General features: G+C 57.3%; 35 protein-coding genes, 1 tRNA gene, 9 pseudogenes and 1 riboswitch. Of the genes and pseudogenes, 24 read left to right on the top strand and 21 right to left on the bottom strand.

The genetic code is table 11. The features are described from left to right. Nucleotides 1-279: 279 nt before the first annotated feature. The 8 genes and pseudogenes from JCM25146_RS09015 to pxpB form a co-directional block, all read right to left on the bottom strand. Entirely contained in the window at nt 280-1725 is a 1446-nt protein-coding gene (locus JCM25146_RS09015) for an aspartate ammonia-lyase (RefSeq protein WP_025827438.1), read from the bottom strand. 94 nt (nt 1726-1819) lie between these two features. After that, nucleotides 1820-4069, bottom strand: coding sequence for a TonB-dependent receptor plug domain-containing protein (locus JCM25146_RS18405; RefSeq protein ID WP_242401027.1), 2250 nt, complete (start codon nt 4067-4069; stop codon nt 1820-1822). 20 nt (nt 4070-4089) lie between these two features. Beyond that, nucleotides 4090-4278 carry a hypothetical protein gene (locus JCM25146_RS23755; RefSeq protein WP_242401028.1) on the bottom strand — a complete coding sequence of 63 codons (189 nt, stop codon included), beginning with the start codon at nt 4276-4278 and terminating at the stop codon, nt 4090-4092. A gap of 235 nt (nt 4279-4513) precedes the next feature. Beyond that, nucleotides 4514-5689 (bottom strand): MFS transporter, encoded by a 1176-nt coding sequence (locus JCM25146_RS09025; RefSeq protein ID WP_081774812.1) that lies wholly within the window; start codon nt 5687-5689, stop codon nt 4514-4516. Nucleotides 5690-5885: 196 nt separating this feature from the next. Next, entirely contained in the window at nt 5886-6770 is an 885-nt protein-coding gene (locus JCM25146_RS09030) for a DMT family transporter (protein ID WP_025827442.1), read from the bottom strand. Between the two features lie 133 nt (nt 6771-6903). Continuing rightward, nucleotides 6904-7659: a LamB/YcsF family protein gene (locus tag JCM25146_RS09035; protein ID WP_025827444.1), complete on the bottom strand. Its 756-nt coding sequence runs from the start codon at nt 7657-7659 to the stop codon at nt 6904-6906. Continuing rightward, the gene (locus tag JCM25146_RS09040) at nt 7656-8663 is read right to left on the bottom strand and encodes a 5-oxoprolinase subunit C family protein (protein WP_025827446.1); all 1008 of its coding nucleotides are present in this window, start codon (nt 8661-8663) and stop codon (nt 7656-7658) included. Before JCM25146_RS09040 ends, JCM25146_RS09035 begins: the two co-directional genes overlap by 4 nt. Beyond that, nucleotides 8660-9291, bottom strand: a pseudogene (gene pxpB / locus JCM25146_RS18410) (5-oxoprolinase subunit PxpB). Before pxpB ends, JCM25146_RS09040 begins: the two are co-directional and overlap by 4 nt. A 415-nt stretch (nt 9292-9706) precedes the next feature. Between pxpB and JCM25146_RS09050 the strand changes: the two are divergent. Genes JCM25146_RS09050 through JCM25146_RS09065 form a run of 4 tightly spaced genes read left to right on the top strand, consistent with a single transcriptional unit; the run spans nt 9707 to nt 12745 of the window. After that, nucleotides 9707-10495 carry an SDR family oxidoreductase gene (locus tag JCM25146_RS09050; RefSeq protein WP_025827448.1) on the top strand — a complete coding sequence of 263 codons (789 nt, stop codon included), beginning with the start codon at nt 9707-9709 and terminating at the stop codon, nt 10493-10495. Next, complete coding sequence (locus JCM25146_RS09055; protein ID WP_025827451.1) at nt 10468-10926, top strand: acetyl-CoA carboxylase biotin carboxyl carrier protein; 459 nt, start codon at nt 10468-10470, stop codon at nt 10924-10926. The genes JCM25146_RS09050 and JCM25146_RS09055 overlap by 28 nt, the downstream gene beginning before the upstream one ends. Then, the gene (gene accC, locus JCM25146_RS09060; protein ID WP_025827452.1) at nt 10923-12290 is read left to right on the top strand and encodes an acetyl-CoA carboxylase biotin carboxylase subunit; all 1368 of its coding nucleotides are present in this window, start codon (nt 10923-10925) and stop codon (nt 12288-12290) included. Before JCM25146_RS09055 ends, accC begins: the two co-directional genes overlap by 4 nt. Next, nucleotides 12290-12745: an acetyl-CoA carboxylase biotin carboxyl carrier protein gene (locus tag JCM25146_RS09065; RefSeq protein WP_025827454.1), complete on the top strand. Its 456-nt coding sequence runs from the start codon at nt 12290-12292 to the stop codon at nt 12743-12745. Before accC ends, JCM25146_RS09065 begins: the two co-directional genes overlap by 1 nt. Nucleotides 12746-12798: 53 nt before the next feature. On the opposite strand, the gene JCM25146_RS09070 is transcribed toward JCM25146_RS09065, so the two are convergent. After that, nucleotides 12799-14001 (bottom strand): pyridoxal phosphate-dependent aminotransferase, encoded by a 1203-nt coding sequence (locus JCM25146_RS09070; RefSeq protein WP_025827457.1) that lies wholly within the window; start codon nt 13999-14001, stop codon nt 12799-12801. Between the two features lie 347 nt (nt 14002-14348). Between JCM25146_RS09070 and JCM25146_RS09075 the strand changes: the two genes are divergently transcribed. The 4 genes and pseudogenes from JCM25146_RS09075 to JCM25146_RS18420 all read left to right on the top strand — a co-directional run bounded on the left by JCM25146_RS09075 (nt 14349) and on the right by JCM25146_RS18420 (nt 19606). Beyond that, nucleotides 14349-15302, top strand: a complete 954-nt coding sequence (locus JCM25146_RS09075) for a LysR substrate-binding domain-containing protein (protein WP_025827459.1) — start codon at nt 14349-14351, stop codon at nt 15300-15302. A gap of 150 nt (nt 15303-15452) precedes the next feature. Continuing rightward, nucleotides 15453-15842 (top strand): hypothetical protein, encoded by a 390-nt coding sequence (locus tag JCM25146_RS09080; protein WP_025827461.1) that lies wholly within the window; start codon nt 15453-15455, stop codon nt 15840-15842. Between the two features lie 231 nt (nt 15843-16073). Next, nucleotides 16074-18243, top strand: a pseudogene (locus JCM25146_RS18415) (TonB-dependent receptor family protein); the annotation flags it as partial. A gap of 10 nt (nt 18244-18253) precedes the next feature. Further along, the gene (locus JCM25146_RS18420) at nt 18254-19606 is read left to right on the top strand and encodes a PepSY-associated TM helix domain-containing protein (RefSeq protein ID WP_051544175.1); all 1353 of its coding nucleotides are present in this window, start codon (nt 18254-18256) and stop codon (nt 19604-19606) included. A gap of 2 nt (nt 19607-19608) precedes the next feature. Here JCM25146_RS18420 and JCM25146_RS09095 read toward each other — a convergent pair whose 3' ends face one another. Together JCM25146_RS09095 and JCM25146_RS09100 are read right to left on the bottom strand one after the other, a co-directional pair. Then, nucleotides 19609-20247: an SCO family protein gene (locus JCM25146_RS09095; protein ID WP_025827464.1), complete on the bottom strand. Its 639-nt coding sequence runs from the start codon at nt 20245-20247 to the stop codon at nt 19609-19611. A gap of 283 nt (nt 20248-20530) precedes the next feature. Continuing rightward, nucleotides 20531-20620 (bottom strand) — tRNA-Ser (locus tag JCM25146_RS09100). 150 nt (nt 20621-20770) lie between these two features. On the opposite strand from JCM25146_RS09100, the gene efp reads away from it, so the two are divergent. From efp to JCM25146_RS09115, 3 genes and pseudogenes are all read left to right on the top strand, one after another. Then, nucleotides 20771-21337 (top strand): elongation factor P, encoded by a 567-nt coding sequence (gene efp, locus JCM25146_RS09105; RefSeq protein WP_025827465.1) that lies wholly within the window; start codon nt 20771-20773, stop codon nt 21335-21337. Between the two features lie 47 nt (nt 21338-21384). Then, nucleotides 21385-22213: pseudogene (locus JCM25146_RS18425) on the top strand (inositol monophosphatase family protein). A gap of 125 nt (nt 22214-22338) precedes the next feature. Further along, nucleotides 22339-25290 (top strand): ATP-dependent DNA helicase, encoded by a 2952-nt coding sequence (locus JCM25146_RS09115; protein WP_025827467.1) that lies wholly within the window; start codon nt 22339-22341, stop codon nt 25288-25290. A gap of 24 nt (nt 25291-25314) precedes the next feature. Here the strand turns inward: JCM25146_RS09115 and JCM25146_RS09120 are convergent, their stop codons facing one another. Next, a complete protein-coding gene (locus JCM25146_RS09120; protein ID WP_025827469.1) occupies nt 25315-25518 on the bottom strand; it encodes a cold-shock protein in 204 nt (67 codons plus the stop codon). 140 nt (nt 25519-25658) lie between these two features. Then, nucleotides 25659-26325, bottom strand: a pseudogene (locus JCM25146_RS24900) (dienelactone hydrolase family protein). A 214-nt stretch (nt 26326-26539) separates the two neighbouring features. Between JCM25146_RS24900 and groES the strand changes: the two are divergent. From groES to JCM25146_RS09150, 5 genes and pseudogenes are all read left to right on the top strand, one after another. After that, entirely contained in the window at nt 26540-26833 is a 294-nt protein-coding gene (gene groES / locus JCM25146_RS09130) for a co-chaperone GroES (protein WP_025827471.1), read from the top strand. A 52-nt stretch (nt 26834-26885) separates the two neighbouring features. Beyond that, a pseudogene (gene groL / locus JCM25146_RS18435) lies at nt 26886-28525 on the top strand (chaperonin GroEL). Between the two features lie 367 nt (nt 28526-28892). Next, complete coding sequence (locus JCM25146_RS09140; RefSeq protein ID WP_051544169.1) at nt 28893-30236, top strand: ammonium transporter; 1344 nt, start codon at nt 28893-28895, stop codon at nt 30234-30236. A 105-nt stretch (nt 30237-30341) separates the two neighbouring features. Continuing rightward, nucleotides 30342-30764 (top strand): alternative ribosome rescue aminoacyl-tRNA hydrolase ArfB, encoded by a 423-nt coding sequence (gene arfB, locus JCM25146_RS09145; protein WP_025827475.1) that lies wholly within the window; start codon nt 30342-30344, stop codon nt 30762-30764. Between the two features lie 203 nt (nt 30765-30967). After that, entirely contained in the window at nt 30968-31483 is a 516-nt protein-coding gene (locus JCM25146_RS09150; protein ID WP_025827476.1) for a hypothetical protein, read from the top strand. Nucleotides 31484-31533: 50 nt separating this feature from the next. On the opposite strand, the pseudogene JCM25146_RS18440 reads toward JCM25146_RS09150, so the two are convergent. The 3 genes and pseudogenes from JCM25146_RS18440 to JCM25146_RS09165 all read right to left on the bottom strand — a co-directional run bounded on the left by JCM25146_RS18440 (nt 31534) and on the right by JCM25146_RS09165 (nt 34439). Further along, nucleotides 31534-32432: pseudogene (locus JCM25146_RS18440) on the bottom strand (retroviral-like aspartic protease family protein). A 47-nt stretch (nt 32433-32479) separates the two neighbouring features. Continuing rightward, nucleotides 32480-33444: pseudogene (pip, locus tag JCM25146_RS18445) on the bottom strand (prolyl aminopeptidase). 5 nt (nt 33445-33449) lie between these two features. Next, nucleotides 33450-34439, bottom strand: coding sequence for a tyrosine recombinase XerC (locus tag JCM25146_RS09165; protein WP_025827477.1), 990 nt, complete (start codon nt 34437-34439; stop codon nt 33450-33452). 193 nt (nt 34440-34632) lie between these two features. Between JCM25146_RS09165 and JCM25146_RS18450 the strand changes: the two are divergent. Further along, nucleotides 34633-36805: pseudogene (locus JCM25146_RS18450) on the top strand (primosomal protein N'). 25 nt (nt 36806-36830) lie between these two features. On the opposite strand, the gene yajC reads toward JCM25146_RS18450, so the two are convergent. After that, a complete protein-coding gene (yajC, locus tag JCM25146_RS18455) occupies nt 36831-37175 on the bottom strand; it encodes a preprotein translocase subunit YajC (RefSeq protein WP_035372311.1) in 345 nt (114 codons plus the stop codon). A 130-nt stretch (nt 37176-37305) separates the two neighbouring features. Here yajC and JCM25146_RS09180 point away from each other — a divergent pair, with 130 nt between their 5' ends. From JCM25146_RS09180 to metZ, 4 genes are all read left to right on the top strand, one after another. Further along, on the top strand, nt 37306-38175 hold the full coding sequence (locus JCM25146_RS09180) for an ATP-binding protein (RefSeq protein ID WP_025827478.1): 870 nt from the start codon (nt 37306-37308) through the stop codon (nt 38173-38175). Nucleotides 38176-38289: 114 nt separating this feature from the next. Beyond that, a complete protein-coding gene (locus JCM25146_RS09185) occupies nt 38290-39396 on the top strand; it encodes an aromatic ring-hydroxylating oxygenase subunit alpha (protein WP_025827480.1) in 1107 nt (368 codons plus the stop codon). Then, complete coding sequence (gene mutT, locus JCM25146_RS24535) at nt 39389-40372, top strand: 8-oxo-dGTP diphosphatase MutT (RefSeq protein WP_025827482.1); 984 nt, start codon at nt 39389-39391, stop codon at nt 40370-40372. The genes JCM25146_RS09185 and mutT overlap by 8 nt, the downstream gene beginning before the upstream one ends. A gap of 109 nt (nt 40373-40481) precedes the next feature. Further along, nucleotides 40482-40561, top strand: a riboswitch (SAM riboswitch). 115 nt (nt 40562-40676) lie between these two features. Continuing rightward, nucleotides 40677-41885 (top strand): O-succinylhomoserine sulfhydrylase, encoded by a 1209-nt coding sequence (gene metZ / locus JCM25146_RS09195; RefSeq protein WP_025827484.1) that lies wholly within the window; start codon nt 40677-40679, stop codon nt 41883-41885. On the opposite strand, the gene JCM25146_RS09200 is transcribed toward metZ, so the two are convergent. Continuing rightward, nucleotides 41872-42084, bottom strand: coding sequence for a hypothetical protein (locus tag JCM25146_RS09200; RefSeq protein ID WP_025827486.1), 213 nt, complete (start codon nt 42082-42084; stop codon nt 41872-41874). The two genes, metZ and JCM25146_RS09200, sit on opposite strands and share 14 nt — an antisense overlap. 130 nt (nt 42085-42214) lie before the next feature. On the opposite strand from JCM25146_RS09200, the gene apaG reads away from it, so the two are divergent. After that, complete coding sequence (apaG, locus tag JCM25146_RS18460) at nt 42215-42574, top strand: Co2+/Mg2+ efflux protein ApaG (protein ID WP_242401031.1); 360 nt, start codon at nt 42215-42217, stop codon at nt 42572-42574. An 18-nt stretch (nt 42575-42592) separates the two neighbouring features. Next, nucleotides 42593-43200 (top strand): annotated as a pseudogene (folE, locus tag JCM25146_RS18465) (GTP cyclohydrolase I FolE). An 84-nt stretch (nt 43201-43284) separates the two neighbouring features. Here folE and JCM25146_RS09215 read toward each other — a convergent pair. After that, the gene (locus JCM25146_RS09215; protein ID WP_025827488.1) at nt 43285-43863 is read right to left on the bottom strand and encodes a DJ-1/PfpI family protein; all 579 of its coding nucleotides are present in this window, start codon (nt 43861-43863) and stop codon (nt 43285-43287) included. Beyond that, a complete protein-coding gene (moaB, locus tag JCM25146_RS09220) occupies nt 43856-44410 on the bottom strand; it encodes a molybdenum cofactor biosynthesis protein B (RefSeq protein ID WP_025827489.1) in 555 nt (184 codons plus the stop codon). Before moaB ends, JCM25146_RS09215 begins: the two co-directional genes overlap by 8 nt. Nucleotides 44411-44623: 213 nt before the next feature. Between moaB and JCM25146_RS09225 the strand changes: the two genes are divergently transcribed. Beyond that, on the top strand, nt 44624-46084 hold the full coding sequence (locus JCM25146_RS09225; protein ID WP_025827491.1) for a carbohydrate porin: 1461 nt from the start codon (nt 44624-44626) through the stop codon (nt 46082-46084). Here JCM25146_RS09225 and JCM25146_RS09230 read toward each other — a convergent pair whose 3' ends face one another. Further along, nucleotides 46085-48766 (bottom strand): AAA family ATPase, encoded by a 2682-nt coding sequence (locus tag JCM25146_RS09230; protein ID WP_025827493.1) that lies wholly within the window; start codon nt 48764-48766, stop codon nt 46085-46087. It lies immediately after the preceding gene. Nucleotides 48767-48812: the final 46 nt, after the last annotated feature.

Here is a 48812-nt window from a genome sequence, read left to right on the forward strand (position 1 = left end):
GGAAATCAGACCCCATATGCCCAGCACGTGCAGTAAAAGAACAACAATAAAAGCGCCAGCTACAACAGCCGTACCGACCTCCAGATCATACCGCTGAGCTTTCTTCCCTTGCTGTTCAGGCTCATTTGTCATGTCAGTTCTTCTTTATCATAACCAGCCACAAGCATCTTCTGCCTCTTCGATATCTTAAACAAATGCCCAGCAATCTTGTGCAAAGGCATGGAAAATTCTGTAAAAAAGAAAATTCACGCACAGAGCATAGCGGGCACGCAGCTCTATTCACGCTTGAATCCGACATGGTGCGGCCAGAAAAGCCGCATCCATCCCTTTTTGCATGTCTTTTTGTGTAAGAATTTTTTCTTCCAGAAGAATCTGAGAAACAGTTTTCCCCTCCTCCAGAGCCTGTTTTGCAATACGAGAGCATAGATCATACCCTAACGTAGGCAAAAATCCTGTTAAAATTCCTGTACTATTATGAAGGTTTGTTAAACAGTTTTCTTTATTGGCTTTAATCCCAGAAACACATTTCTGGTTTAAAATCTGCATTGCATTTTTCAGATATTCTATCCCATTAAACAGACAGTGGCAGATAGCGGGTTCAAACGCATTCAACTGCAACTGCCCGCCTTCAGCACACAACGCAATGGTCGTGTCATACCCGACAACCATATAGGCAACCTGATTAACCATTTCTGGAATAACCGGATTAACCTTACCGGGCATAATGGAAGAACCGGCCTGTACTGAAGGCAAAGATATCTCGCTTAACCCCGCCCGCGGCCCACTGGACAACAGTCTGAGGTCATTACAGATTTTAGATAACTTGAGAGCTATGCTTTTAAGCATGCCAGAACAGGCAACAAACGGCCCAACATCAGATGTAGCTGCCACCAGATCCGGCGCAACCTGCACCGTAAAACCACATAAACCGGAGAGCGTATGGCAGACCATTGAGCCATAGCGCGGGTCACAGTTAATACCGGTTCCAATAGCCGTTCCACCTATATTGAGAATGGATAGGTCTTTTATCTGTTTTTCAATACCTGTAATAAATGGTTCAAGTATTCTTGCAAAAGCCAAAAACTCCTGACCCAATGTCATGGGAACGGCATCCTGCAACTGAGTTCTGCCAATTTTTAAAACAGATTTGAATTCCTCCGCCTTCTCCACCATGCCCTCAACCAGAGCGGCGAGAGCAGTCTTGAAGTCATACAGCAGAAAACAGAGAGAAATTTTTACGGCCGATGGATAAATATCATTTGTAGACTGGGACATATTTACATCATCATTAGGATGAAGCTGCGCATAATCTCCTTTCTCATACCCAGCCAACCTCAGACCTACATTGGCGATTACTTCATTAACATTCATATTGGCGGAAGTTCCAGCACCGCCTTGCAATACATCAATATTAAAATCGTTTTGGTATTTATCCGGATAAGAGAGTATTTCCTGACAGGCCTGTTCTATCCAGTCTGCTTTTTCCGGCGACAGAAAGCCTAAGGCGGCATTGGTTTTTGCAGCGCTCGCCTTGATCAGCAAAAATGCGCGTATGAACTCGGGGCATCGGCCAATCCCCACCCCGGTGACCGGAAAATTATCCAGCGCACGTTGTGTATGCACGCCCCAGTTTGCGCCATGCGGCACAGCGCATGCACCAAGACTATCCTCTTCCACGCGCTGATCAGGAAGGTGTTCTGTGATAAGTTCATGGCGAGATGGCATGATGATTATCTTTTTAAAATATTGATTGCAAAAAATACAGTATGGGAAGAATTACCCTCCCACACCGTCATATACTCAGGAAAATATCCACACTTTAGAAATCAAGTGATGTTTTGACGTAATACATTCCACCGTTAAACCCGTAAGGGGAATACGATGCATACTTGGAAAGACCCTGCTGCGTATTGGCAATGGAACTTGGCACGCGGGTTGGGTATTTATTCCCCAGATTATTGGCCCCTACCCCAATGCTCCAATGCGGCATGACCTTGTAGTTAATTTCCATATTGGTAATAAAACCGGGGTTTTGCGTAAAGGGTACCGCACCAGCCCCCGTTGGAGCTGCCATGTAAATGATAGAGCCGTAACGCATTTCCTGCACAAAAACAGACCATTTCCCCATTTCCCAATTCACGCTTATCTGTTCGCGGTTTTTGGGAGCGGAGTGCAGGACCATCATCTTGGTGTATTCGTTAACAAGACTGTCCTGAGCCGAACGAATTTCATTATCCGAGAAGTTAACACCCAGCGCAAAGCGGAACTTACCCATGTTTTTAGTATGCAAGGTGTAATCCGCACTCAGATCCCCACCAAATGTCTGGGTATTATAAAGATTGGCATAATAGGAAATAGACGTAGCCGTAGAGAGATTCGCGGCATCCAGAAGCGCTTTAAGTGCCGTATCATTCGGGTCAACAGAAAAAGACTTTGTGCTGCCCATGCGGCCATTAATGGCAATGTAATACAGATTTCCAGTCACATGAAAATCATCTACAGGTGTTGCATCAATACCGATGGAATAGCTCCGCGAGTATTCACCTGACATTTTGCCTGCACCAAAATACTTGGCCACGTCACTGCTTGATGGCACCTGATCGACCGTGTAACCCGGGTAAGGCGCAGAGTAGAAGTAAGACAGCGCACCCAGAGTTGGCGGACGATACCCAGTATTGATGTTGGCCCGAACAGCCCAGCGCTTGTTAAAGTTGTAGCGCGTGCCAACAGACCCGGTTTCTACCGTGGCCATGTTGCTATAACTGGCAACACGCCCCCCCAGTGTCCACTCCCACTTTTTGGTTACGTAAAAATCCAGGTTGATATTGCCTTCGTAAATATCGCGGCTTTGATGTGTCGCTGACATGGGCACGTTACCGGGATGATCGGTCGCACCAAGCCCTGACCAAGATGCCTCCTCCCCTTCCGTCATCTGGAACGTATCATGCCGATATTCTGCGCCAAAACGCAGGTTGATCGGCCTTGGTGCCCAACTGGGACGGAACGAGCGGGACCCACGCAGGCCCGCTGTCATTTCGGATGAAATGGAAGCCCCATCCTCAAACGATGTTTGAGTGCTATCGGGGTAGGACACGTTTTCAGAATCCATGGTACGATAGTTCTGCTTGTCCCGCGCGTAGGTTATGTACGCATCCCATGCAAAACCAAATTTGCGGGCCTTGATCCCGTTGTCAGTCTCAAAATCATACTGGTCCATGCCAATATACGGCTGATTACCATCGGGGTACAAATTAGTGTTGGTCCACGAGCTGGTCGCTGAGCGGTAAGTTTCCGCCACATTGGAGCGACGGTGCGAAAATGTGGACGTGCTGTAAAAATTATAATCACTGATCAGCGGTACAGACATGTTTTCGCTAATCGTTTCCAGCGTAGATTTTGGAGTACCCAGACCACGCTGAATATCACGATCGGCTGTCTCATTCCGGCCGTCGTTAAAAAGAGTTCCGTAAAAATCACCGCCACGCGTTGTCGGCTGCTGGTGCGTTACCTGAGCCGCAAGGTCCAGATACCCGCCATTATGCCCAAGGGCCATGCCATAATCTGCCGATCCATCCAGCCCCTGGCCATCGCCTGCATAATAACCACTATTTTTAAAGTTAATGCTGCCACCATGCGTATTGTGCTTGAGCACAATGTTTACAGCCCCTGCAATGGCGTCCTGCCCATACAGGGCCGATGCCCCTTCCGTGACCACTTCAATATGATCGATGGCAGAAATGGGAATAAGCGAAATGTCACTTGGCTCACTCCCCCAGTTGGTGCCTGAGTTGGAGTTGAAGTTGGCACCAATATGCCGCCTGTGCCCGTTAACCAGAATAAGCGTATCATCCGGGGACTGCCCGCGCAGCTGCATGGTCTGCACAAAGGAGCTTGCACCACCACCGGGCAATGCGGCCGTAGTAATGGCCGGATTAGCCTGTGCAAGGGCGGAAAGAACACTGGTCTGACCGGTTTTCAGCAGTTCGGCCCCGGTTACAATTGTAACCTGAGTAGTGCTGTGCCGTGGAGTTGAGGGCGTAAACACTGAATTGACGGAATGCCCACCCACATCAATCGATTCCGATGATGCTATAAGAGCCGCATTTTTTTGCGTGCTGCTATTTTCGTCTTGGAAACAAGAACTGTTTTTGTAGCGCTCTTACCTGTTCCTGTGGATGCAGATGCCGGATGAGCAGCAAACACCTGCTTTGCCGGGATCAGGGCGCCCAAAGCAACACCTGCGACAAGGGAGAGTTGGAATCTGGAAAATTTAGCCATCGCATCACCTTTAAAAGCCGGTCAGGCCCGCATCATTTCATTATCGTTATGATACGTTTCCGTGATGTTTTGGCGTCATACTGATTATTGATATATCGCTTACTCTAGCAGGGTCCGTTTTTATATTTTTGAAAAACAAGTCTGTTATAAAAGAAAAAAGTCCATGCCCAGAAAGCATGAACTTTTCCTATCTGGGTAGGCATCACCCATATAAATCTGATAATCCTCGCATCTGTCATTCCATGCAGATCGACTGGCGAACAGTTATCAGGGAGATACATGCGGCCACAAGTAGGGAAATGGCACATGCATACCATGCAGCATTAAAACTCCCTGTGTAGGAAACAACATATCCTGTTACAATGGGCGCTGTCAGGCCAATAGCATTGCTGCATGTCAGGGTAACACCTGTTACCGATCCTATTTTACTCCCGTCTTCCAGCATGTCTGCAAGCATGGCCGTATTGGCTCCATTGGCGGCTATAAGGCAGCAAAGAGAAAGAGACAGGACAACAAGAATCGGAAATTCTTTGTGAAAAAAAGGTAATATACCAATAACAGAACTTCCAACAATGCATACCGCAACAATATACCGCCGATGGCTAGGGGTCGCATTGGTTCTGAAAACCGCTCCCTCCAGAACACGCCCCAGAATAATGGCACCCACGGCCCCCAGCACATAACACCCAGCCGTACCACTGCCCGAATGCAGCACATCTATGTGCAATTCATGCATAAGGTACACAGGAACCCATGACATAAGCAGAAAATTGAGAAAGTTTTGTGTACACTGGACCGAAAGGATACCGCAGAACGTACGGGATTTGAAAAGTGACAGAACCTGCGGAATGGAAATTGGTCGTGGTGCCGCCTTTTCTGCCCCGACCTTGTCCCGATAGATAAGCCACCATGCCATTGACCAGACAAAGCCGATCATACCCAGAAATATAAACTCGTACCGCCACCCCATTTTGGTAATCAGATACGCCCCCGCCAGAGTACCACTGGCAAGCCCTAGCTGCATTCCGGTTAAGAGAATGGTCATAACCGTGCCACGCTCTTTGCTCTGCGCCCAACCACGTACAATAGTAGCACCCACACCAAACGTTGGGGCTTCCCCCACACCCAGCAGCATACGCGTTGCAATAAATTGTGAAATATTCTGCGCCATTCCTCCTAGCATCATAGCGCCAGACCAGACCGAAACAGCCAAAGAGCCCACCAGCCTGGCCCCCACAATATCAAGCATGATGGTTGATGGCAGATTAAGCAGAAAATAAGACCATAAAAAGCTGGATGACACCCACCCCATCTGCACGGAAGACAAGGAAAACTCCCGCCCCAGATCCGGCAGTGAAATGGAAAGGGCTGCCCGATCACCATAGCTGATGACATACATAAGAAAGATCATGAAGAAGAAGACGTAACGAGATGTCTGCCTGCCCTGCCCCTGCACGCCCTCCCCCTTGTCGCTGGGAGCAAAAGACGACAGGGCAGCAGGGTGATGATTCTGTTTTTTGTATGCTGACATTTTACAAACACCTGTGTGTTATCTGCCTCATGATGCAGAAAAAGAATTTTCAATGGCGTGCAAAAACGCTTTGTATTCAAGCTTGTTTTTTAGGGGCGTTTTTTTCATGCCGCAGCATCCACAGGCCTGAACCAATAATCAGGAATCCACCGGCAAACATCGCTATACCGGGCACTTCCCTAAACCCGAGCCACCCGATCAACCCCGCCCAGATCAGGCCCGAATAGGTAAATGGACCAATGGCCGACACCTGCGCCGATGCAAACGCCTCGGTCTGTAAAACCTGTGCAATACCGGCAAAAGCACCAATCGCCACCAGAGCAAACACTTCGGGCAAGGTCGGTTGTTGCCAGACAAATGGTAGAGCTACAGCCGTAGAGACCGTCATAAGAATTGCCTGCCACATGGCAATGGTCGTGCTTTTTTCTGTTGTGGAAAGCTGCCTTATCTGCATTGTCGTCAACGCACCAACGCCACCTTGCGCAAGGGCTATACCATAGGCCCAAGTAGGCACATGCACCGCACCGCCATGCAGCAGCCCCTTGCCTGCACCAACGACCACCACCCCTACGAACCCGATGGCCACGGCAATCCATCTTTGCAAAGATGGCTGTTCGTTCATGAAGGGAATGGAAAGCAGGATTAAAAACAGAGGCTGTGTGTAAGACAGAACCTGCTGCTCGGCCAAAGGCAGATGGGTGACGGCAACAACAGTCATGACCATGCTGATAAGCCCCACAACCGAGCGCAGCACATGCCCGGAAAAGTGGTGCGTTTTCAGCACTATTCCCTTACGCGATGCAATGAGCACAACAAATGGCAGGGAAAAGAGATTTCTGAAAAAAACAATTTCCAGAACAGAAAGTGAAGACCCTGTGAGCTTTTGCAGGGCATTGAGCATAGCCGTAAACAGGGTTGCCAGCGACAGCAGATAAGCGCCACGAACAAGGTTATGCTTCATATTTGTGTCGCCCTCATTCCATATTCCACAACTACCGCCTGCCGTTTTATTTTACTCCAGATATTATTCCGGTATCAAAATATTATGCTTGCAGTATTAGATTTCAAGCCTTGCACCAAACCTGCGCGGCCAATCAGTCCGGGCGCAGGATTTTCCCGCCAGCCTCCATAATTTGTGACGCAATAGTCCGCGCCAGAACATCTGACCCCGGCGTGTCACTATGGAGGAGAATGGAGCGCGTCTTTATTGGCAGCGCTGTTCCATCCTGCGTAATGACGCCACCTTGTTTGAGAAAATAACCAATTCGTTCACGCATTAATTCTGGTGCGTGAATAACCGCGCCGGGTTGCCCCCGTGGCACCAGAGTTCCATCTGCCCGGTAAGCCCTGTCTGCCAAAAAGAGGTGCCTGACCCGCAGGCCCGCTTTTTGCGCTGCTTTTTCTATCGGATGTCCCGCCATGCAGAGCATGACAAGGCTGGAATCAAGCCCCGCGATAACCCGCGCCAGCCTGTCTGCCAGGTCCTGATCACTATTAGCCATGGTACCAAAGGCGGCATGGTAGCTTACATGCTCAACACGCACACCATGGCGGGTGGCAATACCTTTTAATGCACCAATCTGGTAGGCCAGCATGGCTTCCATTTCTTCAGCACTGACCGCCATATCCCGCCGCCCAAACCCCATTAGGTCAGGCAGACCGGGGTGAGCACCAATAGCAACATTATGTGCTTTGGCCGCACGTACCATCCGGTCCATAATCAGGTGATCACCCGCATGGTAGCCACAGGCAATATTGGCGGAGGAGATCAACGGCATCAGCGCATCGTCATCCGCAATACGCCACCGGCCAAAACCTTCACCAATGTCAGCATTCAAATCAATTTTCATGCTTGTTTTCCGGCCTGCCCGGCTCCTCTCCGGCTAAAGGATTTTCTGTAAAGCTCTATGTTTTTCCGTGCGTTCTTCAGATATTCTTGGACATTTTCCGCAGCAGCCAGACCTTGTGCATGCGTGCAGAGTTGCAGCCGGACAAAACTCCCTATACGGGCCTGCGCCAGACGCCACAGATCTGCCTCGATCACTGTGGCAATCCGTGGGTAGCCCCCAGCGGTATTGGCGTCCGCCATCTGAATGATTGGCTCGCCCGATGGAGGCACCTGAATGATCCCGGGCACAACCCCATAGGAGCGCAATTCCACCGGCTCCCTCATCCGCAGAGTGCCCCCCTTGAGCCTGTAGCCCACACGGTCACTCTGCGCGGTAATCTGCCAGCCGATTGCGCCAAATTCCTTAAGGGAATCCCCAGCAAACAACATATAATCTGTTGCAGGGATAACCCTGAGAACGACAGTTTTTTCGTCTGTACCTTCTGCCTTCAATGCAAGTGCCTGAGCCGGGGGCACAAGCCCCACTTCGTCCACACAATAAGGATTGCAAAGTGGCAACTCATCACCTTTCTGTAACGGGCGACCTTGCCAGCCACCAAACCCACCCCGGAGCTGCGTGCTACGCGATGCAAGAACGACGGGAACGTCCAGACCACCTGCAATGCACAAATACATCCGTGCACCAGCAACCGGCCGCTCGATACGCAGAACGTCCCCTTGGCAGGCACAAAGCGCAAACCATGGCAGAACGGGTTTGCCGTCCAATGTTATGGAAGCATGACCACCAGTGACGGAAAAACCTGTTTGGCTGCCAAATCTTACAGAGAACGGGAATGTCTGAATTTCAATACAGGCGGCCTCTGCCGGGTTATTGAGCAGCATATTCCCGCATTGCAGGGCAAGCCTGTCCATAACACCAGACGTGCTGACCCCAAGGTGGCGGTAGCCCAGACGCCCGGCATCCTGCACGCTATTCAGCATGCCTGTTTCCAAAATCCGGATCACAACTCTATACTTTCAGCATGGAACCGGAGCGTATCACCCACGGCAAACAGGGCCGGTGGCTGCCGCGTGGGGTCAAACATCACCAGATCCGTAAACCCTATGGAATTCCAGCCATTTGGGCCTGTAAGGGCAGAGATACCCGCTTGCGGACCGCCTATGGTAACCGTTCCTGCCAGCATTTTGAGCGATGGCGTTGTCTTGCGCGGTGTGGCAAGCCTTGGGTCCAGCCCGTGCAGGTAGCCAAACCCGGGCACACTGCCTACAGCGCAGACCGTATAAACAGGGGCCTGATGGAGCGCGATAACCTCGTGCGGGGATAAGCCTGTATGCAGGGCAACACTCGCCAGATCATGCCCCAGTTCCCCGCCGTAGCGGACACCAATGTCAAACTGACGCCCTTTGATGTGCTTTTCCGGCAGATGATCCCACGCACGGCGCAGATCCGCTGCCACCTCATCCGGGCATTCAGGCGGGGTGGAAAATATGAGCATGAGGTTGGTAACACCCGGCATGACCTCAGCCACATCCGCACGCATGGAGCCACGTCCATAAGCGCCCATATCCGCCGCTGGCATGCCAGAGTGAACTCCCCCGGAGCCTCAAAAAGCATGGCGCTGGTGCCAATCATGCTAATCGCAGGCGCACCGTCAACCACAGCCGTTACAGAGGCAATGCGCTCCCCGCACTCAACCACAACAACGGCTCCAGTGCACCCAGCCTGCCCTACAAACGGGCAGGCGGCATACGCATGCGGCATGATGTAAAGAACGTGTCACCAGAAGCTTTCCCGGACCTGATTGTCTATATCGTGTTCGCAACGATATGACCGTGGGGCCTGCCTCCGCCAACATTATATGAATGTAAGGGCATACAATAATCTTATGACCCGGCCACTCAGCCGCAGGCATTGAATCTTCTTATGACGCAAGACCAAACGCATCTTGGTCAAGCAAACATTTCATCTCTAATCTGAAACAAATAAAGGAATATCGCCCATAATCTCAACACGGTGCGATAACACATTTATCGGGGTATCTCGCAGCATGACCATACAGCCTTATCATACAGCACTTGTTACCGGCGCATCCTCGGGTATTGGTGCTGCCACCGTACGCAAACTGCGTGAACTTGGGCTGGAGGTGCACGCAGTCGCGCGGAATAAAGAACGTCTTGAAGAACTGGCAGCAGAAACAGGATGCATAGTACACGCTGCCAGCGTGGCTGACTGCACAGCAATGCAGAAGATTTTTGACAACGTGGACATTGATGTTCTGGTCAACAATGCAGGCCAGTCCCGCACAGGCAATATTGCCGACACAACCGAAGACGACGTGGACGCGCTTGTTGATATTAACCTGCGCGCCGTCCTGCAACTGACCCGCCTTGCCCTGCCGGGCATGATGGTGCGTGACCGTGGCCATATCATCAACATCAGTTCCATTGCGGGGCATTATGCCTTTGCCGGGGGCAATACGGTTTACCACGCAACAAAGGCGGGTGTGCATTCGCTCTCGCAGCAGTTGCGCTGTGACCTATATGGTAAAAAAATCCGCGTAACCGAAATTTCTCCCGCACGCGTGGAAACAGAAGTCTTTGGCCGCCTTATCGGGGATATGGAAGAAGCACAGCGCCGCTTCTTTGCCGAATATGACTCCCTGCTCCCCGAAGATCTGGCAAACGCCATTGCATTTGCCGTAAGCTCCCCCCAGCGCATGAATGTAAGCTTTATGGAAGTTCTGCCAACCATGCAGGTTGTAGGCGGGCTGAACTTCGCCAAAAAACCACTGGCACGCCCTGAACCGCCATGGACATTCAAGCGCTCAAGTCCCTGATTGACCTGTTTTCTCAAGCACCATTACAGGAACTTGACGTTTCGGATGGTGCATGCACGCTCAGGATCACGCGGACTGCCAGGCATGCCCCGCTCCATGGCGCGGCATGCCTGCCCCACCACCCCACCTCTGCACCAGAGGTGGACATTGCGCACACGCCACTGCCAGCAGAATTACCTGCTCCAGCCCCAACGGGGGAACACATCCTGCGTGCTCCCCTGTATGGCACGCTCCACCTAGCCCCCTCCCCCGATGCCCCTGCCTTTGTATCTGTTGGGGATACGCTGAGTATAGGCCAGCAGGTGGGACTGATTGAAGCCATGAAGGTCTTTACACCCATCAAGGCAACATGTGCGGGCAGGCTGGACGCCGTCTTGGTTGAGGATGGTCAGGAAGTGGAGGCCGAGCAGCCCCTTATGAGGCTTTCATGACAGAACCTAAGAATTTCCAGCGTGTTCTTATTGCCAATCGTGGCGAAATTGCACTGCGCATCCAGCGAGCCTGCCGCCAACTCGGGCTGGAAACGGTTGCCGTGCACTCCGAGGCAGACGCCCAGAGCCGCCATGTGCAGGAAGCCGACATTGCCCTGTGCATTGGCCCCAACGCGGCCGCACGCAGCTACCTGGATGTCGAGGCAATTATTCTGGCAGCCCGCCTGACAGGGGCTGGCGCCATTCATCCCGGCTACGGTTTTCTGTCCGAAAATGCGGATTTTGCCGAGGCCGTGGAAGCCGCAGGCATACGCTTTATTGGGCCAACCCCTGCCGCAATCCGCCTGATGGGGGATAAAATTACCGCCAAACAAACCATGCAGGCAGCGGGTGTGCCCTGCGTCGCTGGTTCGGATGGCCCATTGCCGGAGGACGAACAGAAAATTCTCGCACTGGCCGAGCAGGTGGGTTTTCCTGTTATTGTCAAGGCATCAGGCGGGGGTGGCGGGCGTGGCATGCGTGTGGTCTGGCAGGCTGATGACCTGCTCAAAGCCGTAGCACTCACCCGCAAGGAAGCCCAACAGGCATTTGGCAACCCAACCCTGTATCTGGAAAGCTTCATGCAGAAGCCCAGACATATCGAAATTCAGGTCCTATGCGATACGCACGGCAACGCCCTGTGGCTGGGCGCGCGTGACTGTTCCTTGCAACGACGCCACCAGAAAGTGCTTGAAGAGGCACCTCCCCCCGGCATTCCGCCAGAACTGATTGCCAAAATCGGGCAAAGCTGTGCGCAGGCATGCCGCCACATTGGATACCGTGGGGCTGGAACATTCGAATTCCTGTACGAAGACGGCGTTTTTGCGTTTATTGAGATGAACACGCGCCTACAGGTAGAACACCCGGTTACAGAGGAAACAACCGGGCTGGATATCGTCTGCGCCCAGATTGAAATTGCTCAGGGCAAACCGCTGAGCCTGCAACAGGCAGATGTGCAGACCATCGGGCATGCCATTGAATGCCGGATCAATGCGGAAAACCCCTTTTCCTTTGCGCCCTCGCCCGGCCTTGTCACACAATGGACGCTACCGGGTGGGGCGGGTATTCGCATGGACACGCATATGGCGCAGGGCTGCACGGTTCAGCCTTATTATGACTCGCTCATTGCCAAGGTCATAGCCCGCGGCGCAACCCGGACCGAAGCCATAAACCGCCTGCAGGTCGCCCTTGCCGAAATGCAGGTGGAGGGGATTGAAACAAACATCCCGCTCCATCAGGCTATTTTGCAGGATACAGGTTTTTTGGAAGGTGGCGTGGACATTCATCACCTTGAACACTGGCTGGAAAAAAGGTCTCACCCTTGATGGAAAAGCCCATAACGCTCCCTGCGTTTGAAGCACTCCCCACACCGCAGGATCTGGCCCAGATCACCCGCTGGCTGCAACAGGCTGGCCTGCATGAACTGGAACTGACAAATGCACAGGGTCTACGCCTGCGCCTTGTCGCCAATACGTCCGCTCACTCAGTGACCTCGCCCTCCCTGCCGTCAACTGCCCCAACCGCACCCGCCAAGCCCACATCAACGCCTGTCCTTACACCCTATTTTGGGCATTTACGTTTACAGGATGTGGTGACAGACAAGGCTTTTGTCACTGTCGGCCAGACAGTGCAGCAGGGGCAGACCGTGGGCATGCTTGATCTGGGGAGCATAACCGTGGCCATACCGGCCCCCGGCAATGGCGTGCTCAGCAGTATCTGTGCTCAGGAAGGTGATCTGGTGGGGTATGGGCACAGCATTGCCTTCATAACTCCCTTATAATCTTTTGCTCCTTCCCCTGCCATTGCGGCAGGGGGAAAAAGCAGAAGCCGCGCTTATTTAAGCCCTGCCACAAAGTCCGCAATACGGCGGCAACCTTCTGTAAGAACATCCACACTGGTTGCATAAGAAAGGCGAAAGAATGGGCTCATACCGTAAGCCGTTCCCTGCACGGTAGCCACCTGCTGCTCCTCCAGAAGCCCCATGACAAAGTCTGTATCGGTTGCGATCTGCCGCCCGGCGGCCGAAACCTTGTTCAAACAGGCACGAATATCGACATAAACATAAAATGCCCCCTGCGGTTTGTGGCAGGTCAGGCCAGGAATGGCATTGAGCAGGTCCACGACCAGATCGCGGCGAGCCTGATACTCCAGTGCCCGCTCGCGCAGGAACTCCTGCGGGCCTTCCAGCGCAGCAATCGCCGCAGCCTGTGCAAGGGTATTGATTCCACTGGTGGACTGCCCCTGCATATTGTTCATCGCGGCAATCAGTTTTGCTGGCCCACCACAAAAACCAACCCGCCAGCCGGTCATGGCATAAGCTTTGGAAACACCATTGACTGTCAGCACCCGTGGCTTCAGTGCCGGTTCTACCTGTGCGATCGTGCAGAATTCAAAATCGTCATAAACCAGATGTTCGTAGATATCATCGGTCATGATCCAGACATGTTCGTGCTTGAGAAGGACTTTTGCAATTTTCTGCATCTCTTCCTTCGGGCAGCAGGCACCTGTGGGATTGTTGGGAAAATTCAGAATAACCCATTTGGTCTGCGGCGTAATGGCGGCATCCAGATCCTCTGCCTTTAAGCAAAAACCATTGTATTCGTGGCAAGGCACCTGCACAACACTGGCGCCCGCAAGGCGGGCCTGATCTGCATAGCTGATCCAGTATGGTGTTGGCAGAACAACATTGTCGCCCGGATTGCAGGTGGCCATAATGGCATTAAAAATAATCTGCTTTCCGCCATTGGCTACCAGAATTTCGTCCAATGCGTAATCCAGATTATTCTCACGCAGGAACTTGGCTCTTACGGCGCGTTTGAGTGCTGGTTTACCTGCCTGCGGCGGGTATTTTGTATCTCCCGCACGCCCTGCCGCCACTGCGGCTTCCAGCACATGCTCAGGTGTTGGAAAATCCGGCTCACCGGAGGATAGGCTAACAATCTGCTTGCCTTCCGCCTTCAAGGCAGAGGCCTTATCCGTCATTGCAGCCGAAGCAGAAATGGCAATTCCGTTCAGTCGATCGGCAAAACCTGGCATGGTATGCATACTCCCGCAGCTCCCCCTCCAATAGAAAGACAGCCTGTATAAATGTGATATCGCTTGAATTTACCTCACTGCCAGCTTCCCTCGGTAGCGGTTAAAAACATCTGGCCCCATAGAAGAAAGCTATGGAATGATTTAAATTTTTACATAAGAACAATTCCAGATGTGCTCCTTAAACAGCTCACCCAAACCCGGTTTATAAGTATTTATTTCAATCACAATCAAAGAATTATGAGTAAAAGTATTTAATTTTATAGAAATTGTTATTTTTGCATTTTATTGACTTTATTCCGATATATCATTAAAAATTATAGCTGTTCCGTCGCAGGGAGTGCAGCGCATTGGACATCAGGCGTTTACAGGCGTTCGTAAAAATTATTGATGTTGGCAGCATTTCGCGCGCCGCAGATATTCTCAATATTGCCCAGCCTGCACTCAGCCAGCAGCTTGCATCGCTTGAAACGGCTTTTAAGCAAAAACTCCTGATCCGCAGCAAAATGGGGGTCACGCCGACTGCCGCCGGGCTGGAACTCTACCGGCACGCGCAGACCATGAGCAAACAGCTTGACCGCGCCATGGAAGAAGTCAGCAACGGCACCGGCCCACTGGTTGGCAAGGTTTCGGTCGGGCTTTCGCCCTATTGTTCCGGCTCCTCCCTTGCGCTGGGTCTGTTACAGGAGGTCCGGCAGAAACTGCCCAATATCACGCTCCATCTTTCGGAAAGTTTTGACGATATTTACAGTGAGATGGTCATGACCGGCAGACTGGACATGGCAATCATTCACGGGGCGGGGCCGGTCAAGGGTGTTAATTTTATGCCCTTGATGAAAGAGAATTTTTTTCTGGTCGCACATGCCGACTTCGGTTTTGGCACAGACACGGCAACGCCTGTCAAATTATCTGATCTGGCACAAACGCCACTTCTGGTACCACCTGATTACAACTTTGTTCGTAAACGGATCAACGTCGCTTTTGCGCGCAAACAGATTGTTCCAAACATTGTTGCAGAAGTGGAAGCCCTGTTAACCCTGCGCGACGCCGTGGCCGCAGGGCTGGGCTGCACCATTCTGCCATGGGCTGTAGCGAGCAAAATTGTCGTCCCCGGCCAATCACTTATTTATCCGCTCAGTAGCCCGATCATTCAGGAAAACGTCTCTCTGTGCATTCCTGAAAGCATCCCTGAAACCGAAGCCGGGGTTGCCGTCAGGGAGCTTCTTGTGCTTCTGGCCCAACATATGGTGACCTCTCAGAACTGGCCCGGCACACAAATGGCGGACCCTCCCCCCGCCGGATAAGCCCCACCCCGCTACGGGAGCCGACGGGGAACCCCATATATTATTGCGCTGCCACAACACCATCGTTTGCTTGCCTGCCCCAGTCCACAGCACCCCTTGCATGCAAGATATGATCTGGCTAACGCGAATGATTTGCGATAAACAGCACGCATGTCCTCTCGCACGCACAGTTTGACTTACCTGATGGCCTTCTGGCCTCTGGTAATGCTTGCTCTTATTGCGCGCCTGACTTTTGGTGGTCTTGCCTCCCCTACTGCGCTGGTGGATGACCCGCTTAAAAACCTTACAAAACTCAGTATTCTTTGTGACGACCAGTCGCCATCCCCATCCCCCGATGGGCAGCATCATCACTCCACCAATCCAGAAGACGACAGTTTTCTTCTTTCCGAAGCTGCTGAACTTTTACTGCTCAGCGTTGCGTTCTGTCTGTGTGTGGCGCTGGCTATTTGCGACAACCCTCACGCCTGGATGTTCGCGCCCATTCGTGGGCCACCCGCGCCACAACGGACGTCCCTCTGCCCGCAGGGACCACCTGCCTGACCTGAATTGAAAACGCCGCTCACACGCATTGGCCTGTGAGCTTTTTGTGCTGTTTATTCAGGTTTAAACCCCATGTTGTATACTCATCACCTGTCACGCCCGTTATGCGGGGTGGCAGTGCTTGTCGCGGCACTTGCCACACCTCATGCTCGCGCAGAAACGGAACATACTCCAGCACTTACCGCACGTGAGCATGTTCCTGCGCACGCACACAGGCCCCGCAAAGCGACCAACACAACGGAACATATCCTCGTCACAGGATCAAACCATGCATCAGCCCTGACGCATCCGGCGGGCCAGACAACTTTTAGCGCTGACAGACGCGATTTTGGGAACCAGGTTGGCCAGAGCGTTGCGGATATGGTGGTCACCATTCCCGGTGTCAGCTTTACGCAGGGGAATGGACCACGCGATACCAACATTTCCATTCGCGGGTCGGGCGACCGCCAGTCATGGGGCCTAAAAAATATTCAGGTGCTCGAAGATGGTTTCCCCATGACCCAGCCAGACGGCACAGCACGCGCCGATCTGATTGACCCGCACGCCTATCAGGGCGTGGATGTGTTTGAAGGCCCGGCCTCCACCCTTTACGGCAATTACGCCATAAACGGTGCCATCAACTTCCGCACCCGCAAAGGGGCGGATATTCACGGGCTGGAACTCGGCTCCGATTTGGGCAGTTTCGGGATGTTTAACAACTATGCAACCCTTGGTTTTGGCAACAGACACTACGACCTGATGATCTTTGGCAGTGACGTGCGCGGCAACGGATTTATTGCCAACAGCCGTTATAATACCTCAACAGAAAACATGCGCCTTCGCGTTAACCTGAGCGCAACAGACCGCCTTATTCTCAAATTTGTAAACAACGTAACCGATGCATTTCTGCCCGCAAGGCTCTCGCTCAACCAGTATCGTGCCAACCCCTACCAGCAAGGATGCGCGCAGGCTGCCAGCGCGGCTGCGGGCTGTGCATCCGTTAGCCTGCTGGTCAATGGCCGTTACGGCACAAAGGAGGCCATGAGCCCCGAAGCCGCAGGCCTAGGCCGTTTTGACCGACGAACGGTTGTCGGGCTACGCTGGGAGCACGACTTTAACAGCCAGACCACATGGCACAACCAGTTTACCTATGACCAGCGCCACATTGACCAGCCGACTTCTCCTACCGTTTACGTCGGCCCTTATAATTCCTACGCAGTCAGCAGCGATATTACCAACCATGCCCAGCTTGCAGGCAGAACGTTGGAGACATTCGGCGGGATAAATTTTGATTATCTCGACTTTGGGTCACAGACGTACAACGTCATGCCACTGGGTGGCGCAACCCGTGGGGCCATGAGTTCACAAAGTTATGGCCATCAGTGGAACCTTGGCGCCCGCTTTCAGGAAGACTGGCATTTTGCTCCCGACTGGCACGCAGTTGTCGGGCTTGGCGGCACATATTCCGACATTGGCGCGACTGAAACACTGTATGGTTACTCCGCCACAACAAGCAGCCAGCGGGCCATTACTGCCAACCGCTTTTACTTCAACCTCGCTCCAGAAGGGGCCTTGATCTACACCCCGTCCAAAAACTGGACGCTGCACACCCGTGTTGGCACGGCTTACGGCACCCCATCCTCCTCCAACCTGTTCATCACGCCCGAAGCACTACGGCAACAATACGCAGCTACAAAGCCAGACAAGTGTCGGTATTGACCTTGGAGCAGACTGGCACCCGTCTTCCAATATCAACATTCAGGCAACGGGTTTTTACGAGTTTTACAAAAACGAACTGGTCAGTCAGTCGGCTGGCATCAACGCAGTAGGTTCCTATACATTCAATGCCCCTGCATCCGAACATCGCGGCGTGGTACTTGGCGTGGAGTGGAAACCACTCCCCCAAACCCTTTCTGGCGGTCGGATCAAGCTAAGCTATACTTACGATAATCAGATTTATACCAATTATACCGAAACACTTTCCAACACGACCCTCTCGCGTAGTTTCAGCCGCGCAGGCAATTATATTCCCGGGGTTATTCCCAATTTTCTCAATGCCCGCTTTCTTTACGATCAGCCTGATGGTCTGCTGGAGGGGCTGGGCGGTTATGCGGAAGTCACCTGGCGGGATTCCTACTGGCTGGACAACGCAAACCGCCTAAAAGCACCCGGCTACACCCTGCTGAATCTTGAGGTGCATTATAACCCACCAGCCCGGCTAGGATGGGCACACCGTCTGCACTGGTATTTTGAGGTACAGAATGTTGCCAACCAGACGTATATCGCAGGTGCCAGCAATATTAGCGACAAACTACAATCCAACGGACAGCAGGCAGATGCTGCCACACTCATGAACAGCACAGGCTCAATCTACGCAGGCTCCCCACGCGCGTATTTTGGCGGTGTGCGGGTTCGGTTCTGAGGATAACACCATGACCAGATACCTGACTGCACTCTGGCCTGATCGCCGCACGCTCTGGCGCTGGCATTTTTTTGCCGGGTTATGCTGCCTGCCGTTTGTCGCTTTTTTGTCTGTCACAGGCACCATCTATCTCTTCAAACCACAGATTGATGCGTGGATAGACTGGAAATATGACCACCTGCCAGCAGCCGTCTCCCCCTCACCCGAGGGGGAGGTGCATGCAGCCCTTGGGGCTGTCCCAAACAGTGCTTTTCTGGCTTATGAACTTCCGCATTCCCCACACAGCGCGGCAAGGGTTCTGTTAACCCGGCAGGATGGACAGGCCGTGCGTGTGTACGTCGACAGAAACACCCATGCAGTGCTGAAAACCATACTGGAAGAAAGCAGGTTTGAGCGTTTGGTCTTCCGGCTGCACGGACAGCTTCTTTTAGGGAATGCTGGTTCCATCATTATGGAAATGGTCGCATCATGGACCATTGTTCTTGTTATCACGGGCCTGCTGCTCTGGTGGCCACGTGGCGGGCAGAGACTAGCAGGTATTGTTTACCCTCGGCTTGGAGTAGACAGCCGAACCCGCTGGCGGGACCTGCACGCCGTAACAGGCGTGTGGACCTCTGTGTTTCTGGTATTGTTTCTGGTCTCTGGTCTTCCATGGTCTTTTGTATGGGGGCATGCGCTGCAATCGGTTGAAAATACGGTTGGTCGCCTGACATCCGTCAAAGACTGGGAGATTGGCTCCGTGCCAGCAGCCACGGTTATTGCGGGACATCTCCTCACACCACCAGCATCTGCTCCGGCACCAAACACAATGGACATGCCGGGAATGGATATGCCCGACACACCAGCTCCTGCTCCAGAACAACGCCAGTTGGCAGGGCTGGACACCGTTGTGCAGGCGGCCTCTGCTCTCGCATGGCCAGCCCCGGTTCTTGTAACCCCATCTGGCACGCTCTGGACCGTCCGTTCGGACACACAGAACCGACCATTGCGAGAGAGCATGACAATAACACCCAACGGGCACGTAACAGCCCATGCTACCTTTGCTCAGAAAGGCATCGTGGACCGCATAATTGGCTATGGTGTTGCCGCACATGAAGGCCAGCTTTTTGGCTGGGCAAACCAGATCATGAACATGCTGATCGCAGGCGGTTTATTACTGATGAGTAGTGCTGCCACCTTATTATGGCTCAAACGCAAACCCGCCGGGGCGCTGGGCGCGCCTCCGGCCTTGCACTCACAGAAAAACGGCTTTGCAGGCATGGCCCTGCTGATGGTTCTGGCACTTGTTCTGCCAGAACTCGGTGCATCTCTGCTTATTCTGGCTCTGGCTACCTTGGTCATGAAGGCGCGGCGCAAACCCTGAAGTCAGGACGGCGGCAACAGGCGCTTAAGGTCTGCTGCGATCTGATGGGCGCTGGAATCAACTGGTATCATACCGGCAAGGTGGTTCTGCCCGTCCATCAGATACAGCAACGAGCTATGATCGACGAGATACCCGGCCCCATCCCCCGAACGATGCCTTGCGGAGACATGAAACGCCTTCATGACCGGTTGCAGTTGTGCCTCACTGCCTGTCAGGCCAACAATCCTTGGGGAGAAGCGCTGTACGTAATTCTGGATAACCTCGGGCGTATCCCGCTCAGGATCAACCGAAATAAAAACCGGCGTAACACGCCCCCCCTGCGCACCAAGTTCATCAAGTGCTGCAGAAACCGTTGCCAGAGTCAGGGGGCATACATCCACACAATGCGTGTAGCCAAAATAAAGGAGCGTATAGTGGCCGTAAAAATCGGCTTGTGTACGCGTTTTCCCGTATCCATCAACCAGAGTATAATCCCCGCCAATGGGTGCATGATGCTGAGATACCAACACGGCGCGCAGCCCGGTCGCCCCGGCCAGCAGAACCAGAACAGCACCAAGAACGGGAAGTATTTTTTTCCATTCCTGCTTGGTGGAAGTGGATGTTCTTCGAATGGCGGTGTTTGAACGGTTCTTCGACTTCATGCCCGGAGAATAGCAAATCTGGTCTGAAATTTCATTACATCACACGTCTTTTCTTACAGCCGCAGATATTCAGCCTTATGCCCTGATTTTAGGCACCAGATACTTACCCCTGCGCCAGACTGCCTGACGTTACCCACACGTAGAAAAAATTTTACCCACTCGTTACCCACAAAGCTATGCGCCTGCATGAAACAAAATAAGAACGCGCAAGAACACAAAAAGCGCAAAAATCCCGGAAGATCAAGGCTTTTGAGAGCTTATAAGAATGTCTGGGAATGAGGGTTGGCGGAAGGGGTGGGATTCGAACCCACGGTACGCTCTCACGCACGCCGGTTTTCAAGACCGGTGCCTTAAACCGCTCGGCCACCCTTCCTTACCTGCTTAGGTGGAGGTCTTATAAACAGGATGTACCCCTTCTGTCCAGCGGTGCAAAGCGGGAGAGTTCACCTTGCAACGCTTGCCCTTCCCGCCGTGGAACTGTAGAAGCCCAGACAGAATAGCCATTCCTCATCAGGAACCAAGTATGAAACAGCAGGCAAACCTGATCCGCGCCGGTCAGGTCATTGAACATGACGGTCGTCGCTGGACGGTATTGAAACAGCAGATCATTACCCCGGGCAAGGGGGGGGCGTTCATTCAGGTTGAAATGCGCGACCTCAAGACCGGCAACAAAACCAACGAACGCTGGCGCACCGCCGACACGGTAGAACGTCTGATGACCGAAGACCGTGAATATCTGTATTCCTATACAGATGGTGAACTGCTGGTTCTCATGGACCCGGAAACATTTGAACAGCTTTCCGTCCCCGTGGACCTGCTGGGCGATCAGGCTCCCTTCATTCAGGACAACATGACCATCAACCTGCATCTGGTTGAAGGCGACCCGGTTGGCATTGACCTGCCGCCGCATGTTACGCTGGAAGTGGTTGAGGCTGACCCGGTTGTTAAGGGCCAGACCGCCAGCTCCTCCTACAAGCCCGCAATGCTGTCCAATGGTGTAAAAACCATGGTGCCGCCGTTTATCGAAGCGGGTGAACGCATTGTGGTCCGCACGGAAGACGGCTCTTACGTCGAACGCGCCAAGGACTGATTTTTTCAGGTTTTTTCTCTCCAGAGCAGGACTTAACTACAGTGGCCATGCGTCTCTCCCCCGTCATGATGGTGATGCAAACCGCAGCACAGAAAGCTGCCAAGCGTCTCCTGCGCGATTTTAACGAAGTCGAGCAGCTTCAGGTCAGCATCAAGGGGCCGGGTGACTTTGTTTCCCAGGCGGACCTGCGTGCGGAACAGACCTTGCGCGAAGAACTGGAGCGGGCCCGGCCGGGCTACGCCTTCCTTATGGAAGAATCCGGGGAATCGGGCAGCGAAAACTGGACATGGCGCTGGATTGTGGACCCGCTTGATGGCACATCCAACTTCCTGCACGGCATTCCGCACTGGGCCATCTCCATTGGTCTTCAGCGCCGCCTGCCCGATGGCAAGGTGGAACTGGCTGCGGCCCTGATCTACAACCCCGCAGCGGGGGAAATGTTCTGGGCGGAAAAAGGCAACGGGGCGTACCTCAACGAACGGCGTATCCGTGTTTCCGCCCGCCGGGACATGCACGAATCCCTGTTTGCAACGGGTATTCCCTTTGCCAAGGTTCCCGCCCGCCAGCGCCTGCCTTTTGCCCGCGTGCTGGGCAACCTGATGCCCCGCGTTGCTGGTGTCCGCCGCTTTGGCGCGGCGGCACTGGATCTGGCATGGGTCGCTGCAGGTCGTTACGAAGGGTACTGGGAATTTGGCATCAAACCATGGGATTGCGCCGCTGGTATTCTCATCGTGCGTGAGGCCGGCGGTCAGGTCACCGACTGATGGGGGTGAGCTTGATGACCTGCCCGATGATGTGATGATTGTTGCAGGCAATGGCCACATGCACGGCAAACTGCTGGAAATTGTTGCCGACAGCCTGAAAAACCCCGAGTAAAATCCGGTTTTCCCGCAAACCCCGCCGTGCGCTGCCCGGCGGGGTTTTGTGTATCTGGCACTCTGCATAACGCCCTGCCTGTTCTTCTCTGGCATTTGCCGCCAGAATGGATCATGTAAAACAGAATGCAGCCATCCTTTCCCTCAGCCCATGACGCACCGGCCCTTATCTCCTGCCATGGTCGGTTTTCGCTGCTGACCGAAGATGGGGAACTGCTCAGCCTGAGCGCGTCCGAAGTGCGCGAGCGCCTGCATGCCATGCCATGCCCGCTGGTTGTGCATGCGCCAGCCCTTGCCCGCAAACTCGGCCTGCCCCCTACAGGCCAGCCCGCGCCATGGCTGGACCTGCTGGAACTGTTCGCATTTGTCTTTCCCGCCCAAACCGTTGCACCCACGCCACGCGGTCTGGCCATAGCCCTTGGGCTGGATGAGCAGAACCTCCACACAACCGAGGCAGACCTGCTCCCCAACCTGTTATCCATCCTGCTGGGAGCGCTGGCACGGCAGGCTAAGGCTGGCCAGAGCGAACTGCTGGCAGCCTTTACCGTACGTCTGGGTCAGGCGGGCTGGGTCTGGACCGGCACCGTGGCCGAAACCATAGACCTGCGTGCCAGACTGACCAACAACGGCAAATTGGCCGAGGAGGCCACACAACCCACCGATGCTCTAAGGGTATGGCGGCATCTACCCAAATGGGAAGAGCAGGCCCAGCGCCCCCCGCCCGCCTCCAACCCCATAAGCCCGGCAGAGGCACGTGAACGGCTGACCCGCATACTGGGCAGCGAGGCGGAAATACGCTCCGGACAGGCAGATTTTGCCAGTGTCTCGACCGAAGCCTTTGCCCCGCGCGCCATGCGCGGAGACCCCGCTATTGTGCTGGCCGAGGCAGGCACAGGCACAGGCAAGACTCTGGGCTACATTGCCCCCGCCAGCCTGTGGGCCGAGCGTAATGATGGAGCTGTGTGGATAAGCACCTACACACGCCACCTGCAACGCCAGATTGAGCAGGAGACAAAACGCCTCTACCCCGACCCCGCAGCCCACCGCCAGCATGTGGTGTTGCGCAAAGGGCGGGAGAACTACCTGTGCCTGCTAAACATGGAAGAGGCCGTCAACAGCGCGGCCTCCCGCCCGGCTGGTGTAAGCATTGCCCTGTGCATGCTGGCCCGATGGGCAATGGCCACAGCGGATGGAGACCTGTTTGGCGGAGATCTGCCCGGCTGGTTTGGAGACCTGTTCGGCCACGGCAACCTTGCGGGTGTGGCCGACCGTAGGGGCGAGTGCATTCACGGAGCCTGCGCGCATTATCAACGCTGTTTTGTCGAACACTCCATACGCCGTGCGCATGATGCCTCTCTGGTCATCGCCAATCATGCTCTGGTTATGACGCAGGCCGCCTATGCACAGGCGGGCATGAGCGATGATGACGAGGCCGGAGCGCAGGCCAACACCCCCTCACGCTATGTGTTTGATGAGGGGCACCATCTGGCGGATGCCGCAGACAGTGCGTTCTGTGCCGAACTCTCCGGGCTGGAGGCAGCCGAACTGCGCCGCTGGCTACTGGGTGCTGAGGGCCGGCGCTCCCGGGCTCGCGGGCTCAAACGCAGGCTGGATGATCTGGTGGTTGGCCACCCAAAGCTGGAAAACCCGCTGGATGCGGCCCTGCTTGCGGCAACAGCCCTGCCTGCGCCGGGCTGGTCCACCCGTCTGGCACCAGAGGTGGCCAACGAACCACCACCACCAGAACCCATGGACCTGAGCACCCTGTTCCCACCCGAGCCCGTGGCCGACCAACCGGTTATGGAAAACCCGACGGAAGCTTTTTTGCGCCTGTTGCGCCAGCAGGCCATGGCCCGCTCGGCCGAGGGCGGCAAGCAGGCCATCCATGCTGCCATGGAATGTGACCTGCACCCGCTTATACCCGACATGGCAGAAGCCGGTCAGCAGCTTGCCCGCGCCCTTGGCCGCATTGTGGAACCCCTGCGCACCTTGAGCGAACGCCTGCAGGCCCGCCTTGAGGACGATGCAGACACGCTGGATGCAACTACCCGTGGCCGCATAGAGGCCATGACCCGCGCCCTGCGCCGCCGCGCCATCTCCCGGCTGGATGCGTGGATTGCCATGCTTGCTGCGCTGGACCAGCCGCCCGAACCGGGCAGCACCCCGGCACATGTCCACTTCATCCGCCTTGAAAGGCGTGAGAAACAGCGCATAAACGAGCAGGACGTCGGGCTGTACCGCCATTGGCTGGACCCGACCATTCCATTTGCGGGCATTATGGCCGTACCCGCACAGGGTATGCTCATGACGTCAGCCACACTGCGCGACCAGCAGGGCGGCGCACAGGAGAGTGACGAGGCAGAAATTGCATGGGAAGCGGCAGAAGCCCGCACGGGGGCCAATCATTTCCCTTCCCCTGCCCTGCGCGCCAGCCTGGCCAGCCCGTTCGATTACGCCCGGCAGACCCGTGCCTTTATTGTAACGGATGTGGACAACAGCAGCATTGTGGACCTGTCTGCCGCGTTCCGCACGCTGTTCCAGTCCTCTGGCGGTGGGGGGCTTGGCCTGTTTACCGCCATATCCCGCCTACGCGGCGTGTATGAGCGCATAGCTCCAACGCTGGAGAGCGAAGGCTTACCCCTTTACGCTCAGCATGTGGATGCAATGGACAACAATACGCTGGTTGATGTTTTTCGGACCGAAGAACACGCCTGCCTACTTGGCACGGACGCCATGCGTGACGGTGTGGATGTTCCGGGCAACGCCCTGCGTCTGGTGGTATTTGAGCGCGTTCCCTGGCCCCGCCCCGACATTCTGCACCGCGAGCGGCGTATTCACCTGTCTGGTGGAGATCCCAAGGGTTTTGATGACCGCATAGCCCGGCTCAGGCTACGGCAGGCGTTCGGGCGGTTGATCCGCCGCCAGTCAGACAGGGGGGTATTTGTTCTGCTGGACCGGCGCACACCCACAAGGCTTTTAAGCGCTTTTCCCAACGGCGTTGCCGTTGAGCGGTGTGGTCTTGCACAGACTGCGCGCCAGATTTCCGCCTTTTTGGCGGAGCAGGCCGGACAGGCGTAACCGGCCCGGCCCCGGACCGCTGTTTTAGAGCGGCTTCAGGTTGGTGGCTGCCTGCTTACCGCGTTCCTCCACCATGTCGTAGGACAGTTTCTGCCCATCATTCAACGCGCGCAGACCGGCTGCCTGTACAGCGGTAATATGCACAAACACGTCTTTCCCTCCATCATCGGGGGCAATAAAACCAAACCCTTTGGTGGCGTTGAACCATTTAACGGTACCTGTCGACATGAGCGAAGTCATCCTTATTTCGGCCAGTTACTCCTCCTGCACACGACGTGCCGCGAGGAGAGAGGACATTCTCCCCCATGACCGGGGGCGCTTGTCAATCACAATTCAGCCCGACCTGCCCTGAAGGCGCACAAAAATCCTTACGGATTGAGCGTGCTCTTGAGGAACGCAATGCTGCGCTCCTGCGCACTTACAAAGGCTTTTGCATTGTACGAGGCACGCTCCTCGCAGCCAAAACCGTGCTCCGCATCGTCGTACACATAAAGTTCCACTTCTGGGTGAGCAGCGCGAATGGCGGCTACATCGGTGTGGGGAATGCTGGTATCGCGCTCACCAAAATGTAATTGCACCGGGCAGTGCGGAGTCTCGTCCTTATGGGCAGCAATGCCCCCGCCATACCAGCCTACGGCTGCGGCAAAGTCATGCGTCCGGCAGGCGGCGTTCCATGCCAGTGCACCACCCCAGCAATAGCCGATCACCCCAACCTGCGCGCATTGAGCGCACGGGCCGCGGCCTGCACGTCCAGCAGAGTTTTGGCCAGAGGAATCTGTGCACGCAGGGCCAGCCCCTTCTGCACGCCATCGGTCGTATATTCCAGTTCAACCCCACGCTCGACACGGTCAAACAGGCAGGCGCGATAACATGGAAGCCCGCCTGCGCAAACCGCGCACACACGGTGCGGATATGGTGGTTCACGCCAAAAATTTCCTGCAGCACTACCAAAGCGTAGGGGTGCGTGCTCCGCTCGGTCTCCCATACGGCAAGCTCGTGGCCGTCGGCTGCCTCAATTGTGCGCATCTGTCCCATGTTCAATCTCCTTGTCAGGGATGAAGTTAAAACAAAAAGAAACTTCTTCCGCCTTCCTTGACTCACCTTGGGGGCGAACCTACTTTCTGCTCTAGCACTCCTTGTGGTGGAGTGCTAACGCGACGCGGCGTTATGTGTACGCGCGGTTCAAACGGGTGGCGCTGCTTTCTGACAAAGGGCGTCATCACAGCAAATGAATGTGGAGTGATCCATAATGACGAAGTTTCGTCCCTTACACGACCGGGTAGTTGTACGTCGCCTTGAAGGCGAACAGAAGACAGCCGGTGGCATCATCATCCCCGACACGGCAAAAGAAAAGCCGATGGAAGGCGAAGTGGTCGCTGTTGGTGCGGGTGCCCGCAACGAACAGGGTCAGGTTGTGGCGCTTGATGTCAAGGCCGGCGACCGCATTCTGTTTGGCAAATGGTCCGGCACGGAAGTGAAGATCGACGGCGAAGAGCTGCTGATCATGAAGGAAAGCGACATTCTGGGTATTGTCGCAGCCTGATCCGCTCTGATCCGACCGTTTACCTACAAAAGATCTTCACAGGAGAAATTCAATGGCTGCCAAAGACGTAAAGTTTGGTGCAGACGCACGCCAGCGCATGCTGCGCGGTGTGGACATTCTGGCCGACGCCGTAAAGGTAACACTTGGCCCCAAAGGCCGTAACGTTGTTCTGGACAAGAGCTTCGGTGCACCCCGCATCACCAAGGACGGCGTTTCCGTCGCCAAGGAAATCGAACTGGCTGACAAGTTCGAAAACATGGGCGCACAGATGCTGCGCGAAGTGGCCTCCAAGACCAACGACGTGGCTGGTGACGGCACCACGACCGCAACCGTGCTGGCTCAGGCCATTGTGCGCGAAGGTCTGAAGGCTGTTGCAGCAGGCATGAACCGATGGACCTCAAGCGCGGCGTGGACAAGGCCGTTGCCGTGGTTGTCGAGGAACTGAAGAAGAACGCCAAAAAGGTCACCACCCCGGCTGAAACCGCTCAGGTTGGCACCATCTCCGCCAATGGCGAGAGCGAAATCGGCAAGATGATCTCCGAAGCCATGCAGAAAGTTGGCTCCGAAGGCGTTATTACCGTTGAAGAAGCCAAGCACTTCCAGACCGAACTGGACGTGGTTGAAGGCATGCAGTTCGACCGTGGCTACATCTCTCCGTACTTCGTGACGAACCCGGAAAAGATGACGGCCGATCTGGAAAACCCCTATATCCTGATCCATGAAAAGAAGCTTTCTTCTCTTCAGCCGATCCTGCCCCTGCTGGAATCTGTTGTTCAGTCCGGTCGTCCGCTGCTGATCATTGCTGAAGACGTTGACGGCGAAGCGCTGGCAACTCTGGTTGTCAACAAGCTGCGCGGTGGGCTCAAGATTGCTGCTGTCAAGGCTCCCGGCTTTGGTGACCGCCGTAAAGCCATGCTGGAAGACATTGCCATCCTTACGGGTGGGCAGGTCATCAGCGAAGACCTCGGCATCAAGCTCGAAACCGTTACCCTGCCGATGCTTGGCACCGCCAAGAAAGTACACATCGACAAGGAAAACACCACCATTGTTGACGGCGCTGGCAACGGCGACGACATCAAGGGCCGCGTGAAGCAGATCCGTGCGCAGATCGAGGAAACCTCCTCCGACTACGACCGTGAAAAACTTCAGGAACGTCTGGCCAAGCTGGCTGGCGGTGTTGCCGTGATCCGCGTTGGCGGCTCCACGGAAATCGAAGTGAAGGAACGCAAGGACCGCGTGGACGACGCCCTGCACGCTACCCGCGCAGCAGTTGAAGAAGGCATTGTTCCCGGTGGTGGCACGGCTCTGGCCCGCGCAACCAAGGCTCTTGCCCACCTGCACTACCACAATGACGACCAGCGCGTTGGTGGCAACATCATCCTCAGCGCTCTGCAGGCTCCCCTGCGCCAGATCGCCCTGAACGCGGGTGAAGACGGTGCCGTGGTCGCCAACAAGGTGCTCGAAAGCGAAGACTACAACTTCGGCTTCGACGCACAGGCTGGCGAATACAAGAACCTGGTTGAAGCCGGTATTATCGATCCGGCCAAGGTTGTCCGTACCGCTCTGCAGGACGCAGCATCCGTTGCTGGCCTGCTGATCACCACGGAAGCCATGGTTGCAGAACGCCCCGAAAAGAAGGCAGCCCCTGCGGGCGGGCCTGACATGGGCGGCATGGGCGGCATGGACTTCTAAGTCACCCCAACCGGGTCTTGGGAATGTGGGAGTAGCTGGCCTGGCTGGCTACTCCGCTCCTTCCCAGGCTGGTATTAAGGGCGTGCAAACCTTCGGGTGTGCACGCCCTTTTTGCATTAAGGGTCTGCCGCAACATTATTTTTATGGCTTTTTAAGGTCACAAGTCAGATTGTAAAAATAATTCGCGATCAAACCGGATTGCCTCCCCAGTCATTCCGGAATAGATACAATACAATTAGGCCCATCGCTGCCTTGCACGAATCTGGCGAGCATCAATGGCTGCGTATTTTAAGGAGAACGCATCATCATGTCAGCGCGACCCTTCCAAGCTGTCAACCCGGCGAGAGGTCCAGTTATCCGCAAGACCATGGCTATTCTGTCGGCCAGCCTTGTAGCAGCACTTGGCTGCTCCGGGGCCTATGCTGCGGATGCAGCACCTCCCCCGATCGACACAGGGGATACGGCATGGATGCTTACCAGCACCGCACTTGTGCTGATGATGACCATCCCCGGTCTTGCCCTGTTCTATGCTGGCATGGTGCGCAAGAAAAACGTGCTGGCCACACTCATGCAGTCCTTTGCGCTGTGCTGCATCATGTCCATTGTATGGATGGTCGCAGGCTATTCGCTCGCCTTTACAACGGGTACGCCGTGGATTGGCGGCTTCTCCCGCGTGCTGCTCAACGGCATTGGTGCGCATATCCATAACGGGGCGGACGTGGGCTTTACACTGGGTGCGGACAGCCCCAATGCAACAACCATGACCATCCCCGAGAGCATCTTCATGATGTTCCAGATGACCTTCGCCATCATCACCCCTGCCCTGATCTCTGGTGCATATGCCGAGCGCATGAAGTTCAGCGCCATGTGCATCTTCTCCATTGTCTGGTCTTTGGTCGTCTATGCGCCCATCGCCCACTGGGTCTGGAGCCCGATCGGCTGGCTGGCGGGCCTTGGTACGGCTGACTTTGCCGGTGGTACGGTTGTGCATATCAACGCAGGTGTGGCCGGTCTGGTCTGTGCGCTGGTGCTGGGCCGCCGCAAAGGGTACGGGCAGGACGACCTTTCTCCTTTCAACCTGACCTATGCCGTTATCGGTGCTGCCCTGCTGTGGGTTGGCTGGTTCGGCTTTAACGCTGGGTCCGCTGTTGGTGCCAACGGCCGTGCAGGCATGGCCATGGCCGCAACCCAGATTGCCGCTGCTGGTGCTGGTGTATCCTGGATGGTGGCTGAGTGGCTGCGTTCGGGCAAACCCACGGTGTTGGGCGTGATCTCCGGCGCTGTTGGCGGGCTGGTTGCCATTACCCCCGCAGCAGGCTTTGTGCTGCCGGGCAGTGCGCTGATCATCGGCCTGATTACGGGCGTTGTCTGCTACTGGGGCGCCACATCCCTTAAACACATGATGGGGTATGACGACAGCCTGGACGCCTTTGGCGTACACGGCGTGGGCGGTATTGTTGGCGCGCTGCTGACCGGCCTGCTGGCTTACGGCCCCCTTTCTGCCACAGACGCTAACCCCACGGGTGTTGTCGGCTCCCTGCACCAGTTGCTTGTGCAGTCCGAGGCGGTGCTGGTGACCATTGTGTGGTGTGCCTTTGCCTCCTACATCATCCTCAAGGTGATTGATCTGGCAATCGGGCTGCGCGTAACCGCTGATCAGGAACTCGAAGGGCTGGATATGTCCCTCCATGGTGAGCGGATCAACAACTGAGCGGCTAACCCCACTCTTTTGAACAAAAACCTCCGTGCCACAAACACGGAGGTTTTTTATGCCCGCAGCCACGCACTGGCCTGCAAACCATGCTATGCTCCGGCCATGGCCATTTCCATTCTTCCCAGCTTGACGCTGCCGGACTCCGAGCTCGAAGTCAGCTATATTCTGGCTTCAGGCCCCGGTGGGCAGAATGTGAACAAGGTCGCAACTGCGGCCCAGTTGCGCTTTAATGCAGCACTATCCCCCTCTCTGCCCGAGCGGATACGCATACGTGTGCTGGAGCTGGCAGGCACCAAGGCCACGCGCGACGGCGTTATTGTAATTACTGCGCGGCGCTTTCGTACCCAGTTGCGTAACCGCGAAGACGCCATAGAACGGCTGGTCGCCCTGATCCGGGAGGCCGCACACCGCCCCGCCTTCCGTGTGGCCACACGTCCGGGCCGAGCGGCACGTCAACGTAGACTGGACGGCAAGGCCCACCGCGCCACCATCAAACGTGGGCGCTCCGCCCGGTTTGATGACTGAACACACCACGCATTGGCTTGCCCGATACTGAATACCCGCCAGCAGTTCTGACGGGATTACAGAGTATATGCGCATTAATATTTTATTCATGCTGAGCAAAGCCGTAAGACGAGCATTCCTCGTCCATGGTTTTTCATGATACTGATGGAACGTAGGCAGCATGGGGCTGCCGCTCAATCGTCCTCCTTGCATGAGGTATATTCATGACTGTTGTTGCACGCACCGGATTGGCCGCTCTGCTGCTTGGCTGCGCCACAGCCCTTTCCCTTCCCAGCGCCCACGCCATGACGGTGAAGGAGTGCCACGAGAAGTTCAAGGAAGCCAAAACCGCCAATACGCTCAAAGGCCAGTCTTTTAAGGAATTCAAGGCCAGCTCCTGCGATACGGCAGTACAGGCCCCGGCCCCCGCAACTGCTGCGGCAACAGCAGCCCCCGCCGCCGCCAAGACAGCAACCAAGCCCGAAGCCGCAGCGAGCGCTGAGGCCGAAAAACCTGCCAAGCAAACGGCAGCCGCCACCGCAGCCTTGGCCACAAATGCAACCCTGCCCACGGCCGTAGCTGCGCAATATGCCAAGCTCGCCCCCGGCAAGGCCCGCATGAAAACCTGCCTTGACCAATACAACGCCAACAAGACCAGCAATGCTAATGCTGGCCTGAAGTGGATTGAAAAAGGCGGCGGCTACTACAGCGTGTGCAACAAGCACCTGAAAGGCGAATAATTTTTTCCCACGGTTATGGGGGCACATTCCCCCATAACGTGGCGGCGCCTTTAGCGCGTGCGCCCAGTTGCAGGCATGACATACAGCGTATGTGTGCGATACGATATCCACACCCTGTGTGCGGCAAACCAGTCTGCTCCAAGCAGCATATCCACCGTATCCTGCACCGGAGCCACCGTGAGCACGGGTGCGTGCTCCTGCTCCTGCCCTACCTGCATCATGCCAAACTTATGCCAGTGATACGTCTGCTGGTGACCATCCACCCTGTGGTCAGCCCACCGGGGTCTGTGGCAAGCTGAGCTGCGCTCACGCCCATGCGCTCAGCCGCACGGGTTGAGACAATGCACGAGCGCGCCCCGCTATCGACCAGCGCCTCCAGAGCATACCCATCCAGTTCCACACGGGCGATAACCCTCTCGCCCGCGTTCTGCAGGGGGACTGCACGGTAAATATAGCGCCACCCCTGTGGCCCGGCACACTCAGGCGTTCCCACAGACCAGAAGGAGAGCGTGCCCTGCGCCACGTCAAACTCCACATCGTATCGCGAGAGCAGGTCCCCCCCGACCAGCCCTTCCACCGCAGGCTCCGTACGCGGCACTGCGGGTAAGGTGTCCACAGGAACAGAAACAGGGCCAAACTCCAGCCCCCCCATTTTAAAGGAGCGTACCACCGCATTGGGCACAATGCGGCCAGCACCCCCCGTGCCATGCACCATGGTATGCCTGCTCGGATCAAGCCGCGTGTCAAACAACGCTGCGGCCTCGGGCGAAAGCAGGCTGCCCTCCGAGCCGGTATCGACAATCATGCTTGCGGCATGGCCGTTCAAGCTGACCGGGATATTCAAGAACCCCTGATCATTCCGCAAGGCAACCCGCGCGACCAGCTTTGGGCAGGACTGGGCACTGGCCGCATATGGAACCAGCTCCAGCAAGGCCAGAGCCGCAGCCATGCCGTATAGCCAGTATCCCTTACCTTTTTGCTTGACCCGGGCGGGTGTCATGCCAGCTCCCGCGCAAAACGGTCCGTGGCATTGAGCAGGGCGGTCAGGATACCGGGTTCAAACAGGGCGTGGCCAGCGGCGTCAATCAGCTGGAAATCCGCCTCCGGCCATGCCCTGTGCAGGTCCCATGCCGTGCGCACAGGCGTTGCCATGTCATACCGCCCCTGCACAATTACGGTCGGGATGTGGCGTATGCGGTCCACATCAGCAATAAGCTGCCCTTCTTCCAGCCAGCCACCATGCACAAAATAATGGTTTTCAATACGGGAGAAGGCCAGAGCGTAATCGGCCTCGTCATGCTGATGTTCCATTTCGGGGCAGGGCAGCAGGGTCAGTGTGCGCCCTTCCCACAGGCTCCATGCCCGCGCGGCTTCCAGCCGCTCCTCCCTGTTGTCCGAAATCAGGCGTTTGCGGTAAGCGCCCATCATGTCCGCCCGCTCGGAGGCCGGGATGGGGGCTACAAAATCCTCCCATTTATCGGGGAACAGCCAGGATGCCCCTTCCTGATAGTACCAGAGCAGTTCGGCACGACGCAGGGTAAAAATACCCCGCAGCATCAGGCACTCACGCGTGCCGGATGCGCCTGCGCATAGGCCAGTGCCAGTGTAGACCCCCATGAACCACCAAAAACGGCCCATTTTTCCACACCACACAGGGTGCGCAGGCGCTCTATATCGGCCACAAGATGCCACGTCGTATTAGCTTCGAGCGAGGCATGCGGGCGCGAGCGGCCACAGCCGCGCTGGTCAAACAACACAATGCGGTAGCGTGCGGGGTCAAACAGCTGGCGCTGGGCTGCCGAGCACCCGCCCCCCGGCCCACCGTGCAGAAACACAACAGGAATACCATCGGGGTTACCACACTGCTCCCAGTAAACCTGATGCCCCTCCCCCGTATCCAGATAGCCATGGGCGTAGGGTTCTATTTCGGGCCACGGAGTGCGGTGGGCGGTGCTTGTCATAACCCTCAACCTTCTTTTTCATGGGTGTCGCGTTCCATTTGCGCACGCGGATGCGCACGCGTCCAGACATCAAGCAGACGCGCTTCATCCGCCAGCGTGTAGCGCTGCGTGGTGGACAGGCTGGCATGGCCCAGCAGTTCCTGAATAACCCGCAAATCCGCGCCGCCTTCCATCAGATGTGTGGCAAAGGAATGACGTAGGGCATGCGGCGTTATGTGTTCGGGCAGACCATTGCCAATACGCCATTCACGCATGGCCTTCTGGGCAATGGCGGGTTGCAGGCGCCCCCCCCGCACCCCGACAAACAGCGGGCTATCCGCTGTGGCCGCAGGGTGGCGTTTGCGCCATGCCTCCAGCGCCTTGCGCACAACAGGCAGCACAGGCACCAGCCGCTCCTTGCCTCCCTTGCCATGAATGCGCAGCACGCCACTGCCATCCATGCCCTGCAAATCGGCTATGTTCAGGTTCAGCGCTTCAGAGATACGCAGGCCACACCCGTATAGCAGCAAAAAGAGTGTTGCATTGCGCTGCTCCTCCATGGGCGTGCGCGCCATGCCGGCTATATCCTCCGGGGCGAGCAGTGCTGCCTCCCGCGCCAGAGGGCGGGGCAGCGTTTTTTTAGTGCGTGGCAAGCGTAAAAGCGAGACGGCCGGATTCTCCACCCCTTCCCTACGCGCCAGATATTTGAAAAATGACCGCAGGGCAGAAACGCGGCGTGCCCGGGTGCGCGCCGCCTGATCCGGTGTTGTCTTCCGTGCAAGGGGGCGCTTTGCCTGTGCTTGCGCCTGTGCAACCTCATGCGCAAGCCATGCCCTGAGGTCCCGCAGGCTCAGGCTGGCAAGGCCCTGCATATCCGGCGGCCCACCCAGATGCGTGGTCATGAACGCCAGAAAACGGGCCAGATCCCCCCGGTAGGCCTCTATGGTCAAAAGGGAGGCCCGTTTTTCCACCGCCATCCACGCCAGAAATTTTTGTACCGCGTCCTCGCCCGTCATACCCTTCCGCTCCCCCAGTGCTGGCGCCAGTGCATTACGTTCAGGCAAAAAGCCCCGCAGGCAACCCCTGTTCTTTAAGCACCCACACGCTTAAACAGAAAAGCATGGCAGTGGCACCTCCTCCCCCGCATGCGCATGACCCGGACATGCCCCCTCCCGCAGCGCAGGCAAGCGCGTGCCCGTGCTGCTGCCCATGCCCTTTGCCGGAGCGTTTGACTACAAAGCCCCCGCAGATATGCCACTCAGGGCGGGGGATATTGTCAGCGTTCCTCTGGGCAACCGCCGCCAGACCGGCGTGGTATGGGATAGCCAGAGCACCCTACCGCCCGACCTTGCCCAACCGGCACCGAACAAAACAGTTGCAGACAACCGCCTGCGCGCCGTGGCCGAACGGCTGGACCTGCCCCCGCTCAATGCCGAACTCCGCCATTTTGTGGACTGGGTAGCCGCCTACACCCTCTCCCCCCCCGGTATGGTGCTGGCCATGACCCTGCGCCTGCACATGAAGGGCAGCGCACCGGCCCCCGCAACCGGCTGGGTGGTGCAGAGCCCGCCCCCGGCCACATTACGCATGACCCCCGCACGCCAAAGCTACTGGCACTTATGGCAGACGGCACCCCCCGCACCACAACGGACATTGCCAGTGCCGCCGGGGTCAGTGCCGGTGTGGTCAAGGGGCTGGCGGATGCTGGAGCGCTACGCCCGGTTCTGCTGGAGCCTGCCCGTCCTTTTGCCCAGCCAGACCCCCTGCACCACCCCCCAACACTGGAAGGCGCGCAGGAGGATGCCGCCGCAGCCCTGCGCCAGAGCGTGCGGGAGAAAAAATTCTCCGTTACCCTGCTTGAAGGGGTAACAGGTTCAGGCAAAACGGAAATCTACCTTGAAGCCATAGCCGCCTGCCTTGAACAGGGGCAGCAGGCCCTTGTTCTGCTGCCAGAAATTGCGCTGTCCGCCCAATGGATGGAGCGCTTTACCCGCCGCTTTGGCGTGCGCCCCGCCGTATGGCATTCCGAAATCGGGCAGAAGGCGCGCCGCCAGACATGGCTGGGCGCTGCCGACGGATCGGTTACGGTAGTGGTTGGCGCACGCTCTGCCCTGTTCCTGCCGTTTTGCAACCCCGGCCTGATTATTGTGGATGAAGAGCACGAATCCCTGTTCAAACAGGAGGAAGGCGTCATTTACAACGCGCGGGACATGGCGGTTGTGCGCGGCAGGCTGGCAGGTTTTCCTGTTGTTGTGGTCTCTGCCACCCCCAGCCTGGAAACACTGACCAATGCACAGGCCGGGCGTTACCAGCGCCTTGTCCTGCCCACCCGCCATGGCGGCGCATCCTTGCCACAAACCCACCTGCTGGACATGCGCGACGCCCCACCCGAACGCGGGATGTTCCTCTCCCCCAAGCTGGTGGAGGACATAGCTGCCACTCTGGGGCGGGAGGAGCAGGCCATGCTGTTCCTCAACCGCCGTGGGTATGCACCCCTCACGCTGTGCCGCACATGCGGGCACCGTATGGAATGCCCCCACTGCACGGCATGGCTGGTAGAGCACCGTAACCGGCAGGTGTTAAGCTGCCATTACTGTGACCACACAGAACCCATGCCCCCCGTTTGCCCAAGCTGCAAAACCGAACACAGCCTGACCGCCATAGGACCGGGAATCGAGCGCATAACCGAGGAGGCGCGCCAGCTCTTCCCCGATGCGCGTATTCTTGTCATGTCGAGCGACACACTGGGCGGCCCTGCCGCTACGGCAGAAGCCGTGGCCAAAATTGCCCGCCGCGAGGTGGACCTGATTATTGGCACACAGATCGTGGCCAAGGGCTGGCACTTCCCGCATCTGACACTTGTTGGCATTGTGGATGCCGATCTGGGACTTGGCGGGGCGGACCTGCGGGCGGGGGAGCGCACCATCCAGCTTTTGCATCAGGTAGCCGGGCGCGCGGGACGGGCCTCCGCACCCGGGCGGGTTGTGCTGCAAAGCTATACGCCGGAACATCCGGTCATGCAGGCGCTGCTTTCTGGCGATTTTGACCAGTTCATGGAGCAGGAGGCAGAACAGCGCCGCCCCGGCTTCTGGCCCCCATACGGGCGGCTGGCGGCCTGATTATCAGCGCGGACACCCCACAGGCCGCGGACGAGGCCGCCGCCCGCTTTGGCCGCACGGCACCTTATGGAGAGGGTATTCAGGTACTGGGGCCAGCACCGGCCCCACTGGCGCTGCTACGCGGGCGGCACCGCCGCAGGCTGCTGCTGCGCACATGGCGCAACATTGCGGTGCAACCCATATTGCACCGCTGGCTGGGACTGGTGCAGCTGGACAGGCACATGCGGGTTGAGGTGGATATAGACCCCGTATCCTTCCTGTAACCTGCCGCAGGCCTTAATTGGGCACTTAGTCGTTGGCGGGCTTGGCTGTGCTGGTCAGCACGGTGGAAATGGTCTCACGCATCACCATAACGCGCACGTTGGGTGCAATTTCCACTTCCACTTCGCTCGAATCTTCCTTGGTGCGCTGCACAACGCCCACAACACCACCGGCGGTTACAATCCGGTCGCCCCGGCGCAGAGCCTTGAGTTCGGACTTGAGCTGCTTCTGCCGCTGCTGCTGCGGGCGGATGAGCAGAAAATACATGATGGCAAACACAGCCACAAACGGCAGGAAGGACATAAGCCCCGAAACACCGCCAGAGCCTCCGGCTGTCTGGGCGTATGCAGCAGGGATAAGAAAATCGGACATAAGGTTACAGACCTTCAACAATGGCTGGTTGCGAAAACAGAAGAAGTGACCATAATTTTCAATCCCTCCGCGTCAAGCTCCCATGCGAGGGAAAGAGCGCCAGAAAGACCTTAATAAGGAATAAAAACCGATGGACCAGACCCTACTGCCAACATTGGACCGTATTGCCTCGGCTCTGGAGCGCCTTTCCCCTCCCCCTGCAACGCTGGATGGGGTGGATGGCGCGGATGCTTTTGTGTGGCTGCCAGAGCGCGGGCGGCTGCTGCCCATACCCCATGTGGCCCACGTGCCCGTTGACCTGCTACAGGGCATAGACCTGCAACGGCGCATTCTGCTGGAGAACACGCGCCACTTTGCCCACGGCCTGCCTGCCAACAACGCCATGCTGTGGGGCGCGCGCGGCATGGGCAAGTCATCGCTCGTCAAGGGCGCGCACGCGCTGGTCAATCAGGTGGACGGCAGGCCCTGCACACCGGGTGCGGGCCGGGTGGCGCTGATAGAAATCCAGCGCGAAGACCTGACCAGCCTGCCACTCCTGCTCAGCCTGCTGCGTGAGAACCCGCGCCGCTTTATCCTGTTCTGCGATGACCTGTCGTTTGAGAAGGAGGACCGCGATTACAAAGCCCTCAAATCCGTGCTGGATGGGGGCATTGCAGGGCGGCCGGAAAATGTTCTGTTCTACGCCACATCCAACCGCCGCCACCTGATGCCGCGTGACATGATAGAAAACGAACGCGCGACCGCCATAAACCCGTCCGAGGCCACGGAGGAAAAAGTCTCCCTCTCAGACCGGTTCGGCCTATGGCTTGGCTTCCATGCCTGCGAGCAGGATACCTACGCCGATATGGTCAAAACCTACGCCCGCGCACGGAACCTGCCCATTGCTGGCGATGCCCTGCTGGCCCGCGCCAATGAATGGGCCATTACCCGTGGCAGCCGCTCCGGCCGTGTGGCATACCAGTTTGTGGAGGCCCTGACCGCCGAGCTGGCCGCGCATTAATTTGCCAGACTGCCCCCTATGGTCTTGCATCGCGCAGGCCTATGCGTTGAGAATAGCATTCGCAAATGGCAGCATCACACCGATGCTGCGGGGGTCCCCCTGATTCGAGGCGCCATGAACCAGACAGTACCGCCCTGCCCTGACGATGCATCCTTTGGTGCGGAAACACGCTACAGCACAACGGACATACGCAGGGTACGCTCAAACCCCGACTACTGGTACCCGGTCGCATGGTCGCGCGAACTCAAAGCAGGCAAAACCATAGGCACCCGCTACGCAGGCATGCCCATAGCACTGGTGCGCCCGGTGGAAGGCCCCGTTTTTGCTCTGGAGGACCGCTGCGCGCACAGGCAGGTGCCACTCAGCAAGGGTGTTGTCTCGGGCAGTTTGGTCAAATGTTGCTACCATGGCTGGGCCTATGGCCGCTCTGGCCGGTGTATTGATGTGCCCTATCTGGGCAAGGGCAAGCTGCCCAACGGTGTACGCACCTTCCCCTGCCGCGAGCAGAACGGCATGATCTTTGTCTTCCCCGGTGACCCGGAGAAAGCCCAGAGCGTGCCGCTTGCCCCCCATCTGGCCAAGGCAGACAACCCCGCTTACAAAACCCGCTATTTTGGCCGCAAGGTCGGGTGCCACTACAGCTTCATGCATGAGAACCTGATGGACATGAACCACCAGTTCATGCACTCCAAACAGATGGGGCAGATGAAGCCCCGCTTTCTGGGCCAGAAGCGCGAGCCCGGACTGGTGGAAGCCCGCTACAGCTTTGCCCGCACAGGCGGTAAGCAACCATATGGCGAGGCGCTGATTTTTGGCGAGCGGCGCGATGCATCGGACAAGTTCCAGCACCGCGATGTCATGACCATCCGCACCGAATACCCTTACCAGACCCTGCGTATCCAGACAGGGGATGAAGACCCGGTCATGGACCTGTGGATTGTGTACACCCCCCAGAGCGCGGATGAACTGACCAACCGGACCTTTGGCCTGCTCTCGGTCAAACGCCCCAAAATTCCGGGTATTCTGGACCTTGCATGGCCACTGCTCGTAGCCTTTACCGAGCGGATTTTTGCCGAAGACCGCGAAATTGTGGAACTGGAGCAAGCCGCGTGGCGCGAACTGGGCGGCGACCATAACGTGGAAGTCTTCCCCGTTATCAACGCACTCAGGGCTCTTCTGGTTGAATGCGGCATTCCCCCTGCCAGCGAGTCCCATGCCTGATACCGGACCTTTGTTGCTGGATGCTGGACCGTATCTGTTACGCCCGCTCCAGCCTGATGATGCAACCACCCTGCACCACCTCGTCAACGACTGGGAGGTGGTGCGCATGCTCAGCCGCCTGCCTTTTCCCTACCCGCGGGATCTGGCGGATAACTGGATTGCCTCAACCTGCCAGATGCAGGCGCGGGGCGAGGGGTACCATTTTGCCATAACCACACCCGGTGGGGCTTTTCTGGGCTGTATTGGGGTGCGTATCCAAACCCTGCCACAGGTGGGGCGCGTGGGCATGATGGGCTACTGGGTTGGCCGCCCTTACTGGGGGCAGGGTATTGCCACCCATGCCGCGACCCGCATGGCACGCTGGGCCCTTGCCCATCTGGACATTACCGCCCTGCGCGCAACGGCAGCGCAGGATAATGCCGCCTCCATCCGTGTGCTTGAACATGCGGGGTTCCGCCACTGCGGCACCGACAGGCAGATGTTTACCGCCCGTGGTACGGAACTACCTGTTGCCATAATGGAAGCCAACCGGACCGATCTGGACATGAGCACCACACCCATTCCCCCCCAGAGCACCCGCAAGCTTGTGCTGGTCAGTGCAGCAGCACTGATAGATGCACGCGGCCACATTCTGCTCGCCCGCAGGCCGGAGGGCAAAAGCATGGCCGGGTTATGGGAGTTCCCCGGCGGTAAGGTAGAGCCGGGAGAAACACCCGAGGCGGCCCTTGTGCGCGAACTGCATGAGGAACTGGGGCTGGATATGGCACGCGCCTGTCTGGCACCCTTTACCTTTGCATCCCACGCCTACCCCGGCTTTGATCTGCTGATGCCCCTGTACATCTGCCGCCGCTGGCAGGGCACCCCCACTGCGCGGGAGGGGCAGAAGCTGGCGTGGGTCGCCCCCTCCGCCCTGCGCGATTACGCCATGCCAGAGGCTGACCTGCCGTTTATTCCCCTATTGCAGGCGTTATTATAGATCGTAACCACAACCCTGATATGTAGAATGTGGGCAATCCGTACATAAAATACATTCTTGACGAAGGATAAGAACACGGATTAACCAGAACACAGAATGTTTCCAACCGGAGACCTTCCCTCGTGATTTGTTGGGCCGGCTTGCGGCGAGGTAAAAAAAACGCGCTAAAGAGGCTTTGACGGCGCGCATAATCCGACGTCATGGTTTCCACGGTCAATTTGAGAGCCCAAACCCTGCGGATGAGCGCAACCCTGCGCACGCCCCGTGGTTTGGATCAGGCACGAAAGAACCGGATACTAGTCCCATGAGTGATAACCAGACTTCCTCCCCCAAGGCGTGGCGCCCGGCCACACGTCAGCTCCATGCCGGTCTGGAGCGCACTGAATATGGCGAAACCAGCGAGGCCCTCTTTCTGACCTCCGGCTTTGTGTATGACAATGCCGAGCAGGCGGCCAAAACCTTTACGGGTGAGGTCACACACTACCAGTACAGCCGCTTTGGCAACCCCACCACAGCAGCGCTTGAAAACCGCCTTGCCGACCTGGAAGGGGCCGAGGCCTGCGTAACCACAGCCACAGGCATGGGGGCTGTATCGTCCGCCCTGCTCTCCCACGTAACGGCTGGCGGGCGCGTTGTGGCCTCCCGCGCGCTGTTTGGATCCTGCCACTGGATTGTCAACCATCTGCTCCCCCGTTACGGCGTGGAAACCGTATTTGTGGATGGCGAGGACCTGACCCAGTGGGACGAGGCGCTGTCCGTCCCCACCGATGCGGTGCTGCTGGAAAGCCCGTCCAACCCCATGCTCGATATTCTCGACATTGCCGCCATTTCCGAGCGGGCCCACAAGGCCGGGGCCATTGTAATCGTGGACAATGTGTTTGCCTCCCCCATCTTCCAGAAGCCACTGGAGCTTGGGGCCGATGTGGTGGTCTATTCGTGTACCAAACACATAGATGGTCAGGGCCGTGTGCTGGGTGGGGCCGTGCTGGGCCGCAAGGACTGGATTACCGAGACCCTTCAGCCCTTCACCCGCAACACCGGCAACGCGCTCTCCCCCTTTAATGCGTGGGTCATGCTTAAAGGGCTGGAAACCCTGTCCCTGCGGGTGGAAGCCATGGCCCGTAACGCTGCTGCCGTAGCGGACTACCTTGCCTCTGCTCCGGGGATCAAACTGGTGCGCTACCCCGGCCGCAAGGACCACCCGCAGTACGAACTGGCCCAGCGCCAGATGAGCGGCAACGGCACACTGGTGGCGTTTGTGGTCGAGGGCGGGCAGAAAGAGGCCTTCGCCTTTATGAACGCGCTGGAACTGATCGCCATTTCCAACAATCTGGGCGATTCCCGCTCGCTGGTCACGCACCCGGCCACCACCACCCATTCCAAGATCAGCCCCGAAGAACGGGCAGCCCTTGGCATTACCGATGGTGCCATCCGCTTTTCTGTCGGGCTGGAGGACAGTGCGGACCTGATAGACGACCTTGCACGTGGTGTTGCCGCTCTCAAGGCGCTGTAAAAACTCCATAACCTGCGTACAGTGTGCGCCCGAGCCAGCGTAAGCCCGGCTCGGGCCACCACCACGCAGGACGTACCCCATGTGCAGCATGGCGGATCGCGCTTTGCACAACCCCCATGTTCATGATACTGGCTCCCTCTTCGCATCCAATGCGGACCTGGCGCACGGAACGGCTGATCTGGGCCGAACCTTTTTCCATTTTGCAGGAGCTGGAGACTCATGGCCGACTGGGCCGTTGCCCCCTTTGCACAATCCCCGGAAGATGCTCTGAACGACCTGTTTTCGCCACTTCCGGTGTACGAGGCCATTACAGAGGTATTCGCGTTCAGGTGCAGGTCTTCTGGCTACCCGACCAGTCCGAACCAGACGAGCACAGTTACTGCTGGGTTTACCGTATCCGCATTGGCAACGACACCGTCCGCCCGGTGCAACTGCTGGAGCGGACATGGCATATTACCGACACATCCGGCCGGACCGAATATGTCCATGGCGAGGGTGTGGTGGGTGAACAGCCGATTATTCAGCCCGGCACTCTTTACGAATATACGTCCGGTGCATCCCTTTCCACGCCCGGTGGGTTCATGCGCGGGTCTTACCTGTTGCAGACCACCACGGACAAAACACGGTTTGATGCCGTCATTCCCGCCTTCAGCCTGGACAGCCCCTTCCAGAACCACCAGCTCCAATAACCAAAGCAGGAGACCGGCATGAGCGTGCCTGAGCACAACACGGACCGCCCCACCCAAAAAGAGGCCGAACAGGCCGTGCGCACCCTGCTGCGCTGGGCGGGGGATGACCCAACGCGTGAAGGTCTGCTGGACACGCCAGCCCGCGTTGCACGCGCGTACACCGACTTTTTTCGGGGTATGAGATTGATCCCGCCAACCTGCTGCGCCGGACTTTTTCCGAAGTGGATGGGTATGACGAGATTGTGCTGCTGCGTGACATCCGGTTTGAAAGCCACTGCGAGCACCATCTGGCCCCCATTATTGGCCGCGCCCATGTCGCCTACCTGCCACGCCAGCGGGTTGTGGGCATTTCCAAACTGGCCCGTGTGGTGGATGCCTATGCCCGCCGCCTCCAGATTCAGGAACGCATGACGGCCCAGATCGCCAACACCATCAATGACGAGCTAGAGCCTCACGGCGTGGCGGTTATTCTTGAATCCGCGCATGAATGCATGACAACACGCGGCGTGCATAAACCCGGTGTATCCATGGTGACCAGCACCATGCTTGGCGTTTTCCGCGATAATTCGGACACACGGCGTGAGCTGATGGCCATGCTCAGCCGCCCTGCCGTAAGCGACTACTAAGCCACGCAAATACCCCGGTGCCACACTGGCTACCGGGGGCCTCCCCCAGCGCTCCCCCATAATACAGGGGCGCGCTAGATGGGGTTAAATGCTGATGTTGGCGCCAAGCACCTTAAGGAACTGGGCAAGCCATGCAGGGTGTGCAGGCCATGCGGGGGCACTCACCAGTTCTCCGTCCGTTACCGCTTCTGTCACAGCAATATCGGCATAGGTGCCACCTGCGAGTTCCACCTCCGGCCTGCATGCAGGATAAGCCGATACAGTGCGCCCCTTGATAACCCCGGCTGCGGCCAGCAACTGCGCACCATGGCAGATGGCGGCCATGGGCCGGTCCGCAAAGGCACGCACAATCTCGATAACACGCGGGTTGAGACGCAGATATTCAGGTGCACGGCCACCGGGGACAATAAGGCCCAGATATTCGTCCGTATCGATCGCATCAAAATCCGCAGTCAGCGTAAAGGCATGGCCGGGTTTTTCGCTGTAGGTCTGCGCGCCCTCAAAGTCATGGATCGCGGTCAGGACCTTGTCGCCCGCCTTCTTGTCCGGGCAGACAACATCAACCCGGTAGCCCAGCATGGACAGAGCCTGATAGGGGACCATGATCTCATAGTCCTCCACGTAATCTCCGGCCAGCATCAGCAGTTTGACATCATCAGTCATGGTGTGTGCTCTCCTTCAGCCCTTCACGCAGGCGGGGCATCAGTTCCACAAAGTTGCAGGGACGGTGGCGGCTATCAAGCTGGAACACCAGAATATCGTCCCAGCCTTCCTTGACCGCACCTGTCGATCCGGGGAGTGCGAACAGGTATGTCCCGCCCGCAACACCCGCAACAGCGCGGGACTGAATGGTGGATGTGCCGATCTTCTGGTAGGACAGCATACGAAAAAGCTCGCCAAATCCTTCAATCCGCTTTTCCATAACCCGCTCGAACGCCTCTGGTGTCACGTCGCGGCCGGTCACGCCTGTGCCACCGTTGGTGATGACCACATCCACCAGCGGGTCGGCAATCCATGCGCCAAGCTGTGCTGCAATCAGGTCCGCGTCGTCAGAGACAATGGTGCGGGCGGCAACGCTGTGCCCTGCGCCCTCGATCCGTGCGACAAGGGCTGCGCCGGATGTGTCCGTCTCCAGCGTGCGCGAATCCGAAACAGTCATGACAGCAATACGCACGGGCAGAAACGGTCTGTTTGTATCAATTCTGGACATGGCTGACTGTTATATCTCCGCAAGTATGATGCAAAAACGCATCAGAGAAATGAATAATAGCCATCTGGGGCAGAAAATAGCCACATCTAGGCAACCTTTTGTCTGCACAAACCTAAAAAACATTTAAACACCGGGGTTGTTCCACCCCGATAAACCATGATTGATCTTGGCGCTCGCGCAAAAGACCAATCCAAAGACAACAAAATTGGGATCATGACCAAACGTATTTTTTTTCCTTTTCGCACCCTCTGGCTTTTTGCCGTTCTTTTCCCTCTTCTGGCTGTGGCGCTGCCTGCACGGGCGCAGCTTCTGCCCGGCGGCAACAGTTCTATTGGTCTTTTACCCAGTCTGGAAGTTGATAACGAGGCCAATCTGGTCGAGGACCCCGGCCCCCTGTTTGCCGCCCCCTACGGCAAGGACCATTTTTTTGGCGACTGGGGCGGCGCGCAGCCATGGCTGCTCAGCCATGGCATTCATATCCTGGCCGATGTGCATGAAGAACTGGCAGGCAACTTCCGTGGTGGCCGCAAGCAGGGCGTGACCAATGCAGGCCAGGTTGGTGTTGAGCTGGACGTGGACTGGGGCAAGCTGACCAACACGGACCTGTTCAAGAACTTCTGGACCCATATGATGGTCGTCAACGGCCACGGACGGAACCTGAGCACGGACTATATTGGAGACTCCATTGGCGGCGTGCAGCAGATTTATGGCGCACGCGGCAACGTGGTTGCTCACCTTGTGTACCTGTATGCCGAAAAATCCTTTTTGCATAACCATCTGGATATCAGCGCGGGCTGGATTCCGCCGGGCAGCTTTTTTGCCGCCTCCCCTCTGTTCTGCATGTATATGAACGTGGCCATGTGCGGTAACCCCGCCCCCACCAAATACACGGAAGGGTCACGTGACTGGCCATCGGGCAACCTCGGGTTTGTGGCCCGTGTCATGCCCACGAGCGAGACCTACATCATGGGGGCGCTGTTTGCCGTCTCCCCCCATTCCTTCAACGGTGGCATTTCGGGCTGGGCATGGGCGCAGGATGGTCTGGGCAAGTTCTCCTCCCCCGTGGAAGTGGGCTGGCTGCCCAAGTTTGGCAAAAACCACCTGAACGGGCACTACAAAGCCGGTTTTGGCTACGATAACTCCAGCTACCCCGACCTTTTGGAAGATGGGCAGGGCAATGCGTGGATCACCAGCGGCAGACCTGCCCGCTACCGTGCAGGCCGTGCAAGCGCATGGGTGATGGCCGACCAGATGCTGATGCGCAACGGTGATGGCCCAACCAACGGCCTGATCGCTCTGGCAGGCTGGATGTGGGCCGACGGGCACACCACCGCCATGTCCCACCATATCTGGGCTGGCATGGTAGAAACCGGGGCCAAATGGGGCCGCCCGATGGATAGCGTAGGGGTCATGTACCAGTGGGAGCTGATGAGCCGCGCCTCAACCTTGCAGCAGGAAGCCGCAAGCATGGCCGGTGTCCCCTTCCCCGCCAACCAGTGGGGCAAGGTATGGGGTATTCAGTCGCACGAAAATATTTACGAAGTGTTCTATAACGCCCATGTGGCTCCCGGCATTTCGTTGCAGCCGGACTTCCAGTACATCAACCGCCCCGGCGGCAGCACCGTCTTCCACGATGCCGCCGTTATGGGGTTGCAGTTCAACGCGGTTCTGTAATTAACGCGGGGGCGTAAAATGCTCCATCGGGCGCAGGCTCAGCAGCCTGCCCCGCAGAGGGGCAAACTGCTCGGCGTGGCAGGTGAGCAGAATGATCTGCAACCGCGTTGCTGCGTCGGACAGAACGTCAAACAGGGTTTCCAGCCTTTGGGAGTCCGAAAAACTCAGCGCATCATCCAACACCAAAATGGCTGGTGCGCCGCGTTTGTGCAGCAGCTCGGCAAAGCCCAGCCGTACCAGAACAGCAATCTGCTCGCGTGTTCCATCGGACAGGTCCTTGACCTCCTCCGCGCGCTGGCGGGTTAAGCCGGTCAGGGCGAACTGCGTATCCATCTCCAGCGCAACACCGCGGAACAGGGCAGAAAAAGCCGGTTGCATAGCCTGCACCAGCGGGGCGAGATACCGCTCGGTCTGTGTAGTTTCGGCCTTGAGCAGTGTGCTCTCCAGCAAGGCAAGGGCTGCGCGCTCGCGCTCGCAGGCAGCCTGCTCACCCTGTAGGCGCGTGGCATGGCGCTGCGCGCTGGCAAGTTGCTCGTCCAGCCCTTCCCCTTCCGCCTGACGGATGCGTGTTTCGCGCTCCCGCAGGTTCATGGACAGGGTTTTAACCTGCTCGCGCGCGTGCTCCATGCCCTGCTCACGCCGCAGAATCCCCTGCTCCACCACGGCCAGAGGCTCCTCCTGCTGGCGGGTCTGTGCAATGCGCTCCAGTGCCTCCTGCGCCTGCTGCTGCTGCTGCCCGCTTTGCGCAATACGGACCAGCAGGTCCGGCTCCGGCTCACGCGAGAGCCACACATCCAGCTCCCTCTGGCAGCGTTGCAATGCCTGCTGCTGTTGCATGGCCTGAGCCAGAGCCTGCTCCAGCCGGGTATGTGCCGCACGCTGCTGGTCCGATGCAGACTGCTCACACTGGCGGGCCACCTCAACCGCAGCAAGCAGCTCCTGCTCCTGCCTGTTGGCCGCATCCATATCCGGTTGCGGGCTAATCCCCTCACCTTCTGGTGTCAGGGCGGCCTGTTCACGCGCCAGAAGGGCTTCCTGCTCGTGCAAGGTCTGCCGCTGGCTATCCAGAGCACGGCCAATGCTGCTGACATCGGATACGGACAAAAGCGCCATGCACTCGGCTGCGGCCTGCGCCACCTCACGTTCCATCTGCCGGTAAGCCTCATGCTGGCTTTCGGCCTGATCGGTGCTGTGGCACCCGACCTCGCGCAGCAGTTCGTCCACAGCTGTCTGGGCGGCTGCATGGGCTTTGTGCAATGCCGCATGCTGCTGCATGGGTGGGCTTATGGTAAAGCGGCCCACACCATCCACCACCAGTTCGGCCACATCTGTCAGGGCTTGTGGGGTTATTGGGCAGGGTTGCCCGTTCAACCAGACCGTTCCTGCAGCATCGGGTTCCAGTTGCGCCACAAAGCGTGTGGCCTGCGCATGCATATGGGCCTGTGCCTGCTGCAAAGCCTGCACGGCTTTGGCCAGACGCCGCATAAAAGCCCCATCCACGCGCATGACCTGCAGGCTAGCCTGTGCTTTTTCCAGCTTTGCGTGGGCCGCCTGCGCGCGCTCAAACGCTGCACGTTCGCGCGCAACACTCTGCCGGGTCTGAGCCAGTGCAGCAAACAGCACAACACGAGCCAGCACGGCACGGGCCTGTTGGTGCTGCTCCGTGGCTGCCGCCAGCCGGGCCTGTGCCTGCACCAACGCCTGATCTGCCTCCCGCGCTAGGCGCTCCAGTTCGCTCCGGGTGCGTTGCCCCTCCGCCAGAGCCTGCTCCAGCCGGGCAATTTCCGCCCGGTGGGTGTGTCGGCGCTCCTGCTCGGCCTGCGCATACTGGAGGGCCTGCCCCGCTGCGTGCAGCTGTGTTTGCGCAAGCTGCTCCTGATCCGCCAGAGCGCGCAACTGGTCGCGCTTTTGCCTGAGCATGAGCAGTTTTTCCTCCTCCTGCCTGCGGCGTTCGGGGTTTTCGCTCTCGGCCAGTGTGCGGCGGATCTGCTCCAGCGCGTGAATATCTTCACGCAATGCCTCCTTACGTGCCGCAAGTGCTGCAACCTGCGCCTGCGCCTGTGCGCTCTCCTCCTGCACCTGTTTTAAACGGCCTGTGGTTTTACCTGTGGCCGCAGTCTGATACTGGGCAAGCTGCCTACGTACCAGTGCCAGCATAGCGCTGGCCTCGGCCGTGCCTGTTACGCCCTGTAGGCCCTGTTGCAGGCATGCTTGCAGGCTGCTCCGCCCGGCACCTTGCAGCGCAGGCTGGGCAAAGCTCTCACCCTGCGCCACCAGCAGGGCGTTCCACAGACCTGCGGCCTCGCCCTTGCTGACTTTTTCCAGCTCAAACAGGGCTTGCAGCCGCTCCTCCGCTTCGTCCCCATCAAAGCGCTCGGCCCCCAGATCAAGGCGTGCGAGCTTGCCGTTGCCAAACTTCTTTTCCAGCCAGCAGGACTGATTGTTCCACGTAAAACCAACGCCAACATGGGGCGAGCCCCCGCCATAGGGCAGCAGGTCACGGACCGGTTGCGCCTTGGAACCATGCCGGAGTGTGAGTGCTGCCCGCAGCGCCATGAGCACCGTGGATTTGCCCGCTTCGTTCGGGGCGGCCAGTACGTTCAACCCCGGCCCCAGCCCTTCCACCCGAATGGGCGAGGTAAAGCGGCGCACGGCTTCAAGCTGGATATCCGTCAGAATCATGGCTGCGCCCTCCGCACGTCACCCCAGAGCAGAAAGAGCCTTTGCA

This window comes from Acetobacter okinawensis JCM 25146 (assembly GCF_000613865.1).
In the GTDB taxonomy this organism is placed as follows: Bacteria; Pseudomonadota; Alphaproteobacteria; order Acetobacterales; family Acetobacteraceae; genus Acetobacter; species Acetobacter okinawensis.

What these genes read in the sequence shown, in the direction of transcription:
- JCM25146_RS09015 (WP_025827438.1), bottom strand. Translation starts at nt 1,725, where the DNA reads ATGCCATCTCGCCATGAACTTATCACAGAACACCTTCCTGATCAGCGC.
- JCM25146_RS23755 (WP_242401028.1), bottom strand. Translation starts at nt 4,278, where the DNA reads ATGGCTAAATTTTCCAGATTCCAACTCTCCCTTGTCGCAGGTGTTGCT.
- JCM25146_RS09025 (WP_081774812.1), bottom strand. Translation starts at nt 5,689, where the DNA reads ATGATCTTTCTTATGTATGTCATCAGCTATGGTGATCGGGCAGCCCTT.
- JCM25146_RS09030 (WP_025827442.1), bottom strand. Translation starts at nt 6,770, where the DNA reads ATGAAGCATAACCTTGTTCGTGGCGCTTATCTGCTGTCGCTGGCAACC.
- JCM25146_RS09035 (WP_025827444.1), bottom strand. Translation starts at nt 7,659, where the DNA reads ATGAAAATTGATTTGAATGCTGACATTGGTGAAGGTTTTGGCCGGTGG.
- JCM25146_RS09050 (WP_025827448.1), top strand. Translation starts at nt 9,707, where the DNA reads ATGACCATACAGCCTTATCATACAGCACTTGTTACCGGCGCATCCTCG.
- JCM25146_RS09055 (WP_025827451.1), top strand. Translation starts at nt 10,468, where the DNA reads ATGGACATTCAAGCGCTCAAGTCCCTGATTGACCTGTTTTCTCAAGCA.
- accC (WP_025827452.1), top strand. Translation starts at nt 10,923, where the DNA reads ATGACAGAACCTAAGAATTTCCAGCGTGTTCTTATTGCCAATCGTGGC.
- JCM25146_RS09065 (WP_025827454.1), top strand. Translation starts at nt 12,290, where the DNA reads ATGGAAAAGCCCATAACGCTCCCTGCGTTTGAAGCACTCCCCACACCG.
- JCM25146_RS09070 (WP_025827457.1), bottom strand. Translation starts at nt 14,001, where the DNA reads ATGCCAGGTTTTGCCGATCGACTGAACGGAATTGCCATTTCTGCTTCG.
- JCM25146_RS09080 (WP_025827461.1), top strand. Translation starts at nt 15,453, where the DNA reads ATGTCCTCTCGCACGCACAGTTTGACTTACCTGATGGCCTTCTGGCCT.
- JCM25146_RS18420 (WP_051544175.1), top strand. Translation starts at nt 18,254, where the DNA reads ATGACCAGATACCTGACTGCACTCTGGCCTGATCGCCGCACGCTCTGG.
- JCM25146_RS09095 (WP_025827464.1), bottom strand. Translation starts at nt 20,247, where the DNA reads ATGAAGTCGAAGAACCGTTCAAACACCGCCATTCGAAGAACATCCACT.
- efp (WP_025827465.1), top strand. Translation starts at nt 20,771, where the DNA reads ATGAAACAGCAGGCAAACCTGATCCGCGCCGGTCAGGTCATTGAACAT.
- JCM25146_RS09115 (WP_025827467.1), top strand. Translation starts at nt 22,339, where the DNA reads ATGCAGCCATCCTTTCCCTCAGCCCATGACGCACCGGCCCTTATCTCC.
- JCM25146_RS09120 (WP_025827469.1), bottom strand. Translation starts at nt 25,518, where the DNA reads ATGTCGACAGGTACCGTTAAATGGTTCAACGCCACCAAAGGGTTTGGT.
- groES (WP_025827471.1), top strand. Translation starts at nt 26,540, where the DNA reads ATGACGAAGTTTCGTCCCTTACACGACCGGGTAGTTGTACGTCGCCTT.
- JCM25146_RS09140 (WP_051544169.1), top strand. Translation starts at nt 28,893, where the DNA reads ATGGCTATTCTGTCGGCCAGCCTTGTAGCAGCACTTGGCTGCTCCGGG.
- arfB (WP_025827475.1), top strand. Translation starts at nt 30,342, where the DNA reads ATGGCCATTTCCATTCTTCCCAGCTTGACGCTGCCGGACTCCGAGCTC.
- JCM25146_RS09150 (WP_025827476.1), top strand. Translation starts at nt 30,968, where the DNA reads ATGACTGTTGTTGCACGCACCGGATTGGCCGCTCTGCTGCTTGGCTGC.
- JCM25146_RS09165 (WP_025827477.1), bottom strand. Translation starts at nt 34,439, where the DNA reads ATGACGGGCGAGGACGCGGTACAAAAATTTCTGGCGTGGATGGCGGTG.
- yajC (WP_035372311.1), bottom strand. Translation starts at nt 37,175, where the DNA reads ATGTCCGATTTTCTTATCCCTGCTGCATACGCCCAGACAGCCGGAGGC.
- JCM25146_RS09180 (WP_025827478.1), top strand. Translation starts at nt 37,306, where the DNA reads ATGGACCAGACCCTACTGCCAACATTGGACCGTATTGCCTCGGCTCTG.
- JCM25146_RS09185 (WP_025827480.1), top strand. Translation starts at nt 38,290, where the DNA reads ATGAACCAGACAGTACCGCCCTGCCCTGACGATGCATCCTTTGGTGCG.
- mutT (WP_025827482.1), top strand. Translation starts at nt 39,389, where the DNA reads ATGCCTGATACCGGACCTTTGTTGCTGGATGCTGGACCGTATCTGTTA.
- metZ (WP_025827484.1), top strand. Translation starts at nt 40,677, where the DNA reads ATGAGTGATAACCAGACTTCCTCCCCCAAGGCGTGGCGCCCGGCCACA.
- JCM25146_RS09200 (WP_025827486.1), bottom strand. Translation starts at nt 42,084, where the DNA reads ATGGAAAAAGGTTCGGCCCAGATCAGCCGTTCCGTGCGCCAGGTCCGC.
- JCM25146_RS09215 (WP_025827488.1), bottom strand. Translation starts at nt 43,863, where the DNA reads ATGACTGATGATGTCAAACTGCTGATGCTGGCCGGAGATTACGTGGAG.
- moaB (WP_025827489.1), bottom strand. Translation starts at nt 44,410, where the DNA reads ATGTCCAGAATTGATACAAACAGACCGTTTCTGCCCGTGCGTATTGCT.
- JCM25146_RS09225 (WP_025827491.1), top strand. Translation starts at nt 44,624, where the DNA reads ATGACCAAACGTATTTTTTTTCCTTTTCGCACCCTCTGGCTTTTTGCC.
- JCM25146_RS09230 (WP_025827493.1), bottom strand. Translation starts at nt 48,766, where the DNA reads ATGATTCTGACGGATATCCAGCTTGAAGCCGTGCGCCGCTTTACCTCG.